This window comes from Paraburkholderia silviterrae (assembly GCF_004353915.1).
GTDB classification, from domain to species: domain Bacteria; phylum Pseudomonadota; class Gammaproteobacteria; order Burkholderiales; family Burkholderiaceae; genus Paraburkholderia; species Paraburkholderia silviterrae.
On the sequence record NZ_SMRP01000006.1, the window covers coordinates 599 to 58,269 of the forward strand.

General features: G+C 65.1%; 47 protein-coding genes (1 of these 47 cut by a window edge). 16 read left to right on the forward strand and 31 right to left on the reverse strand.

Annotated features, from left to right (window positions below; translation table 11 throughout):
* Positions 1-35: 35 nt before the first annotated feature.
* Entirely contained in the window at positions 36-455 is a 420-nt protein-coding gene (locus tag EYW47_RS14110) for a response regulator transcription factor (protein ID WP_240763683.1), read from the reverse strand.
* 22 nt (positions 456-477) lie between these two features.
* Positions 478-1,977, reverse strand: a complete 1,500-nt coding sequence (locus EYW47_RS14115; protein WP_165976558.1) for an ATP-binding protein — start codon at positions 1,975-1,977, stop codon at positions 478-480.
* 282 nt (positions 1,978-2,259) lie between these two features.
* Between EYW47_RS14115 and EYW47_RS14120 the strand changes: the two genes are divergently transcribed.
* The gene (locus EYW47_RS14120; protein WP_133195459.1) at positions 2,260-3,477 is read left to right on the forward strand and encodes an MFS transporter; all 1,218 of its coding nucleotides are present in this window, start codon (positions 2,260-2,262) and stop codon (positions 3,475-3,477) included.
* A gap of 171 nt (positions 3,478-3,648) precedes the next feature.
* Here EYW47_RS14120 and EYW47_RS14125 read toward each other — a convergent pair whose 3' ends face one another.
* Positions 3,649-4,437, reverse strand: coding sequence for an alpha/beta fold hydrolase (locus EYW47_RS14125; RefSeq protein ID WP_165976559.1), 789 nt, complete (start codon positions 4,435-4,437; stop codon positions 3,649-3,651).
* Between the two features lie 371 nt (positions 4,438-4,808).
* Here EYW47_RS14125 and EYW47_RS14130 point away from each other — a divergent pair, with 371 nt between their 5' ends.
* The gene (locus tag EYW47_RS14130) at positions 4,809-5,699 is read left to right on the forward strand and encodes a helix-turn-helix domain-containing protein (protein WP_133195461.1); all 891 of its coding nucleotides are present in this window, start codon (positions 4,809-4,811) and stop codon (positions 5,697-5,699) included.
* Between the two features lie 85 nt (positions 5,700-5,784).
* Here EYW47_RS14130 and EYW47_RS14135 read toward each other — a convergent pair whose 3' ends face one another.
* From EYW47_RS14135 to EYW47_RS14150, 4 genes are all read right to left on the reverse strand, one after another.
* Positions 5,785-6,723 (reverse strand): fumarylacetoacetate hydrolase family protein, encoded by a 939-nt coding sequence (locus EYW47_RS14135; protein WP_133195462.1) that lies wholly within the window; start codon positions 6,721-6,723, stop codon positions 5,785-5,787.
* 59 nt (positions 6,724-6,782) lie between these two features.
* Positions 6,783-8,063 carry an MFS transporter gene (locus EYW47_RS14140; RefSeq protein WP_133195463.1) on the reverse strand — a complete coding sequence of 427 codons (1,281 nt, stop codon included), beginning with the start codon at positions 8,061-8,063 and terminating at the stop codon, positions 6,783-6,785.
* 104 nt (positions 8,064-8,167) lie between these two features.
* The gene (locus EYW47_RS14145) at positions 8,168-9,379 is read right to left on the reverse strand and encodes an acetamidase/formamidase family protein (RefSeq protein WP_133195464.1); all 1,212 of its coding nucleotides are present in this window, start codon (positions 9,377-9,379) and stop codon (positions 8,168-8,170) included.
* A gap of 36 nt (positions 9,380-9,415) precedes the next feature.
* Positions 9,416-9,970, reverse strand: a complete 555-nt coding sequence (locus EYW47_RS14150) for a GlcG/HbpS family heme-binding protein (RefSeq protein ID WP_205710071.1) — start codon at positions 9,968-9,970, stop codon at positions 9,416-9,418.
* A 280-nt stretch (positions 9,971-10,250) separates the two neighbouring features.
* Between EYW47_RS14150 and EYW47_RS14155 the strand changes: the two genes are divergently transcribed.
* The gene (locus EYW47_RS14155) at positions 10,251-10,439 is read left to right on the forward strand and encodes a hypothetical protein (protein WP_133195465.1); all 189 of its coding nucleotides are present in this window, start codon (positions 10,251-10,253) and stop codon (positions 10,437-10,439) included.
* Positions 10,440-10,544: 105 nt separating this feature from the next.
* Here the strand turns inward: EYW47_RS14155 and EYW47_RS14160 are convergent, their stop codons facing one another.
* From EYW47_RS14160 to EYW47_RS14185, 6 genes are all read right to left on the reverse strand, one after another.
* Complete coding sequence (locus EYW47_RS14160) at positions 10,545-11,675, reverse strand: YncE family protein (RefSeq protein WP_133195466.1); 1,131 nt, start codon at positions 11,673-11,675, stop codon at positions 10,545-10,547.
* 76 nt (positions 11,676-11,751) lie between these two features.
* The gene (locus tag EYW47_RS14165) at positions 11,752-12,858 is read right to left on the reverse strand and encodes a porin (protein WP_133195467.1); all 1,107 of its coding nucleotides are present in this window, start codon (positions 12,856-12,858) and stop codon (positions 11,752-11,754) included.
* Between the two features lie 306 nt (positions 12,859-13,164).
* Positions 13,165-14,172: an ABC transporter permease gene (locus EYW47_RS14170; protein ID WP_133195468.1), complete on the reverse strand. Its 1,008-nt coding sequence runs from the start codon at positions 14,170-14,172 to the stop codon at positions 13,165-13,167.
* The gene (locus EYW47_RS14175; RefSeq protein ID WP_133195469.1) at positions 14,169-15,155 is read right to left on the reverse strand and encodes an ABC transporter permease; all 987 of its coding nucleotides are present in this window, start codon (positions 15,153-15,155) and stop codon (positions 14,169-14,171) included. Before EYW47_RS14175 ends, EYW47_RS14170 begins: the two co-directional genes overlap by 4 nt.
* Positions 15,155-16,669, reverse strand: a complete 1,515-nt coding sequence (locus tag EYW47_RS14180; protein ID WP_133195470.1) for a sugar ABC transporter ATP-binding protein — start codon at positions 16,667-16,669, stop codon at positions 15,155-15,157. Before EYW47_RS14180 ends, EYW47_RS14175 begins: the two co-directional genes overlap by 1 nt.
* 85 nt (positions 16,670-16,754) lie before the next feature.
* A complete protein-coding gene (locus EYW47_RS14185) occupies positions 16,755-17,861 on the reverse strand; it encodes a sugar ABC transporter substrate-binding protein (protein ID WP_240763684.1) in 1,107 nt (368 codons plus the stop codon).
* Positions 17,862-18,114: 253 nt separating this feature from the next.
* Here EYW47_RS14185 and EYW47_RS14190 point away from each other — a divergent pair, with 253 nt between their 5' ends.
* Positions 18,115-19,188: a LacI family DNA-binding transcriptional regulator gene (locus EYW47_RS14190; RefSeq protein WP_133195471.1), complete on the forward strand. Its 1,074-nt coding sequence runs from the start codon at positions 18,115-18,117 to the stop codon at positions 19,186-19,188.
* Between the two features lie 96 nt (positions 19,189-19,284).
* On the opposite strand, the gene EYW47_RS14195 is transcribed toward EYW47_RS14190, so the two are convergent.
* The 9 genes from EYW47_RS14195 to EYW47_RS14235 all read right to left on the reverse strand — a co-directional run bounded on the left by EYW47_RS14195 (position 19,285) and on the right by EYW47_RS14235 (position 27,555).
* Positions 19,285-20,049 carry a helix-turn-helix domain-containing protein gene (locus tag EYW47_RS14195; protein WP_133195472.1) on the reverse strand — a complete coding sequence of 255 codons (765 nt, stop codon included), beginning with the start codon at positions 20,047-20,049 and terminating at the stop codon, positions 19,285-19,287.
* 101 nt (positions 20,050-20,150) lie between these two features.
* Positions 20,151-20,501 carry a cupin domain-containing protein gene (locus EYW47_RS14200; RefSeq protein WP_133195473.1) on the reverse strand — a complete coding sequence of 117 codons (351 nt, stop codon included), beginning with the start codon at positions 20,499-20,501 and terminating at the stop codon, positions 20,151-20,153.
* Positions 20,498-21,475: a quinone oxidoreductase family protein gene (locus EYW47_RS14205; protein ID WP_133195474.1), complete on the reverse strand. Its 978-nt coding sequence runs from the start codon at positions 21,473-21,475 to the stop codon at positions 20,498-20,500. Before EYW47_RS14205 ends, EYW47_RS14200 begins: the two co-directional genes overlap by 4 nt.
* A 44-nt stretch (positions 21,476-21,519) precedes the next feature.
* Positions 21,520-22,398, reverse strand: a complete 879-nt coding sequence (locus EYW47_RS14210; RefSeq protein WP_133195475.1) for a beta-keto acid cleavage family enzyme — start codon at positions 22,396-22,398, stop codon at positions 21,520-21,522.
* Between the two features lie 23 nt (positions 22,399-22,421).
* Positions 22,422-23,171: an SDR family NAD(P)-dependent oxidoreductase gene (locus tag EYW47_RS14215; protein WP_377785009.1), complete on the reverse strand. Its 750-nt coding sequence runs from the start codon at positions 23,169-23,171 to the stop codon at positions 22,422-22,424.
* Positions 23,172-23,185: 14 nt separating this feature from the next.
* On the reverse strand, positions 23,186-24,100 hold the full coding sequence (locus EYW47_RS14220) for a dioxygenase family protein (RefSeq protein ID WP_133195476.1): 915 nt from the start codon (positions 24,098-24,100) through the stop codon (positions 23,186-23,188).
* A gap of 205 nt (positions 24,101-24,305) precedes the next feature.
* Positions 24,306-24,641 (reverse strand): hypothetical protein, encoded by a 336-nt coding sequence (locus tag EYW47_RS14225; RefSeq protein ID WP_133195477.1) that lies wholly within the window; start codon positions 24,639-24,641, stop codon positions 24,306-24,308.
* A 62-nt stretch (positions 24,642-24,703) separates the two neighbouring features.
* Positions 24,704-25,888 carry an alpha/beta hydrolase family protein gene (locus tag EYW47_RS14230; RefSeq protein WP_133195478.1) on the reverse strand — a complete coding sequence of 395 codons (1,185 nt, stop codon included), beginning with the start codon at positions 25,886-25,888 and terminating at the stop codon, positions 24,704-24,706.
* Positions 25,889-26,040: 152 nt separating this feature from the next.
* Entirely contained in the window at positions 26,041-27,555 is a 1,515-nt protein-coding gene (locus tag EYW47_RS14235; protein ID WP_276322944.1) for an NAD(P)/FAD-dependent oxidoreductase, read from the reverse strand.
* 14 nt (positions 27,556-27,569) lie between these two features.
* Here EYW47_RS14235 and EYW47_RS14240 point away from each other — a divergent pair, with 14 nt between their 5' ends.
* Both EYW47_RS14240 and EYW47_RS14245 read left to right on the forward strand, forming a co-directional pair.
* A complete protein-coding gene (locus EYW47_RS14240) occupies positions 27,570-27,881 on the forward strand; it encodes a UBP-type zinc finger domain-containing protein (protein ID WP_133195479.1) in 312 nt (103 codons plus the stop codon).
* A 32-nt stretch (positions 27,882-27,913) separates the two neighbouring features.
* On the forward strand, positions 27,914-28,879 hold the full coding sequence (locus EYW47_RS14245; RefSeq protein WP_133195480.1) for a LysR family transcriptional regulator: 966 nt from the start codon (positions 27,914-27,916) through the stop codon (positions 28,877-28,879).
* A gap of 25 nt (positions 28,880-28,904) precedes the next feature.
* Here EYW47_RS14245 and EYW47_RS14250 read toward each other — a convergent pair whose 3' ends face one another.
* The 4 genes from EYW47_RS14250 to EYW47_RS14265 are packed head-to-tail and all read right to left on the reverse strand — an operon-like array spanning position 28,905 to position 38,415.
* Positions 28,905-30,050, reverse strand: a complete 1,146-nt coding sequence (locus EYW47_RS14250) for an ATP-binding response regulator (RefSeq protein ID WP_133195481.1) — start codon at positions 30,048-30,050, stop codon at positions 28,905-28,907.
* 5 nt (positions 30,051-30,055) lie between these two features.
* Complete coding sequence (locus EYW47_RS14255) at positions 30,056-32,596, reverse strand: PAS domain S-box protein (RefSeq protein ID WP_240763685.1); 2,541 nt, start codon at positions 32,594-32,596, stop codon at positions 30,056-30,058.
* Positions 32,597-32,639: 43 nt separating this feature from the next.
* Positions 32,640-37,709, reverse strand: a complete 5,070-nt coding sequence (locus EYW47_RS14260) for an AAA family ATPase (protein WP_240763686.1) — start codon at positions 37,707-37,709, stop codon at positions 32,640-32,642.
* Between the two features lie 25 nt (positions 37,710-37,734).
* On the reverse strand, positions 37,735-38,415 hold the full coding sequence (locus tag EYW47_RS14265; RefSeq protein WP_133195483.1) for a response regulator transcription factor: 681 nt from the start codon (positions 38,413-38,415) through the stop codon (positions 37,735-37,737).
* 392 nt (positions 38,416-38,807) lie between these two features.
* Between EYW47_RS14265 and EYW47_RS14270 the strand changes: the two genes are divergently transcribed.
* The 3 genes from EYW47_RS14270 to EYW47_RS14280 all read left to right on the forward strand — a co-directional run bounded on the left by EYW47_RS14270 (position 38,808) and on the right by EYW47_RS14280 (position 42,137).
* Positions 38,808-40,364, forward strand: coding sequence for an ATP-binding protein (locus tag EYW47_RS14270; protein ID WP_165976560.1), 1,557 nt, complete (start codon positions 38,808-38,810; stop codon positions 40,362-40,364).
* Between the two features lie 92 nt (positions 40,365-40,456).
* A complete protein-coding gene (locus EYW47_RS14275; RefSeq protein ID WP_133195485.1) occupies positions 40,457-41,197 on the forward strand; it encodes a TetR/AcrR family transcriptional regulator in 741 nt (246 codons plus the stop codon).
* 265 nt (positions 41,198-41,462) lie between these two features.
* On the forward strand, positions 41,463-42,137 hold the full coding sequence (locus EYW47_RS14280; RefSeq protein WP_133195785.1) for an HAD family hydrolase: 675 nt from the start codon (positions 41,463-41,465) through the stop codon (positions 42,135-42,137).
* 67 nt (positions 42,138-42,204) lie between these two features.
* On the opposite strand, the gene EYW47_RS14285 is transcribed toward EYW47_RS14280, so the two are convergent.
* Together EYW47_RS14285 and EYW47_RS14290 are read right to left on the reverse strand one after the other, a co-directional pair.
* A complete protein-coding gene (locus EYW47_RS14285; RefSeq protein WP_377785007.1) occupies positions 42,205-44,712 on the reverse strand; it encodes a glycogen/starch/alpha-glucan phosphorylase in 2,508 nt (835 codons plus the stop codon).
* 120 nt (positions 44,713-44,832) lie between these two features.
* Positions 44,833-45,816: a D-alanyl-D-alanine carboxypeptidase family protein gene (locus EYW47_RS14290; RefSeq protein ID WP_133195486.1), complete on the reverse strand. Its 984-nt coding sequence runs from the start codon at positions 45,814-45,816 to the stop codon at positions 44,833-44,835.
* 212 nt (positions 45,817-46,028) lie between these two features.
* Here EYW47_RS14290 and EYW47_RS14295 point away from each other — a divergent pair, with 212 nt between their 5' ends.
* The 4 genes from EYW47_RS14295 to EYW47_RS14315 all read left to right on the forward strand — a co-directional run bounded on the left by EYW47_RS14295 (position 46,029) and on the right by EYW47_RS14315 (position 50,064).
* Positions 46,029-46,577 (forward strand): hypothetical protein, encoded by a 549-nt coding sequence (locus EYW47_RS14295; RefSeq protein ID WP_133195487.1) that lies wholly within the window; start codon positions 46,029-46,031, stop codon positions 46,575-46,577.
* A gap of 239 nt (positions 46,578-46,816) precedes the next feature.
* The gene (locus EYW47_RS14300; RefSeq protein WP_133195488.1) at positions 46,817-48,124 is read left to right on the forward strand and encodes a tryptophan leader peptide; all 1,308 of its coding nucleotides are present in this window, start codon (positions 46,817-46,819) and stop codon (positions 48,122-48,124) included.
* Positions 48,125-48,200: 76 nt separating this feature from the next.
* Entirely contained in the window at positions 48,201-49,628 is a 1,428-nt protein-coding gene (gene aspA / locus EYW47_RS14305) for an aspartate ammonia-lyase (RefSeq protein WP_133195489.1), read from the forward strand.
* Between the two features lie 61 nt (positions 49,629-49,689).
* Complete coding sequence (locus EYW47_RS14315; RefSeq protein WP_338117822.1) at positions 49,690-50,064, forward strand: acyl-CoA dehydrogenase family protein; 375 nt, start codon at positions 49,690-49,692, stop codon at positions 50,062-50,064.
* Positions 50,065-50,151: 87 nt separating this feature from the next.
* On the opposite strand, the gene EYW47_RS14320 is transcribed toward EYW47_RS14315, so the two are convergent.
* Positions 50,152-50,535 (reverse strand): TraR/DksA family transcriptional regulator, encoded by a 384-nt coding sequence (locus EYW47_RS14320; RefSeq protein WP_338117823.1) that lies wholly within the window; start codon positions 50,533-50,535, stop codon positions 50,152-50,154.
* 304 nt (positions 50,536-50,839) lie between these two features.
* On the opposite strand from EYW47_RS14320, the gene EYW47_RS14325 reads away from it, so the two are divergent.
* From EYW47_RS14325 to EYW47_RS14335, 3 genes are all read left to right on the forward strand, one after another.
* Positions 50,840-51,088 (forward strand): hypothetical protein, encoded by a 249-nt coding sequence (locus tag EYW47_RS14325; RefSeq protein ID WP_133195491.1) that lies wholly within the window; start codon positions 50,840-50,842, stop codon positions 51,086-51,088.
* Between the two features lie 123 nt (positions 51,089-51,211).
* Positions 51,212-53,869: an excinuclease ABC subunit UvrA gene (locus EYW47_RS14330; RefSeq protein WP_133195492.1), complete on the forward strand. Its 2,658-nt coding sequence runs from the start codon at positions 51,212-51,214 to the stop codon at positions 53,867-53,869.
* A 395-nt stretch (positions 53,870-54,264) separates the two neighbouring features.
* Positions 54,265-55,407 carry an acyltransferase family protein gene (locus tag EYW47_RS14335; protein ID WP_165976561.1) on the forward strand — a complete coding sequence of 381 codons (1,143 nt, stop codon included), beginning with the start codon at positions 54,265-54,267 and terminating at the stop codon, positions 55,405-55,407.
* 165 nt (positions 55,408-55,572) lie between these two features.
* On the opposite strand, the gene EYW47_RS14340 is transcribed toward EYW47_RS14335, so the two are convergent.
* Both EYW47_RS14340 and EYW47_RS14345 read right to left on the reverse strand, forming a co-directional pair.
* Positions 55,573-56,709, reverse strand: coding sequence for a glycosyltransferase family 9 protein (locus EYW47_RS14340; protein ID WP_133195494.1), 1,137 nt, complete (start codon positions 56,707-56,709; stop codon positions 55,573-55,575).
* A gap of 121 nt (positions 56,710-56,830) precedes the next feature.
* Positions 56,831-57,671 carry the end of an LPS-assembly protein LptD gene (locus EYW47_RS14345; protein WP_240763687.1) on the reverse strand. The gene runs 1,502 nt beyond the window's last position, so 841 of the gene's 2,343 nt are visible here — the last part of the coding sequence; the start codon falls outside the window, past its right edge; it ends in the stop codon at positions 56,831-56,833.

Genomic DNA, 57,671 nt, shown 5'->3' on the forward strand with positions numbered 1-57,671 from the left:
AACCCAAAGGAAGCTCGAACGTTCGAACGAGCCCGCTACCCCGGTTCATCACGCCCAGGCTCGGTAGCCGACCCAACAGCCAGCCGCTCAACCACCTCAAGCATCTCATCAGAAGAAAACGGCTTATGCAAAAAAGCACGAGCCCCGCGCTCAAGCGCACGCCGAACGGCCTCGTCATCGGCATGCGACGAGATAAACACAATCGGCGCGGCCACGCGCTGCTCAATCAACCGCCGCTGCACCTCAAGCCCGTTCATCCCCTTGAGCTTCAAGTCGAGCAAAATGCAAGCGGCACCTACATGCCACGGCGAAGCAAGAAATTCCTCCCCTGAAGCGAACGACGCCGCGATATGGCCGGCCGATTGCAGCAGACTTGTCAGGCTTTTGCGTACCAGGACGTCGTCATCGACGATGCAGACAAGGGCCATTGAATTCAAACCCGATGTGGGATCCAATCCGGCGCACTCGCGCATGCGGTTACACGTACGCTGCGCTCGCCGGAACCGGCGTTGCAGCAGCAATCGAAACAGCGCGCGGCACCAACCGCACCGGCTTGTCGATTTCGGCGCGCGCGGCATAACGCTCGCCGAACTGCACATGCTCTCCCGCTTCCTCGAGCTTTTCGAGTGCATACGCACGCACGGACTCGAGCAGCGAATAGCATTTCGACAGGCCCGCCGAATGCACGACGAGCAGCGACTTGGACGCCAGATTGACCACGCAGTCGAGCACGGCGTCGCGGCTCAGTTGCTCGCACGTTGCCAGCGCGCACGCCGCCTCGAGCGTGAAAATGCCTGGGAACGCCGCGAGACGCCGCAACACGATGCGCTCGGCCTCGTCGAGCAACGCGTAGCTCCACTCGATGCTCGCCCGCAGGGTCCGGTGCCTCGCGGGAGCGGTGCGCAGGCCGCCCGACAGTGACAGCAGCGAGCGCTCCAGATCCGCAACGAGCCCCTTTACGCCAAGCGATGCGGCGCGCGCGGCGGCCAGCTCCAGCGCCAGCGGCAAGCCATCGAGCCGACGGCATACGTTGGCGATCGCCTGGAGCGTCTTCGGGTCGGCGGGGAACTCGGTGCCCATGGCGCGCGCACGGGCAACGAACATCCTGACTGCGCTGGACGCTTCGATATCGCTGCCGCCCGCCAGTGCGTCCGGCACGGCAAGCGGGCCAACCCGGTAGATGCGCTCGCAGGCAACCCGCAGCGGCTCACGGCTCGTCACGATCATCGAGGCCCCCGTGTTCGACGCGGCAATCGTCTCGCACACGGCCGCGAGCGCGTCCACGCAGCGCTCGCCATTGTCGAACACGAGCACCGCCTCGCTGGCGCCAATCTCGCGCAACACATCACCCATGTCGCCAGCGCCTGGCTCCTTCGCGCCGCGCAGCGCGCCAAGCAGCATGGCCACGAGCGCGCCGTGGCCGCTCACACAAGCCAGATCGACATGGCACGCCTGAACGCCGCGCGAGCAGGCCAATGCCGTCGCGACTTCGAGCGCCAGGTGCGATTTGCCCACGCCGCCGGGGCCCACCAACGTCACGAGCAACTCCCGCTCGACGAGGCCACGCAGCTCGGCCGCTTCGCGTTCCCGGCCGATCAAGGGCCACGTGCGTTGCGCCGCGCTCGCCCGCACCGGCACCGGCGCGGCAGCGGGATCGGGATCGCCTTGCGTCGCGTGCGCCGGTCCGTCCGCGGGCGGCGCAAGGCGATAGCCCCTGCCCGCCTCGGTGCGGATCCAGCCGCGCTTGCCGCCAAGCAGCTTGCGCAGCGTCGAAATGTGAACCTGGATATTGTTCTCGACGACGATCGTCTTTGGCCACACAACGCGCATGATCTGGTCCTTCGTGACCAGTTCGCCCGCGGCGCTGATAAGCAGTTCGAGAATTTCGAACGCCCGCGTCCCGATATGCTGGGGCACGCCGTCCACGAACACCTCGCGGCATTCCAGAGAGACCGCCACTCGACCGAAATTGTGCATTTCCCACGCTCTCCACATGTCCGCCGCCGCTGTGCGGCACGGCCAACCTGCGAGAGGTGCCTCGCGCGCTCAGGCGCCGAGGCGTTACCGCAGGGCTCGAACGTATGCTAGTGCGCGAGCCACCGGGGCACCATTATCCATGAGTCTAATACGCGATCTGCGGCGCCGACGGCCTCGCAAGGCGCCCATCCCCGTGCAAAGCAGCATTGCGCGGCGCCTCGATTCCCCGCTCGCGCAGCGCCCGCTATTCTCAACGCAACTCCTCTCGTTGAGGGCTTTACCATGAACTCCAATAGTCAAGCTTCCACGGCGCATGCCAGCGCGGCGACGCGCTTCGTCGCCATCGCGTTCGCCCTCGGTGTAACGATGGCGGGCGCCACGCTCGCGAGCCCGCTTTATCCGCTTTACGAGCAGGCGCTCGGCATCACGGCAGGCGGCGTCACGATCGTCTATTCCAGCTATATGGCGGGCGCCTTGCTGGCCCTGCTCGTGCTTTCCCATTTGAGCGATCACGTGGGGTTCGTCCACGCGTTGCGCATCTCCGTCCTGGTGCTGATTGCCGGACTGCTCGCCTCGGCGGCGGCCCATTCCTTGCCGGTGCTGGCGCTCGGCCGCTTCGCGATCGGCATCGCGGCGGGCATCGCGTCGAGTGCCGCGACCGCGGGCCTGATTGCTCTCGAGCCCGCAGGCCAGGTCAAGCGCGCCCAGTTGGTCGGCTCGATCATGAACATCGTCGGACTGGGGCTGGGGCCGTTCGCCGGCGGGGTCGTGGCACAGGTGCTGCCGCGCCCGCTGCTCACGCCCTACCTCGTGTTCGGCATCGCGGCGGTGCTTGCGTTACTGGCGCTCGTCGTGCATCCCGCCGACGCCGAGGTGACCCCGATCCGGCATTTCCGCCCGGCCCTGCGCTTCCAGGCGCCGAATGCGTCCGCGTGGCGTCCGTTCGCACTCGCCTCGCTCACGACCTTTACCGGCTACACCCTGTTCAGTCTCTTCGCCTCGCTCGCCCCCGCGGTCCTCGGCACGCTGCTGCCATGGCACGGTCCGGCCATCGCGGGCGCAGGCGTCGCCACGCTGTTTATCGGGTCGGCCATCGCCCAGTTCGCCTTGCGCAAGGTGGACGCACGGCGCGGCCTCGCGGCCGGCGCCATCGCGACCGGCGTGAGCGTTGCGTTGATGGCAACCTCGTTGCCGCTGCATGCCGGCACGCTGTTCATCGCAAGCGACTTGATCGGCGGGTTCGGACAGGGCCTCGCGTTCATGTCGGCGCTTGCGGTGATCAATCACATCACGCCCCCGGAACATCGCGCACGATCGATTGCGTCGTTCTTCTCGATTGCCTATCTCGGCGGCATCGTGCCCATCGTCGGACTCGGCCTGCTTGCGGACCGGATCGGACTCGACCTCGCCATTGCCGGACTCGCGGCGGTGATGTCGATCCTCGCGCTCGTGCTGGGCGCGCATGCGTACCGGTCCTCCGCGATCCGCAGCCATGCCTGAACGTGCAGTCGTACGGGGCTCGCGGGCGTTCGCGCGAGCTCCGTCGGCTGAAGCGCGAACGTCGGCGCGCGAATGGCTCGCACGTGGCCCGCAGATAGCGAGTACGTAGCCCGTACGTGCCCGCAGACGGGCCGCACGTGAGCTCCACCTCGCCCGCACGCGGCCCGGCGCTCAGCGCCCGTAGCGCAGCAAGAAGTCCCTCAGCAGCGGATTGACGTCGTGCGCGTGAGTCAGGTTCGGCGTATGCCCGGCCCCGGCCACGCTCACCATCCCTTTGCAGTTCGGCAGCCTCGCGGCCAGCGCTTCGCCGCAGCCGGGGTCGATGGCCGCATCGGCGTCGCCATGGAATACGATCGAAGCATGCGTGATGTCGCCGAGGCGCCTCGTGATGTCGTCGCGCGTGGTCAGCGCATCCACCGGATGATCGAAATGCTCGCGCGACAAGCGCTGCCATTTCGCAGTCCAGACCGATTCCTCATATTCGGGGCCGAGCAGAAACGACGCCAGGTGCCCGGCGACATTCTCGGCACCGTTGCGCGCCCATTCCGCCTTCAGTTGCTCGAACGACTCCGTAACCGTCGCGTCGTCGAGGTCGCTGCGCGTGGCGATCAGCGCGATCGCGCGGAACCGGTCGGGCTCCAGCAGCGCGGCGCGCATCGAAACGAAGCCGCCCTGCGACATGCCAACCAGCGACGCCGTTGCGATCTCCAGGTGATCGAGCAGGCCGATCAGGTCGCGCGCGGAATCCCAGTAGCTGAATGCCCGATCGGTCGGCCCCGTTGCGCCAAAGCCGCGCTGGTCCCACACAATGCAGCGGAAGATGTCTCGCAGGTTCTCGATGTTCGGCAGGAACATCTCCGAGTCCATCAGGAAGCCGTGGCTGAATACCACGACGGGTCCGTGCGGCGGACCGTATTCTTCGTAGGCAATGCGGATGCCTTCGCGTTCAAACCATGCCATTTCGCGCCCTCTCATCGTCTGCGATCTGCTGTCGTGCACGCGATATCGCGCACCGGTCTCACTATGAAGCGGTTCGTCCGCGCCGCGGTGATCGAATGAAGCGCTCACTTGCCTTATCGTCCAGAAATTGCTGCATGCCAACGCGACACCCCGCCGGGCTTGCGAGATTCGCGGGGCCGTATCGCTCCCCATGCAAGCCTGTGTCTTGTACCCATTGACTTGCCGTCGTTCATTTGATTTAGTGTCAAGCCTGAGAATGTTTCGATGTGCTTTCGACCGTGCGAGCGTGCCATTGCCATCGCGCGGCCCCGCACCGCCAACGACCCTGCGCATGCCGCGAAGGCAGCGCACCGCAACGAGAAGGACCCGGTATGCCCACCATGACGATCGATTCGGAGAAGCCAGTCTGGATCCTGCAAGGGGAATTTGGCCGCGCGACGGTCAATTTCATCAGCCGTCCGCTCGTCGCGCACGCGCACGCGCAATACCAGTTCCTGTTCAAGCTCGGCGGCGCCGACTGCGGCTTTCGCATTGGCGCACAAGACTGCACGCTCACGAGCGAGCGGGCGATTTGCCTGAATCCGTGGATCGAGCACGCGAAGAGCGGCACGGACGAGATGCCTTCGATGATCCTCTCGCTGGTCGTCGAGCCGCAATGGCTGCGCGCACGGCTGCAGCTCGCGGAATTCGGTCCCGCGGGCATTTTTCCCGAACCGGTGGTCGTCGTCACGCCGGACGTGCGCCATCACGTCGAACGCCTCGCGGCCGCGATCACCCACCACCTCGTCGCGCAAGACGAAGGCGGCCTGCCGATTCTCGAAGACCTCGTCTCGGCGCTCGGGCGCGATTTCGCGGATCCGGCGCTGACCACAGGCATCGCGCCTTCCACGCGCCCCGTCGACTTCCGCATCCGCAAGGCGCTCGACTTCATCAAGCGCTCGCCCGAGCCCAATCCGAGCGTCGCGCAAGTCGCCGCGCAGGTCGGCCTCTCGCGCTCGCGCTTCTTCGAGCAGTTCCGCCGCTGCATGGGAATCTCGCCGCAGCACTACATCGACTGGGTACGCATGTCGCACGCCATCCAGTTGCTGGGCGCGAGCGACCGGCCGCTAGCCGAGATCGCCGACGAACTGGGCTTCGAGGAACATAGCCACTTCACACGCTTTTTCTCGCAGCACATGGGCGTGCCGCCCAGCGAGTTTCGCCGCCACTCGGTGGTGCTGAACCAACCGGAAAATCAGGCGGAAAACCAGGCGGAAGACTGAGCGAACAACTGAGAGAAGAAGCGGGGCGAAGCGGCGCGCCTCGCCCAAGCGCGCCCGGTGCTCACGCCGGGCGCGCGACACCTGCTTATTGCGGATTGCCCTGGAAGGCGGGATCGGTAATCACGGGATTGCGCAATACGCCGAGTCCGTCGATTTCGATTTCCACCACGTCGCCCGAGCGCATATGCACGAGCCCGGGCGTCGGGAACGGGCCGTACTGGCGCGACAGGTCCCGGCCTTCCACGTCCTCGGGCTGCGGCTTGAGCGCGCCCGGCGTGCCCATCGCGATCAGATCGCCGGGCCGCAGCCGGTAGCCGCGGCTCAGGTAGCTGACCGTGTGCGCGACATCGATCAGCATGTCGTCGAGCGGCGCGCGTTGGCGCACCACGCCGTTGATGCGCGTGAGCACACTATGGCTCGCGGGATCGCCGAATTCGTCCGGCGTCATCAGCCACGGCCCATACGAGCCCGACGCCTCGAAATTCTTCCCAAGACCGAATTGCCGGTTGTGCATCTGATATTCGCGCACCGAGCCTTCGTTCAGGCACGTATAGCCCGCGACATGCTCCAATGCCCGCTCGACCGGAATATCGCGCCCCGGCTTGCCGATGATGACGCCAAGCTCGCCTTCGTAATCGAATGCGCGCGCCACCGAATACGGCGGTGCGAAGATCGGCTCGCCCGCCCCGACGTAGGACGCCTCGGTGCGCAGGAACAGGTGCGGAAAGTCGGGGTTGGTCTGCAGGCCGGTCTCCGCGATATGGCTCTTGAAGTTCAGCGCGAGCGCCCACATGGCATTGGGCCGACGCAAGAACGGCTTGAGCGTCACGTCGGCGAGCAGGCGGTCTCCTGAGCGGCCCGCAGTGGCCTCGCGCAAACGGGCCAACCCGTCTTCGCGTTCGAGAATCTCGATCAGGTCCGCCGGCAAATCGGGCGCGACGTCCGCGACGGCAATGAAATGAGTCGGGCTGGTGACGACGCCCAGCGCGGTACGGCCGGCGTCCAGATAGGCAATGATTTTCATCGGTAGGGGTACAGGTAGGTCGAATTGAGTGGGCCAGGCGGCAGCGTGCCGCCGGTGATTCAGGCAGACGGCAACGAACGGGCGGCGGCGCGCTTTCCGGCGGCCGACAGCGCAGCGAGCACGACGATCGCGAGGCAAGCCGGCACGATCGCGGTCAGCACGATGTCGCGCGGCGCCCAGCCGAGCGAGAGCAGCGCGCCGCCAATCGCGGGGCCGACGAACGAGCCGACGCGTCCCAGCGCATGCCCCCAGCCCACGCCGGTTGCACGCAGGTGCTCGGGATAGAACGCGACCGCGAGCGCGGTCTGCCCCATGATCCCGTTGACGAGCCCCGCGCCGATGGCCCCGATCAGCAGCAGCACGGTCACGGGCGGCACGGCGGCATGGGAGAGCGTGGCGATGCCCGCGATCACGGCCACGATGCCCACCGTCAACGCCGTTTTCACGCGCACGTTGCCGGCCAGCGTCATCGCCGTGACGGCCGCGGTCATCAGCAGATTGCCGCTGAGCCCGCCGATGCTGAACGCCGCCATGCCGGCCGGCGCATGCTCGAGCGAGAAGCCGAACGAGAGCAGCAGGGTCGGCAGCCAGAACAGCAGCGCGTAGACGTCCATGAAGATCAGGAACGAGAACAGCCACAGCAGGCCCGTATAGGCGGCGAATCCCTCGCCGAACAGCGCCTTCACCGGGTTCGCGCGCTTTTGCGCCGCTTGCCCGGCCTGCGGGGACGCACCCGCCTGGAGGATGCGGTAGAACGCCGGTGCAACGACGAACGGCAGCGCGCCCCCGAGCACGAACACCGCCTGCCAGCCGAAGCGGTGCATCAGCGGACCACCGACCACGCCGCCGATCACCGCGCCAACCGACATGCCCGTTGTCACGAGCAACGACGCCGCCACCTTGTGCCGCGCGCCGATAATCGACGCCGATGCGGAAATCGCGATCGGCAGCGCGGCGCCGAGACCGATCGCCGAAAACAGCCGCATAGCCGAGAGCGCGGCGACATTGCCCGCATACATCGTGAGCCACGTGGCGCCGCCGAACAGCACGACGCTGGCAAGACCGACGAGGCGGTGCCCGAAACGCTGCGCAAGCGATCCAGTCACGATGAAGCCGATAGCGGCGCCGACGTTGGTCGCAACGAAGACCGGCGTGAAAGCCGCCGCGCTCAACTGCCAGTCGTGCGCGAGCGTTGGCACTACGAACGAAATCGACGTGGTATTGAAACCATCGAGCACCACGACGAGAAAACAGACGAACAGCGCGAGACGCCAGCCGGTACGGCCAGCCTCCGGGATCGCATCGCCGGCCGCAACGGGCCTGGACTCTTCCATATTCATGACCTTGCCTCCTTGCGGCGCGCGCGTCCGTGTCACGAACGACCACGCGCCGCATCCATGCTCAACAACACTGAACAACGCTCAACAACCGAGGACCGTGCGCCTTACGCGCGCACGTAAGCGGAAATACGACGCTGCATGTCCGCCGAGAAAATGCGCTTGGGCAGCATGCAGTGAATGCCCTTCGGGGGCTTGGTCGCGTAGACGGTGTGGGTCTGGTCCGCGAACTGCGTCACGCGGAAGCTGCCCGCCACGCTGAAGATGCCGTAGCAGTCTTCCGGCGCGATGCCGGTGGCGGCCGACATCCAGCCGATCATCTGGCGCAGGCACGCAACGAGCGAACTATCGAGGCTATCGGCGAAGCCGAAGCCGATCCAGTGCTCAGGCGTTTCCGCCATCGGGCCGTCGAGCGCCTTGTTCTTGTGCAGCACGTACTGGATGCGCATTTCCTCGAACGCGGTCTCAATCGAGGTCTGGTCGACGTTGCCCTCGCCGGACGCCCCCATCGAACCGCCGGTCCACACGCGGCCGCCGCTCTGCTGCACCGGCAGGAACACGGAACTGCCGGGGTTCAGCACCGCGCAGTCGAGGTTGCCGCCGTAGCTGCCCGCAAAGTTCGCGCTGACGGGCCGGTCGCCGGGCGGTTGCGTGCCCAGGTAGGCCTGGAACGGGTTGACCGGAATCTTGACCCCCGGCACATAGTCCACATAGGTCCGCGCATCGTCGAACTTCAGATAGCGCAGGTACGGCGGGAAGTCGTGCGGCAGCGCGCCGACGCCCGGCGGCGCCGAGTTCCAGCCCCAGTAGATCGGCCGCATCTTCAGCAGCCGGCATTCGATCAGATCCCCCGGCTCCGCGTCGGCAATCACCACGGGCCCAATCAGCGAGAACGCGCCGTTCGGATACTTCTTGCGGATCGGCTCGCGCTCCTTGAAGCCCATTCCATACTTGGGCTCATTGCCCCAGTTGGTCCACGTGCCGTCGTACCAGACCGTGTCGCCGGAGCTGATCGTCACCGCGGCCGGACGGCCCGGATCCATCTGTCCGACCTGCACGGTGTCCCACGACGGCACGAGCTTCACGACCTTGCCGCCCGGCAGGGGCCGCATCGCGGCGCTGCCCGAGCCCGCCGCGCCCGGCGTGGCGGCCGAAGCGGTGCGCGCGAGCCCAACGGCGCCTGCCGCGAGCGCGCCAAAGCCGAGCTTGAGCATCGTGCGCCGGCACAGGGCGGTCGCATCCTCGGTGCTCGCGCGCGCCGCCTCCATGCCGTTTGCCGCAGCGTCGCCCGGGTTCAATGTATCGCTGGTGTTTTTCATACGTCGTCCTGACATGATTTCAATAAAGAGGTCTCGTCACCGCGAGGTGCGCGCGCCGAATGCCTCGATGGCCTGCTTGAGCACTTCGTCGTCGATCGCGGACGGCGCGCCGCCCGCACCCACCGCGCCCAGCAGGTGCCCGTCCTGGAACACCGGGAACACGCCGCGGCCGGGTAAAAACGGCGCGTAGTAGCCCGCGCCGGAAACATTGCTGTACTCCGAAGGATCGTCGCGATAGCGCTGTTCGAGCGTCACGCCCGACTGGCCGCCGAGCGCGACGGATGCAAAAGCCTTGCCGCGCGCGAAGTCGACCGTTGCAAACGGCGCGCCGTCCATGCGCACCGCCGCGAGCAGATGGCCGCCCGGATCGACGACCGCGAAACTCATCGCGAGATGCCGCGCATTGGCGGCCGCCACCGCGATGCCGAGCAGCTTCTGCGTTTGCGCATAGCTCAGCGTGTAGGTGGTTGTCGGCGCGAGCGGCGCCGGCTCCTCTGCCGCCGCCCCCGCCGCGCCCAATGCCGCCGCGGCGCACACGGCTGAAACGATGGCCGCGCCTGCCGCCCGGTAAACCCAGAGCCTGACGTTCAACTTCTTTTCCTCCTTCTCACCAACCGTTTGCGTTACACCACAGCGTACGGGCAGGCAGTCGAAAGTCGATGACCGCAAAGCCCGGGCGCTTACCGGCAAGTCCGAAAAAATCCGCCTTGCGCGGCGCTCCGTTCGAAGTCCTTTTCGACCGGCAATCGAAACCGCGACCGCCAGGTTTTCAATTCCGGTCACGATCCAGGGTATTCACGTATCAATGCTGTCCGCCCGCGCTGCCTAGGCTAGATTCAGGTGCCCGCGTTCCGGCACCTGGAGAATCGCCATGAAGACCTGGATGCTGGGCACCGCACTCGTGCTCGGTGCATTCGCGACGGCAACGTCCACTGCGCACGAGCACTTTCACGTCAACCACGAGCACACTTACCCGCACTACCATCCGCCACAGCCGCAACAAGACACGGGCAATGCCGCGCGGCCCGCACCGGACCCGCGTGACGCGCACACGGGCTGAGCCCCGCTGAGCGAAAAGCTTCCTCACACGGCAAAAAAACCCGCGAGGCGCTCGCTTGGACGCCTCGCGGGCAACCCGCATCGCTGCACTGGAGACTGCTTGCCGTTACTCCGTACCGAACACCGATACGCCAGTCCCGGCGAAATCCGGCTTCGGTCCTTTCGCGAACGGCACGAACACGTGGTGCGATTCACCGTCGACCGCCACCGAGTGCGAGCCGGTGCCCGTCGGCACGACGGCGACGAGGCTGCGCGTGCTGGCGTCAACGATGCCCAGCGACGGATCGAACTTCGCCGCCTTGTTGCCGACCTGCGAGACGTTGTCGGCCGAATGATGGCCGGCGGCGAGGAAGTAGCGGTTCGAAACCGGGTCGTAGACCGCCTCGTCGGTGCCGCCGAACGGCAGTTCGGCCAGCGTCGTGCCGTTGGTGCGGTCGATGATCACGCTGGTCTGCTTGCCGCCTTCGTCGGGGTCGCAGCCGATCAACGCGTCGTTGCCCGGCCCGATTGCGAGACCGGTCGGACCTTCGCAGCCCTTGAGCTTGAACACCGTGGCGACTTCCGGCTGGCCCGCGAGCACCGACTTCACCGGAATGATGTCGACTTCACCCTTCGGGTTCGCCTTCGTGCCGTCGTTGTTCAGCACGAAGTTCTGCCCTTTCGGATCGTAGGCACACGCTTCGAGGCCGGTCGAATCCTTCAGCGGCAGCTTGGCGATGACCGACTGCGTATCGGTGTTGATGAAGGTCGCGAACGGCGGCTCTTCGGCGCCGCTCGAGAACATCACCACATGGTGCACGGGGTCGAGGCAGCCTTCGTCGGCGCGAATGCCCGAGTTGCTGACTTCGATACGCTTGACGAGCTGCTTCGATGCCACGTCGATCACCTTGACCGCATTCACGTCGCCCACGTACACGAGCGACGATCCCGGGATCGGAATCACGCCGGACGGTCCCGACTTGTCGTGGTTCGGCCCGATGCCCGCGAAGTCCGCGGAGATACGGTCACGCACCGTCAAGGTCTTCGCGTCGATCACGTCGAGCGTGGCGTTCGAGCCATCGGCCAGGTAGTAGTTGCCATCGGATGCCGCGCTGATGTCAAAGCCAAATGGCTTCGCGCTCGTCATCGGAATGTTGGTGATCAGCTTCGGACCGTTGCTGGGTGCATCGCTCGCCCAAGCCATCGCTGCGGCGGCAATCGCGCCCGTCAGCATGGTGGCACCAAGAATTTTCTTCATGTTTCGACTCCTCCAAACCCTGTGTTGATGTGTCCGGCCCGTGCCGGGATGAAATATTGCTTACTGCTGCGCGCGCTCAGAAGCTGTGATAGATGCCGACACGCACGTCCGCCTGCTTGCCCGTCAGCGACGGCTCGAAGCTCGCGCCGATCACGGCGTCCACGCCGGCCGAAGCCTTCAGGTAATCGCCCGAGATATAGACCTGCGTGCGCTTGGACAACGCATACAGCGCGGCGGCCGTCACCTGGTTCCACGTGTGGCCCTCGAAGCCCGTGTGCTGATAGCCGCCAACGAGCTGGACCGAGGGCGTCACCTGCCAGGTCGCGCCGCCTTCCCAGACATGCATCACCGACTTCGCTTCGAGATACTTGAGAACCGTGTCGCTGAAGTTGCCGTACAGCGTGACGTTGCCGATCGCATAGGACGCGCCGACGCCCAGCGTGCCGAGCGAACGGATCTGGAACGAAGGCGCGAGATCGGTCGCCGTGTTGTCCGTCACGCTCGCGACCTGCTGCCCGAAGAACGAGTGCACGCCGATCTGCGCATACGGGTCGATCGTGGGCGTCGCGACATACGTGTAGGCCGTGGCGATCGTCAACGGGCCGTTCGCATATTGCGCGCCGGCGCTCCAGCCGCTGTTGTCGTGGAAGCTGCCCGGCGTATTGCTGAACCCGAACATGCCGCCGAACGTCAGGCCTCCGAACAACTCCGGGCTCACATACTTGATCGAATTCTTCAGGCGGTCGTTGTTCGTGTGGTCGAAGTCGCCCTGGTGAATGGCGTAGCCGCTGCCCGCCGAGCTCACGTTGAACTGACCGAAGTAATCGGCGCTGAAATCGAACTGATTGCCGAGCGAGATCGTGCCGTACGGCGACTGGATGCCGACCCAGGCTTGTTGCCCGAACAGCGTATTCGGCTGGTTCAGCTGGCCGTTGCTCAGGTTAAAGAGCGACGAGAGCTTGAACAGTGTCGTGTAGCCCCCGCCGAGATCCTCATGGCCCGAGAGAATCCACAGGTTCGGAAACAGCACGCCGCTGTCCATCTTCTCGTTCGAGTGGCCGCCTTCGTTGTTGACGTACGTGATGCCTTCGTCCAACCGGCCCGACAGCGTGACGTTGCTCTGTGCCAGCGCGCCGCTGCTCATCACGGCGCCTACCAGCGCAGCTATCATTGTTTTCTTCATCTCCACCTTCCCCTCCATGTTTCCGGCCGTTCACCGGACGTTGATCGCAATCGAACTCCAAACCATCCGTACTACGAATTATTTTTATGTCGCTTCCATCGCGTGAATCGATCGGCCTTCGCGCGCTACTTGCTGGAATCAGGCCGGGGACGCCGCTACCTTTTCGCTCCCCTCGCCCCGCCTGAATCCACACTCCCTGCGCTACCGCATCGTTGACTCGATGTTATGCGGGATCGGTCAGGAACCCTTCGTCGATCAGTCTCGCCGCTTGTCAAATCGTCTCTTTGTTATTGCTGTGAACAGGCTCTAGCGTGTGCGTGCGCGCTGGCGCCGCGCGAGCGCATCCGCCAGCACGGCGAGCAGCAGGATCGCGCCCACCACCATCGGCTGCCAGTTGGCGTCAAGGTTCAGCAGATTCATGGCGTCGATCACGAGCGCAAGCGTCACGCATCCGAACAAGGTCCCGAGCAGCGTGCCCGTGCCGCCGAACAGCGACGCGCCGCCGATCAGGATCGCGGCAATCGCCGGCAGCAGGACCGGTTCGCCCATCGCCGAATCGGCCGCATTCACGCGCGCCAGATACACGATTGCCGCGATGCCCGCCATCAGGCCGCTGATCGTGTAGACCGCGATGCGGCGGTTGCGCACTGGGATGCCGGACAATCGCGCGGCTTCGGCGTTGGCGCCGATCGCATAGATCTCGCGGCCGAAATTCAGGCGCGCGGTGAGGACGGTGCCGCCGATCAGCACGGCCAGCATCATGTAGACCGGCAACGGCACGCCAAGCCAGAACCCGGTTCCGAGCGCGCGAAATCCCGCGGGAAAACCGAAGATTTCGTTGCCGCCCATGTAGTGAAACGCGAGCCCCTGGACGATCCACAGCATGCCGTAGCTCGCGAGAAACGGCGGCAGGCGCAGCAGCGTGACGGCGAGTCCGTTCAGGAGGCCGATCGATGCGCCGCATCCCATAGCGGTCGCGACCGCCAGCATGGGCGACCCGCCGGACTTCATCGCGCCTGCGGCGAGACAGGCGGAAAGCGTCAGGTTCGCGGCGATCGACAGGTCGAAGCCGCCCGAGAGGATCACGAGCGTGAGCCCGGAGGCCAGCAGGAACATCAAGCTCGCCTGCCGCAGGACGTTGAGCAGATTCGCGGAGGTCGCGAAGCCGTCGGTGGCGACGGTGAGCGCCAGCGCAATCGCAGCGATCAGCACGATCCGGTAGACGAGCGCGGCGGTCTCGGCGCTCGCGTGGCGGCGGACGTCGAGCCGGCCGACGTGGTTCAGCAAGAACCGGGAGGGATTCTGGATGCTCATGCATGGGCTCCAACGAAACGGGATTTGCGAAGGCTGTCGACGAGGATGACGAGCAGGACCAGCACGCCGACGGACACGACTTGCAGCGACGACTCAACGCCCAGCAGGTTGAGGGCATTGCGCAGCATGCCGATCGTCACGACGCCCAGCACCGTGCCGGTCAGCCAGCCGTCGCCGCGCTCGAACGACGTGCCGCCGAGCACCACGGCGGCGATCGCGTCGAACTCGATGCCGATGGCGGCATTGGGCTCGGCCGCGTTCATCCGGCCGACGAGCAGCAGCGCGGCGAGCCCGGCGAACAATCCGCTCAGCACGTAGATTGCGGCGTGGAAGATCCTGGCCTTGACGCCGGCCAGCGTGAGCGCGTCGCGATTGCCGCCGATCGCGAACACGTAAGCGCCGAATTTCGTGTGATAGAGCACGAGGTGCGTGAACGCCCAGGCGGCCAGCGCGCAGACGATCGGAAACGGCACGCCAAGAATCGACATCGCATAGAGTTGCGCCACCGCTGGCGTCACGACCACGACTGCGTTGCCGTCCGTGAGCACCAGCGCGATGCCGCGCGCGATGCCCAGCATCGCGAGCGTGACGACGAACGGCGGCAAGCCGAGTTGCGCGATGAGCACGCCGTTCACGCCGCCTGCCAGCACGCCGACGGCAGCCGCCGCGAGCAGCGCGGGCACAATGCCCGCGCCCAGCGCGAGCGCCTGCGCGAACACGACGCCGCCAAGACTGAGCACCGCGCCCACGGAGAGGTCCAGCCCTTCGCTCAAGATCACGAGCGTCATCGGCATTGCGATCACAATGAGCATGGCGATTTGCAAGCCGATGTCCGAGACATTGCCGCGCGTGGCGAACCCCGGCACGCCAATCGCCGCAAGCACCGCGAGCGCGACGCTGACCCATACGACGGACGGCAGCGGCCGGCGCCGCCGCCCGCCCGATTCGATTCGCAGTGCTTGCTTTACAAAATTCGCTATCATCACGCCTCCTCATGCATGGCCAGGGCCAGAATGTTGCGCTCGCTGAGCCGTTCTTTCGGCAGCTCGCCCGAGATCGCGCCTTCGCGCATCACGTATGCGCGATCGCACACGTGCACGATTTCCGAAAGCTCCGAGCTGATCAGCAGCACTGCGGCCCCCTCTTCAACGAGGCGCTCGATCAGCGCGAAGATTTCCGTTTTCGCGCCGATGTCGATGCCGCGCGTCGGTTCGTCGAAGATGAAGAAACGGCAGCCGGCGCTCAGCCATTTGCCGATCACGATCTTCTGCTGGTTGCCGCCGCTCAGGTACTGCGCGCGCTTGCCCGGGTCGCCCGGCGCGATCCGCAGCGTCTCAATCAACGTGCGCGTCGCGCGCCGCGCCTGCTCCGCCTGGTACCAGCCCTTCGGAAACAGCCGCCACAGGCTCGCGGCCAGCAGGTTCTCGTGCACCGAGCGCGTGAGCGCGAGGCCTTCCTGCTTGCGGTTCTCGGGGATCAGGCCCACGCCGCGCGCCGCCACCTTGTGCGGGCCGCCCGTGACCTGGGCGCCGAAGATCTCGACCCGGCCGCTCTGGATCGGGTCCGCGCCGAACACGGCCCGCACGACTTCCGAGCGCCCTGCCCCCACGAGGCCCGAGAGCCCGACGATCTCGCCGCAGCGCACGTGCAGGTCGACGCCATTCACGCCGCTCGCGGTCCGCAACTGCTTCACCTCCAGCGCCATCTCGCCCGGCGTGCCGACGTAGCGGCGCTGGTAGACGGTGCCCACCTGGCGGCCGACCATCAGCGCGATCAACTCGTCCGGTGTCGTGTCGGCGGCCATCGTCGACTTCACGAGGCGCCCGTCGCGCAGCACGGTCACGCGGTCGCCGAGGTCGAACACCTCCTTCATCCGGTGCGAGATATAGACGATCGCGACACCCGCATCGCGCAGCTTGTGCACGACCGCGAACAGCGCGTCGGCTTCGCGGTCCGAGATAGCCGCGGTGGGCTCGTCCATCACGAGCACGCGCGCCTCGTGCGAGAGCGCCTTCGCGATCTCGACCATCTGCTGCTGCGCGACGCCCAGCTCGGCGGCCTGCATGCGCGTGTCGTACGCGAGTCCCAGTTGGGCGAGCGCGGCCGCTGCATCGGCATGCATGCGGCGGTGATCGACGAGGCCGAGGCGGTTGCGCGGCTCGCGCCCGAGATAGATGTTCTGCGCGATCGAGAGATGCGGGACGAGCGAGAATTCCTGGAAGATCACCGCGATGCCGAGGCGCTTCGCATCGGCGGGCGAGGCGATCGAGACCGGCTCGCCGTCGTAGAAAAATTCGCCGGCGTCGGCGCGGTAGGCGCCGAACAGCACCTTCATCAGCGACGACTTGCCGGCGCCGTTTTCGCCCAGCAGCATGTGCACCTCGCCGGGATACAGCGCCAGATCGACGTCCGTGAGGGCGCGCACGCCGGGAAAGCTCTTGCAGATCTTGCGCAGTTCGAGCCGCGGCAAGGAGCCGGCCGAAGTCGTGGTTTCCATGGTTACCTCTGCAGTGCGAACTAGATGTTTCCGATGCACGGGCGACACGCGGACGATGCGCGCGTGTCGCCAGCGTATCGTCAGGTCAGTTGCTGACTACGTCGCCCCACTTGGGACACTGCCGCTGGTCGCCCGGCAGCTCGAACGGCGCATAGTTGGTCTTGTCGATCACAATGCCTTTGATCAGGATGTTCGACGGCACGGGTTCCTTGCGCAGTGTGCGCACCGCGGCCATCGTCGCGATACAGCCCATCTTGAAGCCGTTGAATTCGGCGGTTGCAAGCAGGCGCCCGTCCTTGATCGCCTTCACCGATTCCGGCACGCCGCCAATGCCCACGACTTTCGTGTCCTTGCGGCCGGCCGCTTCGAGCGCCTCGATCGCGCCCATCGCCATCACGTCCGCCGCCGCCAGCACGCCATCGATCTTCGGATTCGACTGGATCAGGTTCTCCGTCACCTGAAGGGCCTGGAGGCGCTGGTAATTCGCGGGTTGCGACGCAAGCAGGTGCACGTTCGGGAATTCCTCGAGCGCCTTCTTGAAGCCGCGCACGCGCTCGTCGCTCGTGGTCGACCCGCGCACGCCTTCGAGGATCACGACGTTGCCCTTGCCCCCCATGCTCGTGAACAGATAGCGCGCCACGTCGTGGCCGAGATCGAAATCGTCCGCGACCACCACGGAGGCGAACTTGCCGCCAGCGACGCGATCGTTGTAGTTGACGACAGGGATGCCGATCGCGTTGAGCTTCTCGATCTCCGGCACCACGCCGCGCGGGTTGACGCCCATGAACAGGACCGCGCCGGGCTTCTTGACGCTTACGTCCTCGAGCTCGCTCAACTGCTCGCCCAGGTCGTTCGGGCGCGTGGGCGCATAGTGCGTGACGGACACGCCGAGCTGCTTCGCGGCCGCATCCACGCCCGCATGCACGAGCGCGAAGTGCGGGTCCACCTGGTTCTTGTAGAACGCAGCGAGGGTCTCGCTCGCGGCGAATGCGCCGCCGCCGCTGGCGAGGCCCACTGCGGCCACGCCAGCGGCCATCATGCGTACGGCGTTCCACCTGCCCAGTGCTGCCTGTTTCTGTTTCACGTTCGTCTCCTTCCACCTGTTCGCCGGCTCTTCCCATGCCGCCGCGCGCGCACCGGCGAGCGCCATGCCTGGCGCCGCCGGCTCGTCGAGCAGCCCGATGTTATGCAACCGTTTGCATCCTTCGACGCGTGCCGGGCTTGCTCGCCCAGCGTTTCGCATCGCTCTGTTCCGCACGCTTTTCGGTCTGGTTCGTGTGCGACCTTGCATCCGGTCAGACTCTATGCAAACGTATGCATATGCTACTGCCGAACAATTTGTTGTCAATGCGTACTTGCCGCTGAAAACACTAGGGTTTTCCACTGCAACGTTGAAAGCAACCCTTTGCATCGATAGAATCGGATCACACCCAGCGACCCATTCCATGACCACAAAATCCGATACGCGCACCGTGACCCGCGTGACCATCCGCGAGGTGGCGGCCGCCGCCTCCGTCAACGCCTCGACCGTCTCGCGCGTGCTGAACCCGGCAACGCGCCACCTGATCGGCGACGAGGTCGTGCGCCGCGTGCTGGCGGCGGCCAAGGCGCTCGGCTATCGGCAGAACCGTCTCGCCGCGGCGCTGCGCGGCGGCCAATCGCGCGTGATCGGCGTGTGCCTGCCCGATATCGAGAACCCGGTGTTTCCACCCATCGTCTGCGGCATCACCGAAGCCCTCGCGGCCGAGGGCTACGGGGTGCTGATCGCGAACATCGTCGGCAAGATCAAGGAGCAGGAGCGCCAGGTCGAGCAAATGCTCGAGCGCCGCGTTGACGGGCTCGTGCTGGCGACGGCAGCCCGCCAGGATCCGCTCGTGCGCCGCTGCATCCTCGACGGCGTCCCGCTCGTGCTCGTCAATCGCGGCGAGGACGGCGGCCAGGTGCCCGAAGTGGTCAACGACGATTTCCTGTCGATGCGCCTCGCCGTTGCGCATCTCGTCGGGCTCGGCCACACGCGCATCGCCCACCTCGCGGGTCCGCAGCGGCTCGCGACGGGCCTCTCGCGGCTGCAGGGCTTCCAGATCGCCTCGCAACAGCATGGCGTGGCGGGGAGCGTGGTCGTGGAGGCCGCGGAATTCACGCGCGAAGCGGGGCGTGCCGCGTGCGAGCGGTTACTCGACGCCCATCGCGACGTCACGGCGATCGTCGCGGCGAACGACCTGATCGCGCTCGGCTGCTACGAGGTGTTCGCGGCGCGCCGGATCGCGTGCCCCGGCGCCATTTCCGTGATCGGCCACAACGACATGCCGCTGCTCGACATGCTCAATCCGCCGCTGACCACGCTGCGGATCCAGCATCGCGAGATGGGCCGCCAGGCGGCGCGGCTCCTGCTCGGGCGGATCGCCACGCCCAGCGCCGCGCCGCTGCGCATCACGCTGGCGCCGGAACTGGTGATTCGCAGCTCGACCGCGGCGCCACGCGCGGTTTCGCGCAAGACTGCTGGAGTTGGCGCCGCCTGAGGGCGCCATTTGAGTGACCTTGCCCTGGCTCGACGAATCCTTTGACTGAGGCAATCAGGCCGCTTGTTCTCGCTGAGCGGCGGCGCATTTGCCCGCTCACGCCGGTCGCGGCCCCGCTCTCACGCCCTGGTTCGCCAGCCAGTGGTTGGGCGCCCAGCCCACATGCGACTTGAAGAACGTCGAGAACGCGCTCGGCGTAAAGCCCAGCTCGCGCGCCACGGCCGAAACCGGCATGCCGAGCGCCAGCGCGCCCATCGCGGTGCCGGTCAGCACGGTCCGGCGCCAGCGGCCGGCGCCCACGCCCAGCTCGTCGACGAAGAGCCGATGTAGCGTGCGCACGCTCACGCAAGCGCGGGCCGCGAGGGCGTCGAGCCGCGTGTCGCGGCCGGGATCCAGGATCATCGCGTCGCAGAGCGCGGCGATACGGCTGCTCGACGACGGCATGTCGAGCGCGATTTCCCACGCGCCCTCCCGCACCGCCGCCTCGAGCTCGCCGAACAGCAACGAGGCGACCGCCGCCGGAGCACGCGCGAGCGCCTGGCTCGCGCTCTCGGACAAGAGCGACGTGAGCATCTCCGAACAGCGGGCGATTCTTGCCGAGTGCACGGGCCCATCGCTCACCGCAGGCGCGATGCGCAACTCGCGCAGCGCCGCGCCGTAAGGCACGTACATCCGGTGCGCGATGGAGGCAGGCAGCCAGATCCCGCCGCCGAGCGTCACGCAATACGCGCGGCGCGCGCTGCCAATCCAGACGCCACCGCTTTGCACCTGCACGAAGCGGCCGCCGGTATCGGGCGCGATGTCGTGCCGCGTGCCCGGTCCGAGCCGCAGGTCCGAGAGCCGGCAAACGTCGTCGCTCATAGGCAACGAACCCGGCAACGCACCAGGCAACGGAATGGGCGACGAACTGGGCAACAAAACGGACAACCCAGCGTGCAGCACCGGCGCGTCATCGGCCAGCGTTACCGCGGCTCGGGCCGCAGCAGCGGCATCGCGAGCAGGACCATTGCGGGCTGGCTTGAGCGGTTGTGCAGCGCGCGCGGCTCGCCGGGCGCGAGACGGCACGAATCGAAGCGGCGCAACGCCAGTTCGCCCTCGTTCGTCTCCACCCAGACCTCCCCATCGAGCACCACGTAGTGCTTCTCGAGAAGCGACGCGCTCATCGACGTATGACCGCCTGGCTCGATCGTCGACACGCCGAGCCACAGCGACTCGGCGGGCCCGGCCTCGTGCCCCTGCAGGCGCACGCAGCGCATCAGAAAGTGCTCGCTGGGGAAGTACTGCGGCGCGTCGCCAAAGCGCGTCACGTTCATGGCTTGAGCACCACGCGGCGCGACGCGCCACGATAGACGGCCTGATACGCGCGCGCGGCTTCGTCGAGGCCGAACACGTGATCGTCGTCGATCGGGAACGGCTTGAGCACCCCGCGCTCGAACGCGGGCAGCAGCTTCTCGAGAATCGCCGCGCCTTTTTGCGCGTCGAGCGCAAGCGTATCGATGCCCACATACGTGTGCTGGCCACGATAGAACGCGAAGATGTCGAACGGCACCGGCCGCTCGATGGTCGAGATGAAGATCTGCGTGCCGCACACCGCCATCGCCTGATTCGCGCGCTCGAAGTACGGACTGCCAACTGTGTTGTAGACGATGTCCGCGCCGTGCCCGTCCGTTGCTTCGCGCACGACTTCATCGAGCTTCGAGGCCGACGCGTCGATCATCAGCACCTTGTCGCTCGCATGGCCGATGTACGGCTCGCCGTCGCGCGCGACGCCGATGACCGTCGCGCCCGCCATCGTCGCGAGCTGGATGGCCGCTTGCCCGACCTTGCCGTTCGCGCCGAGCACCAGCACGACGTCGCGCCGCCTGGCGCCGCCGGCGCGCCGCAAGCCCTCATAGGCGGTGATGAACGGCACGCCAACCGCGCCGGCCTCGTCCATGGTCAGGTTGTCCGGCTTCTCGCGCACGCTGTGCGCGGGCACCACGAGGTAGCGCGCATGCGTGCCGTCGCGCCGGATTCCCAGCTCCCCGCCGCAGCCCCACACCTGTTTGCCGAGCAACGCCGCCGGGCCGTCGATCACGCGGCCCGCGTAGTCGCGGCCCGGCGTGCGCGGCCAGACGGCATGCGGCATCAAGCCCAGCACCGCCTTCACGTCGCTCGGATTGACCGCCGCACTCGCGACCTCGATAAGGCATTCCCCTTCGCCCAATACGGGCTCGGCTTGCACATCGAGGTGCAACGCCAGCGAATCGATATCGCGGCTCTTTTCCAGAACGCGCACATTCTTCATCTTGTGGTCTCGTTGGTTCATATACACACGCAATCCGCCGCCCTTTATGCGAGCCCCAGCATGTCGCGGGCCTCGCGGCTCGTGGCCACCTCGCCGCCGAGCATCGTCACGATCTCTTTCGCACGCGCGACCAGCTGGGCATTGTTCTCGGCAAGCACACCCTTGGCGATATACAAGTTGTCCTCGAACCCCACCCGCACATGCCCGCCCGCCAGCCACGCCTGCGCGACCATTGGAAACTCGAAGCGGCCGACCCCGAACGCGGACCAGATCGCCCCCGGCGGCAGCAGGCCGCGCGCATAGAGGAGCGTCTCGGGCGAGGCCGCGAAGCCGTACTTCACGCCCGTCACGAAGGTCCAGAGGCCGGGGCCTTCGAGCACGCCGTCGCTGATCAGGTCGCGCGCCAGATGGATATCGCCGGAATCGAAAATCTCGAGCTCGGGCTTCACGCCCGCCTCGCGAATCACATGGGCCATGCGCGCGACGTTCTTCGGCGTGTTGATGACGACTTCGGCGCCGGAATTCATCGTGTTCAGGTCGAGGCTGCACACGTCGGGCTTCAGCTCGAGAATGTGCTCGACGCGCTTTTCGGGCGGCAGCAGTGTCGTGCCGGGCGCGGCGATCTTCGGGTCGTCCTCGCTCGGGATGAAGCGGCCGCCGGGGCCGGTCGTCAGGTTGATGATGAGCGCGGCGTCAACGGCGCGAATGCGCTCGATGACTTCGCGGTAGAGCTTCACGTCCATCGACGGGCGCCCGGTTTGCGGATCGCGCACATGGATATGCACGGCGGCGGCGCCCGCGCGCGCGGCCTCGAGCGACGCATTGGCGATCTGCTCGGGTGTGACCGGCAGGTTCGGATGCTGGTCCGGCCGCGTGATGTTGCCGGTGACGGCACAGGTGATCAGGGTCTTGCGTGCATGCATGTCGTGGTTCCCCGCTACGGTGTTCAGTTCAGCCGCCGGCCGCCGTCGACGACGAACGTCACGCCGGTGCTGAAGGTCAATTGCGTCGCGCAGGCCTCGATCGCGGCGGCCACGTCGTCCGGTGCGCCGATCCGGCCGAGCGGCGTCGTGGCGGCCGCCTTGTCGTTGAAATCGTCGCTGCGGCCCGGCACGAAGCCGGTATCGACCACGCCCGGCGAGACGTTGAGCACGCGAATGCGCGGCGCGAGCGCGCGGCCGAGCGAGGCCGCCATGATGTCGAGGCCCGCCTTCGCGGCGCAGTACGCGATATTGCTGCCGGCGCCCGTGGTGCCCGCGATCGACGACACGTTGACGACGAGGCCGTCGCCGGAGGCGTCGAGCAGCGCCCGGAACGCGCGGATGGCCGCGAACTGGCCGCGCCAGTTGACCTTCATGATGTCGTCGATCAGTTCGTCGGTGAGCGCATCGAGATCGGCATGCCGGACCGCCTTCGTGAACCCCGCCGTGTTCACGAGGATGTCCGCGCGCCCTTCGCGTGCGCGCACGTCTGCGGCGAGCGCATCGAGCGCGGCGCTGTCCGTGATCGCGGCCACCGCGCCGCGATGCCCCTCGCCCGGCAACGACGCTGCCACGCGCCGCGCCTTCTCTTCGTCGTGCTGGCCGACCACGACCACGCGCGCGCCGGCGCGCGCGAAGCGCATCGCGGTCGCGGCGCCAATTCCCCCGGTGCCGCCCATCACGACGGCCACTTTTCCCTGCAGCAAGCTGGACACAGTCAAACCCCTCGTTACTGGATGGGCGGCGTCGGGTACGTCGGCGTCCCCTCGGCCAGGATGAAATCGAAATCGAGCGTGTAATACGCGTCGCGCTGGTCCCCATGCGGGCCGGTGCCGGCTGCGTGCTGCTCGAACTTGCCAATCAGGCGGCGGTTCACGCCGAACACGACATCGGTGTCCAGATGCTCGGAATCGTCGGCGAACACCTGCGAGACGAGCGTGGCGTACCCCTCTGCGAAGACCGCGAAATGCAGGTGCGCAGGGCGATACGGATGGCGCTGCTGGGCCGCGAGCAAGGCGCCGACCGGACCGTCGGTGGGCACCGGATAGCCGGCCGGGCGCACGCTGCGGAAGCTGAGCGCGCCGTCGGCGCCCGTGCGGAAACGCCCGCGCAGATTGTGCTCGGGCTGGCTCTCGTCCTGGTTCTCGTAGAGGCCGACCGGCGAGGCCTGCCACACGTCGACCGTCGCGTCCGCCACCGGCCGGCCGCTCGTGTCGAGCACGCGCGCATGCACGAACAGCGGCGCGCCCGGCGAATCCTTGCACGCGATGGACTGGCCGTTCTCGTACTCGGGCGAGCCGCCGCGATAGAACGGCCCCAGCAAGGCGCCCGGCGTGCGCCCACTCGCGTCCGCGTTGTTCATCAAGGCAACCAGCGTCGAAAAGCCGAGCACGTCGGCCAGCAGCACGACTTCGTTGTGCCGGTCGTTGCACGCCTGCCCGACCGCGCGCACGAACGCGAGCCCCTGTTCGAATTCCGCGTCGGTGAGGCGCACGTGATTCAGGAAGGCATGCCCGTATTCGACGAGTGCGTCGACGATTTCCTTCAAGCGCGGGTCCCGCGTGCCGGCCATCGCCGCCTTGACGATTCCGGTGACCGTTGCGGCGTCGTCGATGACGCTGTCTGGCCGAAGCGATTCAGTCATGAGATAGCTCCAATGCAACCGTTTGCATAAAGTGATGCAAATATACAGACTGCCCCGGCCCGTGGAAAACCTCGTTAACCCTGAACTACGGGAGAAATTCTCGCTTGGGGCCCGATACATTCAAGCAAACGTATGCATAAAGCGGGGCCATATGCTGCAAGATCGGGCCCCGGAGGCGATGACAGGCAGCGCCGGGCTCAGCGCATCACTGCCCCGCAGGCAGCGCGCCACTGCCGGCCTGGGCGGCATGCGCCTTGCGCTCGGCGCTCTCCAGATTCTCCGGATAGTCGGTCTGCTTGCCGCCGGACATGTGATAGCCGTTCTTCTCGAGCGTGCTCAATTCCGCGTTCTTCTTGGCCCGCGCCGCCTTGCGCGCGGCCTTGCGTTGCGCCTTGCGGACCTGCTTGGGTGTCGACGCACTTGTCGGCACGGACGCGGTTTGCGCCTCTTCCTGCGCGACGGCCGCCTGAGATCCAGCCAGCGCCAAGCCGGCCAATGCCACTACCGCCACCACTGCCGGGACCACGCGATTTCGAATCATGTCCAGATCTCCTTCTTGATTGTTGAGTGCTGCGTTGTTGATTATTGATGGCTCATTGCCGGTTACCGGTCGCGCTGGCGCCGCAGCGTCAGGCGATCGTCGAACCAGTCGCAGATCTCGCTGAGCGCCGGCTCCTGGCGGTCGAGTTGAACGTGGGACGCGCCGCCTTCGGACGCGCGCCAGATGCGCAGCGTCTTGTCTTTCGAGCCGATTTCCTCGAGCAGCTGGGTGACCTCGGCAACGGGTGTCTGCATGTCGCGCTCGCCTTGAACCAGCAGGATGTCGCAGGTGATTTGCGATGCCACGCCCGCCAGCCTGAACGCTTCGAGCTTATGGAAGGCCGAGTCCCAGTCGCTCGCGCCCATGATGCGCAGGAAATGCTTGCTGGTCGTGCCGCGTGGCGCGCCACGGCCGGCCTCGCGCACGCCGCCCCCGGGCGTATAGCCCGTGCGCCGCACCCAGCTCGCGTGATAGTCGTAGATCGCGGACCAGGCCACACAAGCCTTGATGCGCTTCTCGAACGCCGCCGCGCGCGGCGCATAGTAGCCGCCGAGGCTCACGCCAATCAGGCCGATGCGGCTCACGTCGATGTCGTCGCGCGTTTCGAGGTAGTCGCACACCGTGCCCACCGCGGCCTCGGAGTCGTGGCGCGCGGCAAGCTGGTGCAAGCGCAGCGTGGCGCCCTGGCCTGGCCCGTCAAAGGCGAGGCAGGCCATGCCGCGCTCCGCGAGCGCCTGTGCCACGTAGAACATTTCTTCCTTGGTGCCGTCGAGGCCATCGGTGAGGATGACGACCGGCGCTTTGCCACGCACGCCGCGCGCGGGCACGAAGTAGGCGGTGAGCGATGCGCCTTCGAACGGCAATTCGAACACTTCGACACGCGGCTCCATGAGCGCCGCGCCCTGTGCGAAGGTGGCCAGGTGGCGATCGAATGTCTGGGGCGCGCGGGCGTCGTCGGGGTCGAGAAACGCCTCGGCCCACTGGTAGTAGATCGACGCACGCATGAAGGCATGGCGGGCGCTCACGTCATGGCCGCGCTGCGCGGCCTGCTCGGCCTGCCCTTGCACTTGCTCGCCAAGCCCCATCCACGCCCGGTACCAGGCATCGATGTCGCCATCCGGGTCCACGGCCGCCGCTTCATGCAGCCCGCTGCACGCCCAATCGATTTCGCCGAAATTCGCGCCGCTCGCGAGCGCACGCATGACGGCAAGCGACCACATGTAGTTGTTGGGAAAATACTGGAACATTCAAAACTCCGCGGAAGCCGATTCGAGGTGACACCTTAAGTTCAGGGGCATGACTCGCCTTAGCCGAATTGCCCCGTCACTTACCAGCGAGTCCGATCTTTTCGGAATTCCAGCTTGTGCGGCGAGCTCGCGCATTACGGCGAGTTCGCGCCTTAATTATTCTTAAGGCATCCTGAAGCCACCGGACGACTCTCGGCGAGATACCGGTGCACGAAGGTGACGGCCATCGCGCCTTCACCGACTGCCGAGGCAACCCGCTTGACCGAGCCGGCTCGCACGTCGCCCGCCGCGAACGATCCTGGCACGCTGGTCTCGAGAAAGTAAGGCCGCCTGTCGATCGGCCACACGGTATCGAATGACGGATGTTCGTAGAGGTCGCTGCCTGTGACGAGGTAGCCATTCGGGTCGCGGATGATGTGGGTGTCTTTCGCCCACTCCGTGTTCGGCGAGCCGCCGATGCAAACGAAAAGATGACCTGTCTTGACCACTTCGCGCTCGCCGTTCAGAGACTGAATCTCGATGGCCTCGAGTTTTCCGTCGCCATGCAGCGCGCTCACGGATGACTCGAACCTGACCTTGACGTTGGCTTCGCGCTCCAGACGCTCGATCAAATACTGTGAGAGCGTGGCGGCCAGCGACGCCCCTCTCACGATCATCGTCACTTCGCTGGCATGTTGCGCGAAGTGCATGGCGGCCTGCCCCGCGGAGTTCCCGCCACCGACGATGCACACCGGCTGTCCCATGCACATGGGCGCCTCGCTCGCGCCCGCGCCGTAAAAGAGCCCCGCGTTCAGATATTTATCCTCGTGCGGCAGGCCGAGGCTCCGATATTCGATCCCCGTCGCGCAGATATTCGATTTCGCGCACAGGATCGAGCCGTCGGCCAGATCGACGCGAATCTTGCCATCGACGAAGGTCGCATGAACGCCTTCACGCATCATCAGCAGCTCGATGCCGAATTTCACCGCCTGTTGACGGGCGCGCTCGGCAAGCTCCGCGCCGGGAATGCCCTGCGGAAAGCCCATATAGTTCTCGATCAGCGAACTCGTTCCCGCCTGGCCGCCAACCGCGTTGCGCTCGATAACGACGGCCCTCAAGCCTTCCGAGGCCGCATACACCGCGGCCGAAAGCCCCGCAGGCCCCGCCCCGTAGATCGACACGTCGTACTCGCGCAAGCGTGGCTTGGTGACCCAGCCCAGTTTCGCCGCGATCTCGGCCAGCGTGGGTTGCTGAACGCACGTGCCATCCGGAAAGAGCACGACGGGCAAGCGCATGTCGCGCAGCGTCTCTACGCCGAGCTCGCGCATGCAGTCCCGGTCGGACGTCATTTCGCACCATTCGTATTCGACCACGCCGCGCTTCAGAAAGTCGCGAATCTCATAGGCCTCCCGGCTGTGCGGCAGCCCTATTACCTTGACGTGTTGCGACTGAGCCATAAGCGCCTCCTCATGGGCAGCGAATCGTTCGCCGCGCTGCCAGCGCAGCTGGGCTGACCCACGATTCGCCCATCTGCTGAGCACTATGGTGGCTCGTCGAGGCTCATAGAGGAAGCGTCCGTTGTCGCCATTAATAACGATTAAGAATCGGGCGCCGGCAACACTGCATAATGGAATAGCCCTGTCATGCCTGAACGGAGGGGTTTTCAGTTCTCTCGCCCATTCGCTCACCAAGGGAGTCAACGGTGACCACGACCTGTACCCATCTCAGTCAAGCACACATCCTGCATACCCATAAGGACTACTGCGAAGAATGCGTCAAGTCCGGAGGACATTGGGTCCATTTGCGCCTATGCCTGATATGCGGAAAGGCCGGCTGCTGCGACTCTTCCCCGAACCGGCATGCCAGCAAGCACTTTCACGAAACCGGCCATCCGCTCGTGCGCTCGATCGAGCCTGGCGAGCGCTGGGTCTGGTGCTACGTCGACAACATGCTCGTGGGTGAGATCGACTCGCAACCATCCAGCGGGCCGGCCAGCAACGAAGCAGAAAAATAGATTCAACCCGCCGCCTGGAAAAGCGCTCGTACATGGATACCTTGCTCTCGATGCGCGTGTTTTCGCGCATTGTCGAAACCGGCAGCTTCACGCGTGCAGCCGAGCTGACCGGCTTGACGACGCCACGCGTTTCCGCGCTGCTTGGTCAACTCGAACACCACCTGCGCTGCCGCCTGCTCAATCGCACCACGCGCCGCGTCTCGCTCACCGAAGACGGGAGCGCCTACTATCAACGCTGCATCGCCGTGCTGTGCGAAATCGACGACATGGAAGCGTCGCTCTCGCGCGCCAAGATCGCACCCAAGGGAAAGCTCAAGGTCAACATGCCGCCCGCCATGGCGAAACCGGTCGTGATTCCGGCGCTCCCGGACTTCGTGGCGCGCTATCCCGAGATCGCGATCGAGATCAGCATGACCGACCGGCAAATCGATCTCGTCAGCGAAGGGGTCGATTGCGTCGTACGCGTGGGTGAACTCGCGGACTCGGCCATGGTCGCAAAGCGCATCGGCAGCATGTCGACCTGCACGTGTGCCACGCCCGCGTATCTCGCGCAGCACGGCGTACCGGTGACGATCGACGACCTCGCGCAACATACCGCCGTGCACTACGTCTCATCCGATACCGGGCGGCAGCGCGCCTGGGATTATCTGGTGGACGGCAAGCTGCGCACGGTGCAGATGCGCGGCGCCGTTGCCGTCAACGACGCCGACGCGCAAACGGCCTGCGCGCTCGCGAGCCTCGGTCTCGTCAAGACGTCGCTCTATCTCGTCGAATCGTTGCTGGAGGCCGGCACGCTACAAGAGGTCTTGCAGGATTTCAACGTCGCGCCGCGGCCGGTCTCGGTCCTTTATCCCCCCAACCGCCATATGCCGCAGAAGCTCAGGATATTTGTCGAGTGGCTCACGGCGCTGTTCGCGGATATCCCCTCGCTGCAGGGCAAGCGCCGCGCGTCGAGCCCTGCCGAAGCACACGACGCTTTAGCCGAAACCGCGCTTTAAGGCCTGTTCGCGTGAATAACAGGCCCTAGCGCGCCAGCGTCAGCTTCACGGCGAGCCCCGGATGGTTGTCCTCCAGCCGGAGCTCGCCGCGATGCAAGGTCGCCACCCCTTTGACGAGCGCCAGCCCCAGACCGACGCCCGGGGTTCCGCGGCTCGCGTCGCCGCGATAGAACCGCTCGGTTGCCTTCGTCTTCTCCGAATCGGGCACGCCTGGGCCATCGTCCGCGACGACGACTTCAACCAGCCCAACGTGGTCGCTCACCGAGACAAGGATCTCGGTCTGGGCGAACTTGATGGCATTGTCGATGAGATTGCCGACGGCCTGCGCGATCAGCAAGGGATCCACCCATGCCGGCAGGCTGTCCGCGCATGCCAGCGTCAAGGTGAGGCCACGCAGCTCGGCCAGCGGCTGATAGAACTCCACGGCCTCCGCGACGATATCGGCCACGTCACTCGTCACGAAGCCGGCTTTGCGCACGCCCGCATCGATTTCGGCGAGACGCAGCAGCGCATTGAAAATGCCGATGACGCGATCGATGTCGGCCAATGCGCTTTCGAGCCGTTCGAGCGTTTCTCCATCGACCTTCTTCTTCAGGTCGAAGATCATCACCTCCATTCTCGCGCGAAGCTCGGCAAGCGGTGTGCGCAGATCGTGCGCGATCGCGTTCGACGTGTTGCGCACGCTGTTGATCATCTCGATGAGCGCTTCCTGCGCCACTTCGCGGCTGCGCACTTCTTCCTGCAAGCGCACATTCTGCGCTTGCAGCGCTTGCTGCAAGCGCCGCAGCTTCAGGTGCGTCTTGACGCGCGCGAGCAGTTCCTCCATTTGCAGCGGCTTGGTCACGTAGTCGATGCCGCCAACGTGGAAGCCCGTCGTCTTGTCTTCGGTCCGTGACAGCGAGGTCATGAAGATCACGGGAATCTCGCGCGTGGCCGGACGCTCTTTCAACCGGCGGCACACTTCGAACCCATCGATCCCGGGCATCATCACGTCGAGCAGGATCAAGTCCGGACACACGAGCTCCGCGCGTTCGAGCGCTTCCTCGCCGTCGCGCGCGATGGAGATGCGCAGCCCGTTGCCTTCCAGAAAGTCGACTACCAGGCCCAGATTCGAGGCGGTATCGTCCACGACCAGAACGAGCGGGGGATTACTGTCGAACTCGTCTGCCATGCCAACTATCGTCCATTCAATTGTTGCTCGATGAAGGAGAGCAATTCCCGAGTTTCGAAATTCTCCGCCAGCCGGCGCACCTTCGATGCAAATTCCTGATAGCGCCCGTCGTCGTCGAGCAGCGCATCGGCATGGCGCATGACATCGCGCATTTGCCCTCGCAACGCCAGACGATGCAGCATGGCCATGTCCTCGTGCCCCGGCACCACCACCCTCGCCGCGGCTTGCGGTTCGCTCGCGCCTTCCGGCGGCGGCGTCGAGTCTGCGCACATGTGCACCTGCGCCGCGAAATCGCCTGGCACGTCGAGATCGAACCAGAACCGGCTGCCTCGTCCGTATTCGCTCTGCACCTGGATTTCGCTGCCCATCAGCCGGACCAGCTGCTGGCTGATGGACAGTCCCAGCCCTAGCCCGGCGCTGCGCCGTTCGCTGTCGCCCGCCTGCTCGAAGGGCTGAAAAACACGTTCGAGTTGATCGGGGGCGATGCCGAGGCCCGTGTCGCGCACCTCGAAACGCAACGTTCCCCGGCTGACCTGTTTCACCGCGAAGGTCACTTCCCCTTCGTCCGTGAATTTCACCGCATTCGAAAGCAGGTTGAGCAACACCTGGCGCAGGCGTTTTTCGTCGATTCGAATCATGCCCGGCAGGCAAGGCGAAATCATGCACGTCTGCGTGAGGCCTTTCTCCCGCGCGCGCACGCCAACCATCTCGGCCAGCATCTCGAGGAACGGCGCGAGCAAGATGTCGCTCAGTTGCAGCTCGACCCTGCCCGCGCCGATGCGCGAAAACTCGAGCAAGTCGTCGATCAGCGTCACCAGGTGCGTTCCGCTTTGTTCGATGACCGAAACATGCGAGCGCTGCCGCGCGCCGAGTTCGTCGTCGCGGCGCAGGATCTGCGCGTAGCCGAGAATGCCGTTCAGCGGCGTCCTGAGCTCGTGGCTGATATGGGCGAGGAATTGATCCTTGGCCTTGTTCGCGGCTTGCGCCTCGTCGCGTGCGATGCGCACCGTGGCTTCGAGCGCCCTGCGCTCGGAGATGTCCTGCAAGATCGCGATCGTATGGTGCACCTGGTCGCTGGAATCCCATTGCATCGCCACGCAGACATTGACCCATACGCGCGAGCCGTCGCCGCGGATCAGCAGCTTGTCCTCGGTGTAGTGCGCGATTTCCTTGTCGAACAGCTGCTTGAACCGGCTCTCGCTGCCGGGCACGAAGCCTTCCTCCGTGACGTCCCTGAACGTCATCGTCAGGAGTTGCTCGCGGGTATAGCCGACGATCTCGCAATAGCGCTGATTCACGCGCAAGAAGCGCCCATCGATACCGCAGTGCGCGATCCCGACTGCCGCATTCTCGAACGTGCCTCGAAAGCGCTCTTCGCTGGCGCGCAAGGCCTGCTCCACGCGCTTGAGCTCGGAAATGTCCACCAGCGTGCCGCTCACGCGCACGGGCGTGCCCAACGCGTTGCGCTGCGGTGTGCCGCGCGTGAGCACCCAACGGTATGAGCCGTCGCGGTGCAAAACCCGGTGCTCGATCTCGAACACGCCGCCGGCATCCGCGCAGTTTCGTTTGAACTTCGCGTCGAAATGGTCGCGGTCGTCGGGGTGGACCATCTCCATGAAACGGTCGAAGCCGCTCGCGGCGGCATGCTCGCCGTAGCCAAGCCATTCGCGGATATTCCAGCAGCGCAGCGTCCCCTGCCGGCCCGCCACGCTCGACGGCTCCAGCTCCCAGACGCCCACGTTCGATCCGCGCATGGCAAGACCGAGACGCTCGTTGGTTTCGCGCAGGATTTCCGCCTGGGCCGCGCGCCGCGCCTCGGTCGCGTCGCGAATCACGAGCACCACGCCAACGACCTGCCCCGCCTCGTCGACGATAGGCGTCACCCGGTTCTCGACCGGCAATTCGCGGCCCTGTCTGCCCACTAGCCGGATCCTCACGGGCGAGCCAGCCGACATGACATTGCGCAGGACGGCGGCCCCCACGTCGCCCAAGGGCATATTCGTGTCCTCGTCGATCAGCACCAGCACCTTTTCGAGCGGCTGGCCCACGGCCTCTTCCCGCGCCCATCCGGTCAACGCCGCGGCCACGGGATTGATCAGCGTGATACGCGAATCGCAATCCGTCGCAATCACGCCGTCGCCAATACTCGCGAGCGTGACGGCATAGCGTTGCTCGCTCTCGCGCAGGCGGCGCTCAGCGCCGTGCTTGTACAGCGCCATTTCCACGACCGTGCGCAGTTGCTGGTCGTCGAAGGGCTTGAGGAGATAGCCGAACGGTTCAGTCACGGTCGCGCGCCGGACGGTTTCCTCGTCCGCGTAGGCCGTGAGAAACACGACGGGCAGATTGAGCGCGTCGCGCAACTGGCGTGCCGCGTCGATGCCGTCCAGCTCGCCTTCGAGGCGCACGTCCATCAGCACGAGATCGGGCAGCGCCCGCGTCGCCATCTGGATCGCTTCTTCGCCGCTCGCGACGCTGCCCACGACCGTGTGCCCACAGCGCACCATTTGCTGGGCAATGTCGCGCGCGACCACCCGATCGTCTTCCACTATGAGTATGCGTGCCGGCGCCATGTTCAAGTCTGCCCGATTTTCAGAGTTTGAAATGGATGTCGAAGCTCGTGCCGGTGTCGCGGCCGAGAGCGATCGTTGCGTGGAGCTGGCGCGAGAGGTCGGAAACGATTTGCAGTCCGAGCGATTCGGCCTGCTCGATCGAATACTCGGGCGACAGCCCGACACCGTCATCCGACACGCTCAACCTGCACGCGCGCTCGCCACTGGACACCAGCTCGACACGCAGCCGCCCGCTGCGCCCCTGCGGAAACGCGTGCTTCAGCGCGTTCGACACGAGTTCGTTGACGATCATCCCGCATGCAACCGCCCGATTCATGTCGAGCTGCACGTCGTCGACGAGCACGTCCAGCGACACGTCGAGCCGGCTCAATTCATAGGCGCGCGAGAGATGCGCGCAGAGATTGCGGATATGGGGCGCCATGTCGATACGGGCGAAATTGCCGGCCCTGTAGAGATTTTCGTGAACCATCGCCATGGAGCGCACCCGGTTTCTGCTGTCGAGGAAAAGCTCCGCCACCGAGGCGTCGTCAACGCGCGCCGCCTGCAGGCTGAGCAGGCTGCTGATCAACTGCAGATTGTTTTTGACCCGATGATGCACTTCATGCAGGAGCGCCTCCTTCTCTTCGAGCAGCGCCTCGATCTCCTCCAGGCTGGCATTTTCGATCGAGATCGCGGCTTGCGACGCGAGCAGCTTGAGCACCGCCATGCGCGAGGGCGTGAAAACGCCGGGCGCCAGTTCGTTCTCGAGATACAGGGCGCCGATCAGGCGGGTCTGCTTGACGAGCGGCAGGCACAGCACCGAGCGCGCGTGCCTGCCGATGAAGTACTCGTCGGCGGCAAAGGGATTGTCGATCGAGGCGTCGTCCACGAGGACCGCTTCGTGCGTGCGCAGGCTGTGATGGAGCATCGCCAGCGGCACCGCTTGCGGCGAGCCCGGCCGGCGGCCGACCTCGACCGCACTGCCCTCGCGCGCGGCGCTCGCCTCCGCCTCGATGCAAAGCTGCTCCGCATGCGGCAGGACCAGCACGGCACGCCGCGCGCCCGCGTGCTCGAGCACGATGGACATCAGCGTATGCATGAGGCGCTCGAGCACGCGCTCGCTCGAAATGGCCTGCGACGCCCGCACGACCGTCTCCGCGTCCAGCCGATTCGCCACCGGTCCGTGCGGCGCGCTCCCCGCGTCTTGCACGGCCAGCTCGGGGTGGCGCGCGTCGAGCGAGCGGACCTTGGCCATGCTCCCCCAGCTCAGGTAAGCCTGCCGGGCATTGCGCAAATACACCATGCCTATGGTCGAAAACCCGCGTTCCAGGTAGAAGCGCGCCGCCAGCTCGTTGGCGAGTCCCTCGATATGCCGCAGCCGCTGCTCGCGTGCCTGCTCGATCGCACGTTCATAGAGACGCATCGCCTCGAACTCGCGCGACTGCGTGCGCGCCCGTTCGGCGTCGACCAGGGCGGCACGCGAGGCGAAGTTCGCGGGGCCATGCCCGGCCCAGCCATGCAGCTTCTCGATGTGCTCCGCCAGCGCCGCCTCGTTGGCGGCCTGCTGGTCCGGCGCCAGCGCGTCATGGCTTTGCAGGCGCGTGAGCGCGGAAAAGAAATGGTATTCGGCCAGCTCGAAGTGGCCCGACGACGTCCATAGCAAAGGCGCGGCGCGTTCCCCCGACTTCAGCGCACCGGCAATGTCGCCCGCGAAATACTGCGCCTCCTGCTTGCGTATCCAATACCAGCACGCCGCGATGGCGAGCGCCGGATTGCCTTCGAGATGCTGCTCGAGCGCGCGCTCGCTAGCATGATCCGCCTCGGCGGAGCCGAGCCAGGCCGGCAATCCCCGCAGGCCGCGAATCAAGGACAATTGCGCCGTCATGATGTCGACGATCAGCCCGAATCCCGCGGCCCGCACGATGCGCAGGCGCTCGACGGCCTGGTCCTCGGCCTCGGCCAGCGGCTCGCCCGCTGCCAGCAGGCTTGTCACCAGACAGCAGCTGCTGAAGCCGATATAGGTGAGGTCCCCGCTTTGCTGCGCCGCCTCGAAGGCGCGCCGCAATAGCGGCAGCCCCGCGTGCATCGGCTGTGTCCATGGCATCACGTGATAGGCGAAGCACATATACACGCGGGCCCGGAAGCGGGCCAGCTTTCGCTCGTCCACGAGCGCGAGCCCCAGCCTGCCGAATTCGAAGCCCGCGCGGTAGTCGCCGAATATCGGGCCGGCCACCATGCCGAGGTAGGCAAAGCCCAGCGAGGAGGCGTCCGCATTGCCATGCTCGATACTCAGGTTGGCCATGCGGGCCAGCACGAGGCAAACGAGGTTCTCGTCCGTAAAGAAGGCCGGCGGCAAGACCGCGGTCAACACGTTGAGCGTTGCCTCCAGCGCCTCGTTCTGCAACAGGGGCAGCTCGATGAGCGACGCGATCGGCCGTTGCTGAAGCCGGCCGAGCAGGCTCGCATACTCCGCTTTGGCTGCCTCGCGAGCCGGGTGCGCAACCCACTCGATGCCCACATGGCGCAGATAGCCGAGGCCGATATCGATAGCCGCCTGCATCTGATCGAGCGCCGTATGCAGCGTGACGCGCAGAAATGCCACCGCTGCCCGGTCTGGGATCGTATTGGCGCGTTCGACAAGATCGCGCAGGCGCGCTTCGGCCTGCGTGGCATTGCCCGTGAGGAATTCGCATTCGGCGCGCAGGAGCTCGAGCGAGAATTTTTCGCCGTAATGTGTTTGCCAGGCAACGCTGCCGAGAATATCGCTGCCGACGCTCAGATACGCGAGCGCGGACCCATAGGCGGCGGAGGCTCTCGCACGGCGGCCGGCGCGCAGGTTGAGCGCGACCACGCGCATGCGCACCCGGCTATCGTCGATCACGTGGAGCGCGCGATTGTATTGATTGACGACCTCGAAGATATTGGGCGCCAGCGCCGGGTCGCCGTCGCCTCCATCGAGCCTCGTCCCGATGCGCAAATGCGCTGCCGCGCGCGCCGTCTCGGCGATCAGCGCATAGGCGGCCTCCTGGATACGGTCATGCACGAACGCGTAGCCATCGGCGCGCCGATAGACGATGCCTTGCGCCGCCGCCTGGGCGAGCGCGGCATCGACGGCCTCGGCCGGCTGGCCGCTCACGCGCGCCAGCACCAAGGTCGACACGCTGGCGCCGAGGCACGCGAAATCGGCGAGCACTTGCCGCGTCGATCCGGACAGGCGGCCGAGCTTGCCGACCATCAGGTCGACGACGCTATCGGGAAAGCCGCGCCGCGCGATCCGGTCCGCGTTCCATGCCCATTCGCGGCGTGCCGGATCGAAGGCGAGGTAGCCTTCGTCGGCGAGAATCTGGAGAAACTGCACGGCGAAAAACGGATTGCCCCCCGTCTTGTCGAACACGACCCGCGCGAGCTGCGCGCCATGCTGCGCCGCTTGTTCCGCCGTTTGTTGCGCGGTATGTTCCGCCGTTTGCTCCATCAAGCCGTGCGTGGCGTCGCGAACGAGACGGGCAACGTCGTGCTCGGCGAGCGGCGCCAGCAACACCTCATGAACGCGGACCTGCCCCGCGCGGATTGCGGCGACCACGCGCGTCAATGGGTGCGCGGCGTCGACTTCGTTGTCGCGCCAGGCGCCGATCAGCATCAAATGCTTCACGCCCGGCCCTTTCGCGAGCGCCTCGAGTACCGACGCCGTGCCTGAGTCGAGCCACTGGAGGTCGTCCAGAAACAACACCAGCGGCTGCTCCGCACGGGCGAATGCGCCTATGAATCGCGTCAGCACGGCGACAAAGCGGGTCTGCGCTTCCTGCGGCGGCAGTTCCGGCACGTCGGGCTGCGGGCCGGTCACGCGCTCGAGCTCGGGAATCAGGTCGAGCATCAGACGCCCGAGCGGGCCCACCGCGTCTTGAATGCGCGCGCGCCATTTGCCGATTTCGGGCGCGCCTTCGTCGAGGATCTGTTGAACGACCGTCTGCATGCACTGCGCGATCGTCTCGTACGGAATGTCCCGCTGGTATTGGTCGAACTTGCCCGACGCAAACCGGCCTCCCGCCCATGACATCGCCTGATGAAAATCCTCGACGAGCGACGATTTGCCGATGCCCGAATAGCCGGACACGAGGACGAATTCGGTCGAGCCGTCGCGCGCGACCCGCTCGAAGACGCTCGTCAATGCCTGCACGTCCTTCTCTCGCCCGTACAGCCGGTCGGGAATCAGCAAGCGCTCGTGCGTGTCCGCCGTGCCGAGCGCGAATGGCTCGATGCGGCCGTGTCGCCGGCATTGCTCGGCGCACAGGCGCAAGTCGTGCTCCACGCCGCGCGCGCTCTGGTAGCGGTCCTCGGCGGCTTTCGCGAGCAGCCGCTCGACGATGGCGGCGAGCGGCCCGGCAATCTCAGGCACATGCTCGCTGAGCGGGATGGGGCGCATTGCGGTATGGCAATGCAGCCATTGCGCCGCCGAGCTGGCCTGCCAGGGCAGTTTTCCGCAGAGCATCCGGTAGATCACGACACCCAGCGAATACAGATCCGAGCGCGCATCGGCACGCCGGTTGACGAGCCCGGTGCGTTCGGGCGCGACGTAGGGCAGCGCGTCCGCGAACAGCACGGGCTGGCTGATCGCGTCGCCATCCAGCGCCGAGGACGAAGCCAGGCCGAAGCCCGTGAGCGCAGCCGACCCGGCCTTCAGGTTGACCAGTAGATGAGCGGGCCGAATGTCGTTATGGATGAGCTCGCGCCGATGCAGGGCATCGAGCGCGGCCGCCATGCTTGCCGCGAGCGTCAGTACCTGAGCGAGCGGCAAGCCGTGCGCGTCGATCGAGGACAGGACCGCGCCGCCTGGATCGTCGAGGATCAGCGCCGTGCGGCGTTCTTCCCTCAAGAGCGCAACGGGCTGCGTGAAGCGCGGACTGTCGAGCCGCGCGCGCAGCCCATAGGCGTTCTCGAGCCATGCGAGGGCATCGGCGGAGGGCTGGCTGGCGCAAGGACTCACCAACAGACGTGTTTTCGCCGCCTCTCGCGTCGTGATTCGCGTCGTGATCCGCGAAAGGACGAAGGCGCCGTCGTCCCACAGCGTTTGAGTTGTCGATTCTTCGAGGTTCATGACGGCAGTCGTATCCATGCGCAGCTTCACGAGCAATGGCAACTCAGGTGTCGGCCGAAAGCATGTATCCGGCGTTTCGCACGGTACGCAGCAGCGAACGGTCAAAGCCCGCATCGATCTTCTGGCGCAGCTTGCTCACGTGCACGTCAATCACATTGGTCTGCGGGTCGAAGTGGTATTCCCAGATATTCTCCAGCAACATCGTGCGCGTCACGACCTGATCGGCATGCCGCATCATATATTCGAGCAGCTTGAACTCGCGCGGCTTCAGGGCAATCGCCTTGCCGGCACGCGTCACCCGGCGCGAAAGCAGATCGATGCACAGGTCGCCCACCTTGAGCGTCGTCTCGAATGCGTCGCTCTGCGAGCGGCGCATCAGCACTTCGAGTCTGGCGAGCACTTCGCCGAAAGCGAACGGCTTGACGACGTAGTCGTCGCCCCCGGCTTTCAACCCGCGAATGCGCTCGTCCACGGCGTCGAGCGCGCTCAGGATCAGCACCGGCACCTTGCTCGCCGTGGCCCTGAGCGCCGCCACGATGCTGAGCCCGTCGACGCCGCCCGGCAGCATGCGGTCGAGAATGATCGCGTCATAGGCGCCGCCCATGGCCAGGTACATGCCGTCGCGGCCGTTATCGGCGAAGTCAACCACGTGTCCCGCCTCCGCGAGCCCCTTCTTCAGGAAGCTCGCGACCTGCTGGTTGTCTTCCACTAACAAGATCTTCATCTCAGCTGCTCACGGTTCCCGACCTTCCCGACCTTTCCGACCTTCTGGATATGCAAGGAGCGCGGCGCGTATCACCCTGTCCCCCCACCCCTGACAAATAGCCTCCAATTATCCGCCCACAGACCGCGATCCGTTTTTCGCGGCTCATTAAATTTAATTAATGTTCGCCGCGGCGCCGGGCTTCAAAGCGACTTTTCTCGCGCCGGCCCTCGCCAGGCGGCGCCCGGAAATACTCCGGCAGCGGCAGGTTAACTAAAGTTAATTTGGGGGTAACGGGGGGATAACACGGCCTGGCTATGATCCATTCCAGCACCGTCCCCGCGCGACCAGAACGCCCATGTCACAACCGATTGGCGCGCGCAGCCCACCGATCAACGTCGGACGAGACAGCCATGAATCAAGCAACAGCCGACTCCCCAACGTTCGCGTCCCGCGCGCAAATCATCCCGATTGGTGAATGCGAGGTCGATCTCGGCGGGCGCGCCCTGCGCCGCGGCCACCACGCACTCGAGCTCGGTTCGCGCGCGTTCGACGTCCTCGCGACCATCGCCCTGGCGGGCGGCAGGCTCGTGTCGAAAAGCGAGCTCATGGAGGCCGTCTGGCCCAATACGGTCGTCGAGGAAAACAATATTCACGTGCAGCTTTCGGCGATCCGCAAAGCGTTGGGTGCCGACCGCGAGCTAATCGTGACGGTGCCCGGACGCGGCTATCAACTGGCCGTATCCCGCCGCGACACACCGCGAGCGCAGGTCCCGAGCCGGCCGCGCGACGCTGAGCCTGTGCCCGGCCTCACGCAGCTCGCCAACGACGCCCTGATCGGCCGCGAAGCGGCAATCGCTGAAATTCGCGCGCTGATGGATTCGACGCGTGTCTTGACGCTCGCGGGCGCCGGTGGAATCGGCAAGACATCGCTCGCGCGGGAAGTCGCGCATCGGCTTGCCACTGAGAAGGCGCTCGACGTCCGCTCGGTCGAGCTGGCCGCGCATCGCACGCGTCACGCCGTGATCCAGGCATTCGCCCATAGCTGCGGCCTCCAGTTCGACGAGCGTAATGAGCCCGATGCCCGGCGCCTCGCGCAAGCGCTTGCGGCCATGCCAGGGCTGCTGGTGATCGACAACGCGGAGCATGTCATCGCGCACGTCGCCGAGATCGTCGGGTTGATCGGCCGTGCCGCCCATTCCCGGCTCCGCATGCTCGTCACGAGCCGGTTCCGCTTGCGCGTGTCTTTCGAGGTCGTCTACCGTGTCGGTCCGCTGGCACTCCCCGATGCGGACAGCGACGCGCAAACCACGCTCTATTCGCCCGCCGTGCGCCTTTTCCTGCGGCGGCTGTTCTCGAACGGACAGCATGTCGATATGAACGGCGAGCGGCTGAGCGTCGTCAAGGAGATTTGCCGCCGCCTCGAAGGCGTTCCGCTGGCACTCGAGCTGGCAGCAAGCCGTGCCTCCGTGCTCGGCCTCGAAGGGATCCGCCAGGGGCTCGACGAGCCTTTGCTGTACCTCGGCAGCGGCTATCGAACGGCTCAGCCCAGACATCAGAACCTGCGCTCCACGCTCGACTGGAGCTTCGATCTCCTTAGCAATCGCGAGCAGACGGTGTTCAGGCGCCTTTGCATCTTCGACCGTCCCTTCTCTCGCGTGGCCGCTTGCCAGATCGCAGGCGATGCGGCGCTCTCCAGCACAGCCGTGATGGACTGTGTCAGCGAGCTCGTCGACAAGTCGCTCGTCGAGATGCGATTTGACAGCGTGGAGCTGCAATACGCCTTGTCGGCGCCGGCACGCGCATTTGGGCGCGAAAAGCTGCTGGCAGCCGGTGAGATTCGCACGATAGCCGAGCGCCACACGCTTTATGTCGGTGGGCAGTTGCTCGCCCTGCCCACCGGCGCGGCCGCAGTGGATAGACGTCCGCTCACGCGCGCCGCGCAGGTGGTTCCCATGATGGGCGTGTAGGCGGGTAAACACCGACGCGCCGTGGCCCGCGTTGATGCCCCGATCCCCTATAATTTATCGATCGACCATTATCGCCCGCCAAGAGACAACGCATGCCACCGCCGAAGCGCCTTGCAACCGGTCAATCGCCACTGGCCGAGCGGAAAAAGGACACACCTGCCGACGCCCATCCCACTGCCCGGCGGCTGGCCCCCGAAGAGCGCGAACAGCAAATCGTCGACAAGGCGATCGAGCATTTTGCAACGCATGGTTTTTCGGGCAGCACGCGCGAACTCGCAAAGCAGATCGGCATCACGCAACCGCTGCTATACCGCTATTTCCCCAGCAAGGAAGCGCTCATCGATCGCGTATATAGCGAGGTCTACCGGTGGGACCCGGCGTGGGAGCGGCTGATCGCCGACCGCAGTGTGCCTCTGCGAGAGCGTCTGTGCGCTTTATACACGGCCTATTCTCACGTGATCCTGCAACGCGAATGGATTCGCACCTTCATCTTTGCGGGTCTCACGCGCGAGGGCATCAACCGGCGCTATCTGGACAAATTACGTGAGCGCATCTTCCGCCCGGTCATGGCGGAAATACGCGATGCCTATGATCTCCCGATACCCGCCACGGCCGCTGCGAAGGAAGCCGAGCTCGAACTGATCTGGAGTTTGCACGCGAGCATCTTTTATGTCGGCGTGCGCAAATGGGTATACGGCCTGCCCGTGCCGAAGGATCTGGACGCGCACGTGGCGCTGCAGGTCGACGCCTTTCTCAATGGCTCGCCGGCCGCGCTCAAAAGTCTGCTGGCGCCCGCCGCGCGCAATTCAGCCGCAAAATCGCGCGCCTCCTGAAAGCCGGCCGCGAGCATCGACCCGGCCGAGATCGTCAAGCGCGCGCACATCACCGCCGAATAACCGGCGTTTCTCGGCGTGTCGGCGATCCTCGCGGAGCGCCTGTCGAGCGCCCCAGGCCGTGGCGCCGGGAACGACTGACGCACCCCGCTTAACGCAGGAGACAAGTTGCGCACCAAGGCAGATTTCCGTCGTAATTGACCACATGGCGTTTCACCATGCGGCTATAGTGGCATCTACCCCAAGCACTTCGGATTCTTTGAATATGTTCTCCGCGGCAATCTTCGACATGGACGGGCTACTGATCGATTCGGAGCGAACGATCATGAACACGTGGATAGCCGTCGGGCAGGAAATTGGGGTTCAGATCCACCCGGTCGACTATGCCGAGATCATCGGCAGGTCGCTGCCTGAATGCCACGCGATGCTCGCCACGATGTTCGGCGCCGAACCGCTCTTTCAGGAAGCGCTTACGCGAGTTCGGGAGCGCTTGCACTCTCCAGCGACGCCACCGGTGTACCCACTGAAGGCGGGAGTACATGGCCTGCTGAGCGCGCTGGCCAACGCTGGAATCCCGTGCGCCGTAGCGTCGTCATCGAGCGGGCAGGAGATTAGAGCGCGGCTTGCGCGGGTCGGCGTGCTCGACTTCTTCGATGCGGTTGCCGGGGGCGATGAAGTCGCCCGAGGCAAGCCAGATCCGGCCGTCTATGAGCTTGCGGCTTCGCGTCTGCGCAAATCGCCGGGCGATTGCCTGGCGTTTGAGGATAGTGAGAACGGTGTGCTGGCCGCCCATCGCGCGGGGATACGCGTCGTAACGGTGCCCGACCTGAAGCAGCCGACGCAAGAGGTCATAAGAGTGAGCATGACAATGCTTCAGAGTCTCGATCAGGCGCTCGCGTGCGTGTCCACGTGGTTCGGCATAGAAGCGCTTCCCGCGTGAAGGTATCAATCGGCGAGCGGTCGCTTGCCGTCCAGCAAGCCTCGCTGCGGCAGCTTCACTAGCCGTGTCAATGTGTGCTTTCGCGATCGAGGCCAATGCTTACGGGCGCAATCTTCCAGATCCGTTCGCAGTATTCGCCGATCGCGCGATCCGACGAGAACTTCCCCGAGCGCGCCGTGTTGAAGATCGACATGCGCGTCCAGCGCGCCTCGTCTTTCCAGGCCTCGCTCACACGCTCCTGACACGCCACATAGTCGGCGTAGTCGGCAAGCACGAGGAAGGGATCGGCGTGCAGCAGGTTCTCGACGAGCGGACGAAACACCTGCGAGTCGCCACGCGAAAAGTATCCGCCGGCAATCAGGTCCAACACGTCGCGCAATGGCGCATTGCCTTCGACATATTGCGCAGGCCGATAGCCTTCGCGTTTGACGCATTCCACCTGTTCCGTGGTCAGTCCGAACAGAAAAAAGTTTTCGTCACCTACTTCTTCGCGGATCTCGACATTGGCGCCATCCAGCGTGCCGATTGTGAGCGCGCCGTTCATCATGAATTTCATGTTGCCGGTCCCGGACGCTTCCTTGCCGGCCGTTGAAATCTGCTCGGACAGATCCGCGGCGGGATAGATGCATTGCGCGTTCTTGACATTGAAGTCAGGAAAGAACACGACCTTGAGCCTGTCCCGGGTGATGGGATCGTTGTTCACGACCTCGGCGATGCCCGTGATCAGCCGGATCATCAGTTTCGCCATGGCGTAGCCTGGCGCCGCCTTTCCGCCAAAGATAAAGCAGCGCGGCACGCTGCCCTGCTCGATATGGCGGCGCAGACGCTGGTAAAGCGTGATGATGTAAAGCGCGTTCAAATGCTGCCGCTTGTACTCGTGAATACGCTTGACCTGAATGTCGAACAGTGCGTCGGGATCCACCATGACATTCGTGACGTGGCGGATGCGCTGCGCCAGCACCTCCTTGTTCGCACGCTTGACCGCACGCCACTTTGCCAGAAACGCCGGATCATCGGCATGGACCTCTAGCTTCCGAAGCCGCGTGAGGTCGGTGACCCAGCCCTCGCCCACCGTTTCGTCAAGCAAGCGGGCCAAGCCCGGATTGCCAAGCAGAATGAAGCGGCGCGGCGTGACGCCGTTCGTGACGTTGTGGAAACGTTCCGGCCACATCTGCGCGAAGTCGCGCAGCACTGTCTGCGTAAGGAGTGCAGAATGTAGCGCTGCAACACCGTTCACCGCGTGGCAACCGATGCTCGACAAGTGGGCCATGCGCACCTTTTTCTCACCGGCCTCGTCAATGATCGACATCCGCGCCACGCGCGCCTCGTCACCGGGATATTTCAGCCGCACCTCGTCGATGAAGCGGCGGTTGATCTCGTAGATGATCTCGAGCGGACGGGGCAACAACCGGCTAAAGAGCGGCAACCCCCACGTCTCCAGCGCTTCGGGCAGGAGCGTGTGGTTGGTATACGCGAGCGTGCGGCGCGTAATGTCCCATGCCTCGTCCCAAGAAAGCAGCCGCTCGTCCACGAGCAGGCGCATCAGCTCTGCGACGGCGATGGCAGGATGCGTATCGTTCAGTTGCGCGGCGAACATGTCGGCGAAACGCGAAACGGGTTCGCCCTTGAGATCGAGCAGACGCAGCATGTCCTGCAGCGAGCACGAGACGAAGAAGTACTGCTGTGCAAGGCGCAAGCGCTTGCCGGCGTCGGGCTCGTCATTCGGATACAAGACCTTGGACAGCGTCTCGGAGATCACCTTTTCCTGCACGGCCTGGTAGTAGTCGCCGGCGTTGAAGTCCTGCAGGTCGAAGGACTCGATCGCCTCGCTCTTCCACAGGCGCAGCGTGTTGCACGTATTGACCCGAAAGCCGGGCATGGGTGTATCGCAAGCCACGCCCTTGACCATGCGCGCGGGCAGCCAGCGCACGCGAAGGCGGCCTTGCGCATCGTGCCACATTTCAGTACGGCCGCCGAACGAGACGTAGTAGTTCAGGTTCGGGCGCACGATCTCCCAGGGATTGCCCTTTTGCAGCCAAAGGTCGGTGACTTCGACCTGCCAGCCATCGCGGATTTCCTGATTGAAGATACCGAACTCGTAGCGGATGCCGTAGCCCACGGACGGAATTTCGAGCGTCGCGAGCGAATCCAGATAACAGGCCGCGAGCCGGCCGAGCCCGCCATTGCCGAGCCCCGGCTCTTCTTCGAGCGCGAGCAGTTCGTCGAGATCCTGGCCGAGCGCGCGCATGGCGGCGCGCGCATTGTCTTCGATACCGAGATTGATGAGATTGTTACCCAGTTGCGGGCCAATCAGAAACTCGGCGGAGAGGTAGCACGCAACCCGTAATTCGCGCGCGGCATAGGTCTGGATCGTCGCGGCCCAGCGGGCCAGCATGCGGTCACGCACGCTATAGGCAAGCGCCATGTACCAGTCGTGCGGCGTCGCAATGCCCGGCGTGCGGGCCTGCAGGCAGATAAGATTGTCGAGCACGCCGCGCCGCAGCGCGTCGATGCTCAGGCCGCTACGCGCGGGCTCGGCGCACGGGTTCGCGCCTGGCGTCGGGGTGATGGTCACAATGCCTCCCCAGCTTTCATCGATTCAGGGACCTGCTCGGGCCGCACCCAGTCCGTGACCTCGTGGCGATCCGCGCAGCCCAGGCACGACGACCTTGTCTTCACGGGCAACCGATTCGGCTCAGGCGGCAACAGGCGCGTGGTGTACCCGCTTGCCGGCATGGTGCCTGACGGTCTGCCGGTGCGCGCCGGACGCCGAAGCTGTCCGGTACGATGCGAGCCGCACCTTGACGCGATGCGAATGCGCGAGTGTCAAACGGTGATGATGCAGCCGGGTGCCGGCGACATAGTGCGGCGCGACAACCGGCGTTTCGTCGCCGTTCAACCATCGCCGTATCGTGACGAGATCGGCCGAGCGCCCCCACGAGGTTTGCGAGCCGAGCAGCGCAATCATCACCTGACCATTCGGCATGTTCGCATCGACCACGATGCAGCGCCCCGCCTCGCGGATATAGCCGGTCTTGGCGACCCGCACGTCCCAATCGGGCGAGCGCACTATCGGGTCGGTGTTGTGATAGAACCTCGTCCTTGTGCCGATCGCCTCCTGGTACCGGGGCAGCGTCGTGTATTCGCTGATCAATGGATAGTGCGCCGCGGCGTCCGCCATCTTCACGACGTCGCGCGCCGTCGAGCGATCGTCCGGCGAGAGCCCGGTCGGATCGTCGAAGTGCGTATTGGCCATTTGCAGCGCGCGCGCCTTTTGGTTCATCTGCTGGATGAACGCCGGCTGGCCGCCCGGAAACGCGCGCGATAGCGCGGACGCCGCGCGGTTCTCGGACGCCATGAGCGCAAGGCGCAGCATCTCGCCGCGTTCGAGCGACGCACCGATCGGGATGCGGGACCCCGAGTGCTTGAGCCGGTCGATGTCGTCGTCGTCGACGCTCACCGTGTCGCCCAGCGACTGGCCGCTGTCCAGCACGACCATCGCCGTCATCAGCTTGGTGAGCGATGCGATCGGCTGGACGTCGTCGGCGTTCTTTTCCAGCAGGACTTCGCCGCGCCCGACGTCGTAGACAATTGCGCTATGTGAATAGAGGAATGGCGTTTCGGCCCGCGCGACGAACGGCGCAGAGGCGAGCAGGAGCGCGCTGATGACTTTTTTCATGGCGTTTACACCGTGCGACAGCGATCAGACAATGACCGGTCCCACCTGCAGGATTGTCCCCAACAACTAAACTGTAGTTGCTCGTTGCAGGAATGAGTGTGCGAAAGAGGACGGAATTTTTGTCCCTGGCGGTATGCCATCCTGGACGCATTGCGCTGTGCGACGGGTAATCGACGACGGCCATGGCGGCAATGGAGCCAGGAGACAGACCAATGCCAGGACGAATCGCATGGGCACGCGCTCTGCTGCGCCTTTGGGCCGTGGCCACACTGTTCTGGATCGTCGGCACGCTATGGTCGGTCGTGGTTCCTCATTATTTCGCTGCCCCGCTAACGCCCAGCGCGATTGAAATTCAGCGGGCCGTCCAAACGCAGCTCGACTGTCTCGGCGATGACGATGCCGGGAGCGCGGTCGAGCCGCCGCTTCAGTCCAAGTGCACCACCAGGCCGCCTGGTCGAGACTCGCGCCTCGATATCGCCATCCAGACCGCCAGCGACGGCTCGCTGACGTTTGCCCTCGGAGATGGCGAGCGGATTGAGGGGCTGCCGCGCAACATCAGCGCGAAGGAAGTCGCGGACAAACTTCACCAGCAGTTCGCCGCGGACGACCTCAAGACCACGTACGAACCCATCGGCCGCGATGCAGCGCTCGTCCTGGCGCCGCCGTTCGCCGTGCTTTTTCCAGGGCTTGCGGCCGCGTGGGTGCTGCGCAGATTCTTGCGACACAAACCGGACAACGAGGGCGTGGGTAAATGCTCCTAGTTCAGACGCCTGCGCGGTTGCGCGTCGAGCCACACCGCGTCCGGCGCACAGCGAGGTCATGAATTCGAAGTTGTAGCGCAACCCTTCCCACACGCAAGGCGGCGGGCTATCGGTTCTGTCTTTCCATTGGGGACACAGCAGGCAAAGAAGGACAACACCGGTTTACGCCCTCAGCGGAGTGTGCAAGTATCCCTCGCAGCGCGTAGCACCGATACGCTTGCTCCCTTGCGAGGTACAGAATGGACTGGAGGTTCTGGAAAACAGAGAAGCGCCCCGAAGAGGCGCGCAACTGGCCCACCGATACACATGAGTCGTTACGGCAACTGCTGGGCATGTACCAGGGCGCGGGAACCCCGCCGTTCGCGCGCTGGGCCGCGCCCGGCATAGCGTTCACACCCGATGTCGAAGCGACCGCCCAAAACGCGGTCAAGGGCTACCAGCTCGCCCTTTGGTTCTGGCTGTTTGCCGAGAAGCACGGCACCATCGCGGCGAGGATGACACGCGAAAGTTTTTGCCTGCTTGCCGATGCGGCGCAGCCGTCGTCGGGGGACGCCATTGATGAGCTCCTCGACTTCGAGAACCGCCTCGCGCATTCCGTGGAGGCCATTTCCACTGAGCAGCGCACCTTCAGGCAGGAAGGCCTGTCCGTGGAGCTCCCGATGGAATTCTTTCTGGCCACCGGCACCCTCAGGCTGAGGCCCGACTCACCTTACGCAGCGAATGCGGACGTCTCCCTGCAAGGCAATGACTACAAGCTGGCAGACTGCTTTCGCCATGCCACCGAAGAAGCGCTAGCGGTTTTCCGGCCGATGATACAGGCGGTCGAATTCGACGCGAAATCGCTGCCCAACTGGAAATGGAGCAGCCGGCCGGGCGCGGCCGAACGACATCTACAGCGGCGCCACAGCAATCCACTCTTCCCGCTGCACCGGCAGATGGTGACGGCCCACGACGTTCATGAAGCGCGTCTTGCCGACAACCAGGCTCTTCAGGACATTCGCCACGAACTCAATGAAGTCAGGCGCGCGTTCTTCGAAAAGCCGCAGCTCCCGTTGAACTGGCAGCCGTACCTCGAAGGCTATCTGGACCATGTCGACAGACTTGATGAGCGACGCCTCGTGGCGGCTGGGCAGAACGCGTCGCTCGGCGACGCGATAGCGGCGTTGCGTGCGGACATCCTGGCGACGTGGCGCGCCGAGATTCAGAAGAACCGGAACAGCCTCGCCGCGCTCGACCAGGACGAAGCGCGCAAGGCCGAACGACGTGCACTGCTGTTCGGATGCGACTGGACCGCCCAACTGTTGAGCCACGGCTCCCTGATACCACCGGAGGAAGTGGTGCCCGCTCTGCTGAGCGAATCTCCAGCTGAGCTGGAGAAGGCGGTGACCGGCCTGCAGGCAGAGCCACGCTTGCATGAGACGCTGGCTCACTGCAGGGCCGTTGCCCATCGGCTCGTGAGCGAGCTTCGCGCGGCGGGTCACAACTTTCCCGATATGACCGACAAGCTTCGCATCCTGGATGGCACGCCGGAACAGCCGCCGGCCTGACCGCGATACCCGGGACGTTCTTTGCATGGCCCGTAGCAAAGGCAATGCCGAAACCCACAACACGAGGAGCGCAGCCATGCACGCCGGACACTTCAGAACCGAGCACGACCTGTTGGGCGATCGCGAAGTCCCCGCCGAGGTCTACTACGGCGTGCATACGCTGCGCGCGATCGAGAATTTCCCGATCACAGGCACCCCGATCTCCATTTACCCGGAGTTGATCAAGGCACTCGCCGCCATCAAGCAAGCGGCCGCACTCGCCAACCATGAGCTCGGCCTGCTCGACAAACCGCGCTGCGATGCGATCGTGGCTGCCTGCCAGGAGCTGATGGCGGGCAAGCTCCACGAACAGTTCGTCGTCGACGTGATCCAGGGCGGCGCCGGCACCTCGACCAACATGAATGCCAACGAGGTGATCGCCAATCGCGCGCTCGAGTTGCTTGGCCACCAGAAGGGCGAGTATCAGCACCTGCACCCCAACGAGCACGTCAACATTGGCCAGAGCACCAACGACGTCTATCCGAGCGCACTGAAGATCGCCACGTGGTTCGGCATAGCCGGCCTCGTGGATGCCATGGCGATACTGCGTTGTGCCTTCGAGGCGAAGGCCGGCGAGTTTGCCGACATCATCAAGATGGGCCGCACCCAGTTGCAGGACGCCGTGCCCATGACGCTCGGCCAGGAGTTCAGCACCTATGCCGTCATGCTGGGAGAGGACGAGCAGCGCCTGCGTGAAGCCGCGATGCTGATTTGCGAGATCAACCTCGGCGCGACCGCAATCGGCACCGGCATCACGGCACATCCGTCTTATGCGCCGGTGGTGCTGCGGCGCCTGCGCGAAATCACCGGTATTGCGCTGGAGACCGCACCCAACCTGTTCGAGGCTACGCAAGATTGTGGCGCATTCGTACAACTCTCCGGCGTGCTCAAGCGTGTGGCGGTGAAACTCTCCAAGACTTGCAACGACTTGCGTCTTCTGGCCAGCGGCCCGCGAGCGGGGCTTGGCGAGATCAACCTGCCGCCGATGCAGGCCGGCTCGAGCATCATGCCCGGCAAGGTGAACCCGGTGATACCCGAAGTGATGAACCAGATCGCCTTCGAAGTGATTGGCAACGACGTCACCGTCAGCTTCGCGGCCGAGGCCGGGCAGCTTCAGCTCAACGCGTTCGAGCCGATCATTGCGCACAGCCTGTTCAAGAGCGTCAGCCACCTGCGCAACGGCTGCCTGACGCTGGCCGAACGCTGCGTCAAAGGCATCACGGCCAATGCGGACAGGCTGCGCGCCACCGTGGAGAATTCGATCGGCGTGGTGACGGCGCTCAATCCGTACATTGGCTACGCGAACGCGACAGCCGTCGCGCAAGAAGCTCACGCCACCGGCGGCAGCGTCTATGAGATCGTGTTGCGCAAGGGATTGCTGACGAAGGAGCAACTCGACCGGATCCTGCAGCCCGAGACGCTAACGCGGCCGGCACCGCTGGACGTCCTCGTGAAGCCGCAGTGAGTGCCCACGCAGCAACTAATGAATGAACGCGTAATCGTCACCGAGTGGCGCTTCGTACCCGGTGCCGAGACCGGCTGAATTGAGCGTGATGGCCGAGCACGTGGCCGCCACGCGCGTCGCGGCGCAGTTGGGCTGCGCGGGGCATCGCACTTCGGAGCAGCGCATCGCGGCCGCGATCGCGAAGGCGCGCGCGAGCCGCGCGGCCCCGCTCGTGGCGAACGGCGCGCACGCGCTCGTGGGCGCGATGGGCATTACCGCCGAGTTCGATCTACAGCTCTATACGCGACGGTTGCATGCGCAACGTCTTCAGTATGGATCGGAGGCGTACTGGGACGAGGTGGTCGGCACCCATGCCATCGAGCAATGGAGCAATGTCGCCGCAGGGGTTGTGAGTATTTTTGATGGGCTCGAGCAAAGAGCGGCGCCGCTCATGTGAACGGCCTCCACGAAGGTCGCGTCGATCCGCATCGACGCGACCCGGCTCCAGGTCGAGCGCCCAGCCAGCCGTCGCGCTGCCTGCGCCTCAACGTTGCGCTTCGCGCGCCGCCTGCTCCTGCACGGTCAAAATCGCCTCAGGCACGGCCTCGAGCCGTTCGACGGGGATCGGATCACCGCTTTCGTCGGAGTAGCCGTAAGTCCCCTCGGCGATCTTCTCGAGCGCGCGCTGAATGTCGGCGATACGCTGGTCGTTCGTATTGCGCAGCGCCTGGTTGGCAATGTCCTGCTCCAGTCTCTGCCCTTCGTCTTCGAACTCGTGCGCCTCTTCTCCGTGCTCTTCCTCGAACGTGCGCTCGTTCGCTATGGTGCCCTCCTCGCCGCCCAGCAACTCGCGCTGCAACGCTTCGAGACGCACACGCTGCTTCGCAATGAAGGCTTCGCCCAGACCCGCACTCTGATCAGACATCATGTTCCTCCATCCGGTTACATCGACATTGGGCCTGCCCGACGTTAGCGGGCCAGCCGCTTGAAGCGGGCGCAGAGAGACTCGCCGACATCGTCGTCACTGCGGTAGCGGCATGAATCATGCTTGGCCTCCACGGCCGGGCGTGGACCGATAGTTAATATCGGACGATTCGCGCTGGCATGTGCATTGCCATTGCCTATCTTAAACTGGCACAGCGCTTCGAGCGCAGCGTGCATCGTGGCAAGCAGCGGCGGCAGGCAACGCCCCTGCCGCTCTCCCGCAAACACCGTACATGAGGTCAATCGCCATGTCTCCCAGCACAACGTACCGCCGATTCCAGATCGCCACGACGCTCACGCCGCTCCCGAACAACCGTGGGCTCGCGACGGTCACCGTCACCACCACGGACGCCGCGCGCATCGCCGATCTCGGCACCGACCGGTTCCTGCACGTGGAGCGCTGGGTGGAGTCGCTCGACCCGGAGGCGCTCCAGGTCGTCGTGGATGAATGCAAAGTCGCGATCAATCATTACGCGGACAACGTAGACGACAGTTGAGCGCGTGAGCGAGCCGCCCTCCGTCACGCCCAATGTGCTCGTGCCCTTGCAGACGAGCCTGTCCTGTACGATCTGCCTGGAATTCGCGCGGGATCAGCGCCATCTCGAACTGCAGGGAAAATAATGCCAAACAAGTCTTCCGGTGAGTCCTCACGTACCGCTGCGGCCAGTGGCTGCGTGGAAGTACGCGGTGCGCGCGAGCATAACCTCAAAGACGTGGACGTCTCCATCCCGCGCGACGCGCTGGTGGTGTTCTCAGGGGTCTCCGGCTCCGGCAAGTCTTCGCTTGCCTTCGGCACCATCTACGCCGAGGCGCAGCGGCGCTACTTCGAGTCGGTGGCGCCGTATGCGCGGCGCCTGATCGACCAGGTGGGCGTGCCGGACGTGGACGCCATCGACGGCCTGCCACCGGCGGTGGCGCTGCAACAGCAACGCGGCGCCAGCAATGCGCGCTCGTCGGTCGGCAGCGTGACGACGCTGTCCAGCCTCGTGCGGATGATGTATTCGCGCGCTGGCGCCTACCCGGCGAACCAGCCGATGCTGTATGCCGAGGACTTCTCGCCCAACACGCCGCAGGGTGCGTGCGCGACCTGCCATGGTCTCGGCCGTGTGTATGAGGTGACCGAAGCCACCATGGTGCCGGACCCAACGCTGAGCATCCGCGAGCGCGCAATCGCCGCCTGGCCGCCGGCCTGGCATGGGCAGAACCTGCGCGACATTCTGGTGACCCTCGGCTACGACGTCGACCGGCCGTGGAAGGACCTGCCGAAGAAAGACCGCGACTGGATTCTGTTCACCGAGGAAACACCCACGGCGCCCGTGTACGCGGGCCTCTCGCCCGATGAAACCCGTCTCGCCCTCAAGCGCAAGCTGGAGCCGAGCTACATGGGCACCTTCACCGGTGCGCGGCGCTATGTGCTGCATACCTTCGCCAACACGCAAAGCGCACTGATGAGAAAGCGCGTGTCCCGCTTCATGGAAGGCAGGCTATGCCCCACCTGCCACGGCAAGCGGCTCAAGCCCGAGGCGCTATCGGTGACCTTCGCTGGCATGGACATCGGCGAATTCATGCAAATGCCGCTGGACCGCCTGGCCAGCCTGCTCGAACCCATCGCTCAAGGCGATTTCCGCGCCCATGCCGCCGGAGCCGGCACCGACAAGCAAGCGACCCAGCGCGACCGCGCCGAGCGCGCCGCATCGGGCCGCGCCACGCACGCGATCACACCGGACGTGCGGCGCACTTCCGCGTTATCGGAGGAAAAGCGCCTGGCCGCACAACGCCTCGCCGAGGGGGTGGTCGCGCGGTTGCGCCAATTGCGGGCGCTGGGCCTCGGCTATCTGACGCTGGATCGCGCTACGCCAACCCTCTCGGCCGGGGAGCTTCAGCGGCTTCGGCTGGCCACGCAATTGAGCTCGATGCTATTTGGCGTCGTGTATGTCCTCGACGAGCCCTCGGCGGGCCTGCATCCTTCGGACAGCAACGCCCTGTACGACGCACTCGACACGCTGCGTGACGCGGGCAATTCGGTGTTCGTGGTGGAGCATGACCTTGAGCTGATGCGCCGCGCGCAATGGCTGGTCGACGTGGGACCGGAAGCCGGCGAGCGAGGTGGCCGCGTGCTCTACAGCGGCGCCCCCGCTGGCCTGCGCGAGATCGCCGAATCACGCACGGCACGCTATCTGTTCGACGAGATTCCCGTGCCCGCCAGCCGCGGACGCGCCCCCACTGGATGGCTCGAGCTGCAGCGGATTCATCGCCACAATCTGCACGGCGTGGACGCGCGCATTCCGTTGGGCGTATTGACTGCGGTCACGGGTATCTCTGGCTCCGGTAAATCCAGCCTCTTCGCGCAAGCACTGCCCGAGCTGGTGCTGTTGCATATGGGCCACGAACCCGAGGACGATGCAGCCGAAGCCACGAGCGAAGGTCCGGCCGTGATCGAAACCACTGGCGGCCACCTGGCCGGCGATGTGGATGCGGTGCAGCGCGTGGTGCAGGTGGACCAGAAGCCCATCGGCCGAACCCCACGCTCGAATCTGGCCACCTATACCGGCCTGTTCGATCACGTGCGCAAGCTGTTTGCCGCGACGCCCGAGGCACGCCGCCGCCGCTTCGACGCGGGACGGTTTTCGTTCAACGTGCCCAAGGGGCGCTGCGAAACCTGCGAGGGAGAAGGGTTCGTGAGCGTGGAGCTGCTGTTCATGCCCAGCGTGTATGCGCCTTGCCCGACTTGCCACGGTGCGCGCTACAACGAAGCCACCCTGAAGGTGCTCTGGAACGAGCGCAACATCGCGCAGGTGCTCCAGATGACCGTGGACGAAGCCCGTGACTTTTTCACCGACGAGGACGCGATAGCGCGCCCGCTGCAACTGCTGCGAGAGATCGGGCTGGGATACCTGCGTCTCGGACAGCCGGCCACCGAGCTGTCCGGGGGCGAAGCGCAGCGCATCAAGCTGGCCACGGAGCTGCAGCGCAGCCAGCGCGGCCGCAACCTGTACGTGCTCGACGAGCCGACTACGGGACTGCATGCGTCGGACGCCGACCGGCTGCTGGTGCAGTTGCAGCGTCTGGTCGATGCGGGCAATACGGTGGTGATGATCGAGCACGACATGCGCGCGGTGGCACAAGCCGATTGGGTGATCGATGTGGGACCCGGCGCGGGCGACGCGGGGGGCCGCGTGGTGGCGACGGGCACACCGCATCAGGTGGCGCGGGCGTCGGGCAGTCGGACCGCGCATTTTCTCGCGCAGGAGCTGGCGCGGGCCATATCGAGCAGATAAACCGTGCCGGAACGCGGTGGAAACGGTGGCCGTGGCAGGGATACGAACGCGGGAGAAGAGTCTCCCGCCTTGGGAACGGGCCTACCAGCAGACGCAACGCTGGGCATCGGTGAGCGGCATGGTGGCATCTCCCGGCCGCGATGGTACGAAGAAAAGAGGATCCCGCCAAAAATGCCACCCGGAACCAACGGCTGCACTCGAGGATGCTGCGCTAGAACAAACCGGCCAATGTGGCGCGTATCAGGCGAGCGGGGTGGATGCATACCAGCCGTTCCCAGAGCGCGGGATGAAGCATCGCCAAGGCCAAATGGAAGCCGTACGCGGGAGAGTGAGGCCGACCTTCGGCAATGTGCGATAAAATCCCTCCCCTCCCATATCCCAATCTCAGAGCATTCATGAGGCATATCAAGGGTTTGGATGGCCTGAGAGGGATTGCTGCCCTAATGGTCGTCCTGTTTCACATGGACGCATTCTTCGGAACGGCCTTCTCGTCCACCGGGCAATACACCCAGGCCACGACGGCGTGGCAGATCTACCGGCGCCTGATTGATGGCAACTTTTCGGTTGCCATCTTCTTTATGCTCAGTGGCTACGTCTTGCTGGCGGCCTACGAGAAAACGCTGAGCGCCACATATCTCACTTCGAGCGCCATCAAGCGCTACTTCCGACTTACGCCCATTGTTCTGGCGTCCTGCGTTGCGGCCTTCCTTCTTCAGGGGATGGTGGGTTTTCACAATGTCGAAGCTGCGCAGGCAATCGGCGGTCACCAATGGCTTGCCGACGAATATCGTGAGCCGCTGAGTTTCTTCGGCGCGATCAAATGCGGATTGATCGGCGCCTACGAAGGCAACCTTGCCTATAACGGGCCGCTCTGGACCATACGTCTGGAGCTGCTTGGCTCGTTTCTGCTCTTTGGGTTCGCTGCGCTGTTCTACACCGCGAGGCACTTCCCGCTCTACGTCGCGACGGCCATATGCTTCATGTCCGCACTGTGGGGCGACGATGGGCTTTATCTTTCTCTCTTCCTGCTGGGCGGAATGCTGGTCAAATATCAGCGCCTGCGCCTTCCCTTGATCTGGATTATTCCGGCGCTCGTGCTGGCAACAGAGAACCAGTGGACGCCCGAGGCGCTTTTCGTGTCCTCGCACCTCCCTCTGCCGGTGAGCATCAACGCCCTGTGTCACGGTGCGGCGGCATTCCTGATACTTGCGGTGACACTGAAGTCCGACGCGTTCCAGAGGCTCCTTTCGATTCCCCCAATTGCCTTCCTGGGGCGCATCTCGTTTGCCCTCTATGCCTTCCACCTCCCGATCATGATGAGCATCGGGGCGTGGGTCATGGTGCACGGCGGCGCGCCCAGAACGGCGGCGGTGCTGGCGATCCTTGCGACCTTGGCGGCCTCGTTAATCGTTGCATTCTTCGCGAGTGTGACGATCGATCAATGGTCCCAGAGAATTTCCGGAGCCATCGCGAAAGCACTGGTTAGAGACGATGACAAAGCATCGCCGAGCTATACCAAGGCTGCGGCAAATCAGTGACCGTCGCAGTTGCATTCGCGCGTCGCAACGGGACTGCATGCGTCGGATGCCGATCGGCTGCTCGCGCAGGAGCTGGCGCGGGCGAGCGGCACGCCAGCAGTCAAACACGACGCCCGCAAATAGCCAGAACACGGCATGCGGATCTCCATGCGCCACTTCCACCACTCATCGCGCTCGTGCGAGCGCCATAGCGCTTTGCAGCGCACGATAAACGGCATCCACTGAATGAGCGGTCATGCAATCCGCGTGACCATTTCGCCATGCGACGCAGGTCGCCGCGCTACGGCTGCAGCGGCGCACCCAGGACACACGACGGCGGAAAAGCGTCGACTGATCGCGGCACGGCAGGTTCGCCACGCCCAGCGCAACGAACGGCGCATCCTGCCAGTAGCGGCCCGCTCCGTGAATGGCAGGGTTCCCTGGGCCAAACAGCGCGACAGCCGGCACGCCAACAAGACGAGCGAGATGCGCGATACCGGTATCCGGGCACACTACCGCGTGCGCCCCGGCCAACAAGTGCCACATCTCGACCAGGTCCAGGCGGCCCGCCAGATTCAGATGTGCTGAACCGGGAGCCACCTCTGCAACCAGCGCGGCCTCGCCTTGCCCGCCGCTCCAGACGATTGTGTAGCCCTGCGCCTCGACTCGTTGCGCAAGCTCGCGCCAGCGCTGCGCCGGCCAGCGCTTGACCGCGCTGCTTGCGCCGGGATGCAGCACGATGTACCGCCGTTCGCGTAATCCGGCGGGCAACGGTGTGCTCGCCGGTGGCGCCGGCCAGTCGGCAAGACGGTATGGCCGCGGCGCCGCGCCTCCAACAAGCCCCGCCGCGAGCTCTGTCCACGCGGCGGGTGCATCCGGATAAGCAATGCGCTCGTCGACCGGCCAGTTCTTCCATGCCGGCCTGTCACCGCCGTGCGCCACAATCCAGCGGCACCCCGCAGCAAGGGCGAGCCAGCTGTAACGGTTGTCGCCCGCGACGATGCCAAGATCGTAAGGCCCGGATTCGGTTATCCGCTGGACGGACGCGCCGTCGCGCGGATCGAATGCGAGTGCAGTCACACCGAACGGGCGACCCGCATAGAGCGGCGCAATCCCCTTTGGACATGCGAGCACGATCTGCGCACACGGATACTGCCGGCGCGTTTTCGCAATCAACGCGGTCAGCAGCAGCGCGTCGCCGAGCAACAGCTGATGCGCAATAAGAATGCGCGCCGGCTGCGCAGGTTTGCGCCGCAGCGCCTTGAAGACGAGCTTCGGCAACGCGCGCGCGAAGACGATGATCCTGCCGTGAAGTCTGCCCATCCGGTGATTGTGCCAACAAAGCAAATTGGCGGGGAAAGCCGAGTTTTACGCAGCATTACGCGAACGCTGGATCGCATTGAAAGCTACCGTAAATTGGCGTGCCCAATAGCGTCGTCGCCCCTCAGGGATAGTCCGTAAATCGTGAAGGCATGGAAGGCGGCTCAGGTGTCGAGTAGCCAGGCACATTCGCACGAAACTGGTGCAGCAACCCATTGTCGATCCGGCTCACGCCGTTGAGCTGCAACTGCATCAAAAAGCGCGTGCCTGTACTGGGGGTAGTCGTACCCGTGTCGTCGGTGTACTTCTCGAACGCGAGGCTGACCGACCAGCAATCCGCGTCGTACTGGAATCCGGCCAGTCCAGAGATGATCCGGTGACTCACCACGTCGTAGTCGATCAGGCCCACGCCCGATAGCCGGCGCGTGAGCGGCCATTGCAGGGACAACATGATCTGGTTCATCGCCTCGTCGTCGAGCGTCGCGTCCGCCCGGGCGTACAGGTACGCCGCGTTGATCACCCTGCCCTCAGCGGGCTTCCAGCTGAAACCCGTCGTGGCCTGTGTCAGCGCCTCGCTCGACTGATTGTATTCGAGCGCCTGCTCGATCTGCGCGTCGCGGCCAATGTGCAGGGTCGCGCCCAGGATCAGGTCGGCGGGGCCGACCGAAGGCGGCGTGTCGTCCGGCATCGTCACTTGCGGCTCACGAAAGTAGTAATCCTGAGCAATGACGAAGCGCGCAAGCTCCGCACCACTCGCCGTATCGATGAAGCGCGAGGTGATCCCGGCGGTCAGGCGGTTCATGTCGCTCACGCGGTCTCCACCGATGAAGCGGTTGCTCGTATAAATCTCGGCGAGCCCGAAATCCTCGGGCGCCGTGTCGAATATCGGCGCGTAGGTCTGGTTGCGATAGGGCGTGTAGACGTAGTACAGCCGCGGCTCGAGCGTCTGGGTCATCGCGACGCCA

Excerpts from the sequence above, each read along its gene's own strand:
- EYW47_RS14115 (WP_165976558.1), bottom strand. The coding sequence starts at position 1,977 with ATGCACAATTTCGGTCGAGTGGCGGTCTCTCTGGAATGCCGCGAGGTG.
- EYW47_RS14120 (WP_133195459.1), top strand. The coding sequence starts at position 2,260 with ATGAACTCCAATAGTCAAGCTTCCACGGCGCATGCCAGCGCGGCGACG.
- EYW47_RS14125 (WP_165976559.1), bottom strand. The coding sequence starts at position 4,437 with ATGGCATGGTTTGAACGCGAAGGCATCCGCATTGCCTACGAAGAATAC.
- EYW47_RS14130 (WP_133195461.1), top strand. The coding sequence starts at position 4,809 with ATGCCCACCATGACGATCGATTCGGAGAAGCCAGTCTGGATCCTGCAA.
- EYW47_RS14135 (WP_133195462.1), bottom strand. The coding sequence starts at position 6,723 with ATGAAAATCATTGCCTATCTGGACGCCGGCCGTACCGCGCTGGGCGTC.
- EYW47_RS14140 (WP_133195463.1), bottom strand. The coding sequence starts at position 8,063 with ATGAATATGGAAGAGTCCAGGCCCGTTGCGGCCGGCGATGCGATCCCG.
- EYW47_RS14145 (WP_133195464.1), bottom strand. The coding sequence starts at position 9,379 with ATGAAAAACACCAGCGATACATTGAACCCGGGCGACGCTGCGGCAAAC.
- EYW47_RS14155 (WP_133195465.1), top strand. The coding sequence starts at position 10,251 with ATGAAGACCTGGATGCTGGGCACCGCACTCGTGCTCGGTGCATTCGCG.
- EYW47_RS14160 (WP_133195466.1), bottom strand. The coding sequence starts at position 11,675 with ATGAAGAAAATTCTTGGTGCCACCATGCTGACGGGCGCGATTGCCGCC.
- EYW47_RS14165 (WP_133195467.1), bottom strand. The coding sequence starts at position 12,858 with ATGAAGAAAACAATGATAGCTGCGCTGGTAGGCGCCGTGATGAGCAGC.
- EYW47_RS14170 (WP_133195468.1), bottom strand. The coding sequence starts at position 14,172 with ATGAGCATCCAGAATCCCTCCCGGTTCTTGCTGAACCACGTCGGCCGG.
- EYW47_RS14175 (WP_133195469.1), bottom strand. The coding sequence starts at position 15,155 with ATGATAGCGAATTTTGTAAAGCAAGCACTGCGAATCGAATCGGGCGGG.
- EYW47_RS14180 (WP_133195470.1), bottom strand. The coding sequence starts at position 16,669 with ATGGAAACCACGACTTCGGCCGGCTCCTTGCCGCGGCTCGAACTGCGC.
- EYW47_RS14190 (WP_133195471.1), top strand. The coding sequence starts at position 18,115 with ATGACCACAAAATCCGATACGCGCACCGTGACCCGCGTGACCATCCGC.
- EYW47_RS14195 (WP_133195472.1), bottom strand. The coding sequence starts at position 20,049 with ATGAGCGACGACGTTTGCCGGCTCTCGGACCTGCGGCTCGGACCGGGC.
- EYW47_RS14200 (WP_133195473.1), bottom strand. The coding sequence starts at position 20,501 with ATGAACGTGACGCGCTTTGGCGACGCGCCGCAGTACTTCCCCAGCGAG.
- EYW47_RS14205 (WP_133195474.1), bottom strand. The coding sequence starts at position 21,475 with ATGAAGAATGTGCGCGTTCTGGAAAAGAGCCGCGATATCGATTCGCTG.
- EYW47_RS14210 (WP_133195475.1), bottom strand. The coding sequence starts at position 22,398 with ATGCATGCACGCAAGACCCTGATCACCTGTGCCGTCACCGGCAACATC.
- EYW47_RS14220 (WP_133195476.1), bottom strand. The coding sequence starts at position 24,100 with ATGACTGAATCGCTTCGGCCAGACAGCGTCATCGACGACGCCGCAACG.
- EYW47_RS14225 (WP_133195477.1), bottom strand. The coding sequence starts at position 24,641 with ATGATTCGAAATCGCGTGGTCCCGGCAGTGGTGGCGGTAGTGGCATTG.
- EYW47_RS14230 (WP_133195478.1), bottom strand. The coding sequence starts at position 25,888 with ATGTTCCAGTATTTTCCCAACAACTACATGTGGTCGCTTGCCGTCATG.
- EYW47_RS14245 (WP_133195480.1), top strand. The coding sequence starts at position 27,914 with ATGGATACCTTGCTCTCGATGCGCGTGTTTTCGCGCATTGTCGAAACC.
- EYW47_RS14250 (WP_133195481.1), bottom strand. The coding sequence starts at position 30,050 with ATGGCAGACGAGTTCGACAGTAATCCCCCGCTCGTTCTGGTCGTGGAC.
- EYW47_RS14260 (WP_240763686.1), bottom strand. The coding sequence starts at position 37,709 with ATGGATACGACTGCCGTCATGAACCTCGAAGAATCGACAACTCAAACG.
- EYW47_RS14265 (WP_133195483.1), bottom strand. The coding sequence starts at position 38,415 with ATGAAGATCTTGTTAGTGGAAGACAACCAGCAGGTCGCGAGCTTCCTG.
- EYW47_RS14270 (WP_165976560.1), top strand. The coding sequence starts at position 38,808 with ATGAATCAAGCAACAGCCGACTCCCCAACGTTCGCGTCCCGCGCGCAA.
- EYW47_RS14275 (WP_133195485.1), top strand. The coding sequence starts at position 40,457 with ATGCCACCGCCGAAGCGCCTTGCAACCGGTCAATCGCCACTGGCCGAG.
- EYW47_RS14280 (WP_133195785.1), top strand. The coding sequence starts at position 41,463 with ATGTTCTCCGCGGCAATCTTCGACATGGACGGGCTACTGATCGATTCG.
- EYW47_RS14290 (WP_133195486.1), bottom strand. The coding sequence starts at position 45,816 with ATGAAAAAAGTCATCAGCGCGCTCCTGCTCGCCTCTGCGCCGTTCGTC.
- EYW47_RS14295 (WP_133195487.1), top strand. The coding sequence starts at position 46,029 with ATGCCAGGACGAATCGCATGGGCACGCGCTCTGCTGCGCCTTTGGGCC.
- EYW47_RS14300 (WP_133195488.1), top strand. The coding sequence starts at position 46,817 with ATGGACTGGAGGTTCTGGAAAACAGAGAAGCGCCCCGAAGAGGCGCGC.
- aspA (WP_133195489.1), top strand. The coding sequence starts at position 48,201 with ATGCACGCCGGACACTTCAGAACCGAGCACGACCTGTTGGGCGATCGC.
- EYW47_RS14320 (WP_338117823.1), bottom strand. The coding sequence starts at position 50,535 with ATGATGTCTGATCAGAGTGCGGGTCTGGGCGAAGCCTTCATTGCGAAG.
- EYW47_RS14325 (WP_133195491.1), top strand. The coding sequence starts at position 50,840 with ATGTCTCCCAGCACAACGTACCGCCGATTCCAGATCGCCACGACGCTC.
- EYW47_RS14330 (WP_133195492.1), top strand. The coding sequence starts at position 51,212 with ATGCCAAACAAGTCTTCCGGTGAGTCCTCACGTACCGCTGCGGCCAGT.
- EYW47_RS14335 (WP_165976561.1), top strand. The coding sequence starts at position 54,265 with ATGAGGCATATCAAGGGTTTGGATGGCCTGAGAGGGATTGCTGCCCTA.
- EYW47_RS14340 (WP_133195494.1), bottom strand. The coding sequence starts at position 56,709 with ATGGGCAGACTTCACGGCAGGATCATCGTCTTCGCGCGCGCGTTGCCG.